Source organism: Pantoea sp. Mb-10, assembly GCF_021272205.1.
GTDB lineage: Bacteria > Pseudomonadota > Gammaproteobacteria > Enterobacterales > Enterobacteriaceae > Pantoea.
The window spans coordinates 1-57,671 of the sequence record NZ_JAJSDX010000013.1; the positions used below are offsets into that span (position 1 = coordinate 1).

General features: G+C 60.8%; 49 protein-coding genes and 1 riboswitch (1 of these 50 running past the window's edge). Of the genes, 19 read left to right on the forward strand and 30 right to left on the reverse strand.

Going from position 1 to position 57,671, the window contains the following annotated elements; translation table 11 throughout:
• Nucleotides 1-337: 337 nt before the first annotated feature.
• From LU196_RS19465 to LU196_RS19505, 9 genes are all read right to left on the reverse strand, one after another.
• Entirely contained in the window at nucleotides 338-835 is a 498-nt protein-coding gene (locus tag LU196_RS19465) for a TIGR00645 family protein (protein WP_232761119.1), read from the reverse strand.
• Between the two features lie 54 nt (nucleotides 836-889).
• Entirely contained in the window at nucleotides 890-3,574 is a 2,685-nt protein-coding gene (gene kdpD, locus LU196_RS19470; protein WP_232761120.1) for a two-component system sensor histidine kinase KdpD, read from the reverse strand.
• 49 nt (nucleotides 3,575-3,623) lie between these two features.
• Complete coding sequence (gene kdpC, locus LU196_RS19475; protein WP_232761122.1) at nucleotides 3,624-4,196, reverse strand: potassium-transporting ATPase subunit KdpC; 573 nt, start codon at nucleotides 4,194-4,196, stop codon at nucleotides 3,624-3,626.
• A gap of 11 nt (nucleotides 4,197-4,207) precedes the next feature.
• Nucleotides 4,208-6,256, reverse strand: a complete 2,049-nt coding sequence (gene kdpB, locus LU196_RS19480) for a potassium-transporting ATPase subunit KdpB (RefSeq protein ID WP_232761123.1) — start codon at nucleotides 6,254-6,256, stop codon at nucleotides 4,208-4,210.
• 7 nt (nucleotides 6,257-6,263) lie between these two features.
• Nucleotides 6,264-7,943: a potassium-transporting ATPase subunit KdpA gene (gene kdpA / locus LU196_RS19485; protein WP_232761125.1), complete on the reverse strand. Its 1,680-nt coding sequence runs from the start codon at nucleotides 7,941-7,943 to the stop codon at nucleotides 6,264-6,266.
• Nucleotides 7,943-8,032 carry a K(+)-transporting ATPase subunit F gene (kdpF, locus tag LU196_RS19490; protein ID WP_100701897.1) on the reverse strand — a complete coding sequence of 30 codons (90 nt, stop codon included), beginning with the start codon at nucleotides 8,030-8,032 and terminating at the stop codon, nucleotides 7,943-7,945. The genes kdpA and kdpF overlap by 1 nt, the downstream gene beginning before the upstream one ends.
• A gap of 109 nt (nucleotides 8,033-8,141) precedes the next feature.
• Nucleotides 8,142-9,305, reverse strand: coding sequence for an HD-GYP domain-containing protein (locus LU196_RS19495; RefSeq protein ID WP_232761127.1), 1,164 nt, complete (start codon nucleotides 9,303-9,305; stop codon nucleotides 8,142-8,144).
• Nucleotides 9,306-9,590: 285 nt separating this feature from the next.
• Entirely contained in the window at nucleotides 9,591-11,024 is a 1,434-nt protein-coding gene (locus LU196_RS19500; protein ID WP_232761128.1) for a DNA cytosine methyltransferase, read from the reverse strand.
• 1,433 nt (nucleotides 11,025-12,457) lie between these two features.
• Entirely contained in the window at nucleotides 12,458-12,973 is a 516-nt protein-coding gene (locus LU196_RS19505) for a GNAT family N-acetyltransferase (protein ID WP_232761130.1), read from the reverse strand.
• Between the two features lie 63 nt (nucleotides 12,974-13,036).
• Here LU196_RS19505 and LU196_RS19510 point away from each other — a divergent pair, with 63 nt between their 5' ends.
• Nucleotides 13,037-14,869: an ABC transporter ATP-binding protein gene (locus tag LU196_RS19510; protein WP_232761131.1), complete on the forward strand. Its 1,833-nt coding sequence runs from the start codon at nucleotides 13,037-13,039 to the stop codon at nucleotides 14,867-14,869.
• Here LU196_RS19510 and LU196_RS19515 read toward each other — a convergent pair.
• A complete protein-coding gene (locus tag LU196_RS19515) occupies nucleotides 14,866-15,990 on the reverse strand; it encodes a GNAT family N-acetyltransferase (protein ID WP_232761132.1) in 1,125 nt (374 codons plus the stop codon). The genes LU196_RS19510 and LU196_RS19515 overlap by 4 nt on opposite strands.
• Before the next feature lie 203 nt (nucleotides 15,991-16,193).
• Here LU196_RS19515 and LU196_RS19520 point away from each other — a divergent pair, with 203 nt between their 5' ends.
• Nucleotides 16,194-16,799, forward strand: a complete 606-nt coding sequence (locus LU196_RS19520; RefSeq protein WP_232761133.1) for an alpha/beta hydrolase — start codon at nucleotides 16,194-16,196, stop codon at nucleotides 16,797-16,799.
• Here the strand turns inward: LU196_RS19520 and LU196_RS19525 are convergent.
• Nucleotides 16,796-17,593 (reverse strand): sugar phosphate isomerase/epimerase, encoded by a 798-nt coding sequence (locus LU196_RS19525; RefSeq protein WP_232761134.1) that lies wholly within the window; start codon nucleotides 17,591-17,593, stop codon nucleotides 16,796-16,798. The genes LU196_RS19520 and LU196_RS19525 overlap by 4 nt on opposite strands.
• A 105-nt stretch (nucleotides 17,594-17,698) precedes the next feature.
• Nucleotides 17,699-18,076 carry a fluoride efflux transporter CrcB gene (gene crcB / locus LU196_RS19530; RefSeq protein ID WP_232761135.1) on the reverse strand — a complete coding sequence of 126 codons (378 nt, stop codon included), beginning with the start codon at nucleotides 18,074-18,076 and terminating at the stop codon, nucleotides 17,699-17,701.
• Between the two features lie 87 nt (nucleotides 18,077-18,163).
• Nucleotides 18,164-18,239, reverse strand: a riboswitch (Fluoride riboswitch).
• Nucleotides 18,240-18,356: 117 nt separating this feature from the next.
• Between crcB and LU196_RS19535 the strand changes: the two genes are divergently transcribed.
• Nucleotides 18,357-19,274, forward strand: a complete 918-nt coding sequence (locus tag LU196_RS19535) for a nucleoside hydrolase (RefSeq protein WP_232761137.1) — start codon at nucleotides 18,357-18,359, stop codon at nucleotides 19,272-19,274.
• A 6-nt stretch (nucleotides 19,275-19,280) separates the two neighbouring features.
• Here LU196_RS19535 and LU196_RS19540 read toward each other — a convergent pair whose 3' ends face one another.
• Nucleotides 19,281-20,309, reverse strand: coding sequence for a zinc-binding alcohol dehydrogenase family protein (locus LU196_RS19540; RefSeq protein WP_232761138.1), 1,029 nt, complete (start codon nucleotides 20,307-20,309; stop codon nucleotides 19,281-19,283).
• Nucleotides 20,310-20,445: 136 nt separating this feature from the next.
• Between LU196_RS19540 and LU196_RS19545 the strand changes: the two genes are divergently transcribed.
• Together LU196_RS19545 and LU196_RS19550 are read left to right on the forward strand one after the other, a co-directional pair.
• Nucleotides 20,446-21,348 (forward strand): GntR family transcriptional regulator, encoded by a 903-nt coding sequence (locus tag LU196_RS19545; protein ID WP_232761140.1) that lies wholly within the window; start codon nucleotides 20,446-20,448, stop codon nucleotides 21,346-21,348.
• 161 nt (nucleotides 21,349-21,509) lie between these two features.
• Nucleotides 21,510-22,859, forward strand: coding sequence for an MFS transporter (locus LU196_RS19550; RefSeq protein ID WP_232761142.1), 1,350 nt, complete (start codon nucleotides 21,510-21,512; stop codon nucleotides 22,857-22,859).
• A 1,505-nt stretch (nucleotides 22,860-24,364) separates the two neighbouring features.
• Here LU196_RS19550 and LU196_RS19555 read toward each other — a convergent pair.
• Nucleotides 24,365-25,264, reverse strand: coding sequence for a LysR family transcriptional regulator (locus tag LU196_RS19555; protein WP_232761143.1), 900 nt, complete (start codon nucleotides 25,262-25,264; stop codon nucleotides 24,365-24,367).
• Nucleotides 25,265-25,267: 3 nt separating this feature from the next.
• Nucleotides 25,268-26,323 (reverse strand): dipeptidase, encoded by a 1,056-nt coding sequence (locus tag LU196_RS19560; protein WP_232761144.1) that lies wholly within the window; start codon nucleotides 26,321-26,323, stop codon nucleotides 25,268-25,270.
• A gap of 198 nt (nucleotides 26,324-26,521) precedes the next feature.
• Here LU196_RS19560 and LU196_RS19565 point away from each other — a divergent pair, with 198 nt between their 5' ends.
• The 6 genes from LU196_RS19565 to LU196_RS19590 are packed head-to-tail and all read left to right on the forward strand — an operon-like array spanning nucleotide 26,522 to nucleotide 33,154.
• A complete protein-coding gene (locus tag LU196_RS19565) occupies nucleotides 26,522-28,117 on the forward strand; it encodes an ABC transporter substrate-binding protein (protein ID WP_232761145.1) in 1,596 nt (531 codons plus the stop codon).
• Nucleotides 28,117-29,127 carry an ABC transporter permease gene (locus LU196_RS19570; protein ID WP_232761146.1) on the forward strand — a complete coding sequence of 337 codons (1,011 nt, stop codon included), beginning with the start codon at nucleotides 28,117-28,119 and terminating at the stop codon, nucleotides 29,125-29,127. The genes LU196_RS19565 and LU196_RS19570 overlap by 1 nt, the downstream gene beginning before the upstream one ends.
• The gene (locus LU196_RS19575) at nucleotides 29,124-30,023 is read left to right on the forward strand and encodes an ABC transporter permease (RefSeq protein WP_232761148.1); all 900 of its coding nucleotides are present in this window, start codon (nucleotides 29,124-29,126) and stop codon (nucleotides 30,021-30,023) included. The genes LU196_RS19570 and LU196_RS19575 overlap by 4 nt, the downstream gene beginning before the upstream one ends.
• Complete coding sequence (locus tag LU196_RS19580; RefSeq protein WP_232761149.1) at nucleotides 30,024-30,851, forward strand: ABC transporter ATP-binding protein; 828 nt, start codon at nucleotides 30,024-30,026, stop codon at nucleotides 30,849-30,851.
• Nucleotides 30,852-30,905: 54 nt separating this feature from the next.
• Complete coding sequence (locus LU196_RS19585) at nucleotides 30,906-31,646, forward strand: ABC transporter ATP-binding protein (RefSeq protein ID WP_232761150.1); 741 nt, start codon at nucleotides 30,906-30,908, stop codon at nucleotides 31,644-31,646.
• Nucleotides 31,643-33,154 (forward strand): serine hydrolase, encoded by a 1,512-nt coding sequence (locus LU196_RS19590; protein ID WP_232761151.1) that lies wholly within the window; start codon nucleotides 31,643-31,645, stop codon nucleotides 33,152-33,154. The genes LU196_RS19585 and LU196_RS19590 overlap by 4 nt, the downstream gene beginning before the upstream one ends.
• Here LU196_RS19590 and LU196_RS19595 read toward each other — a convergent pair.
• The 10 genes from LU196_RS19595 to mntP form a co-directional block, all read right to left on the reverse strand.
• Nucleotides 33,151-33,987 (reverse strand): fumarylacetoacetate hydrolase family protein, encoded by an 837-nt coding sequence (locus LU196_RS19595; protein WP_232761152.1) that lies wholly within the window; start codon nucleotides 33,985-33,987, stop codon nucleotides 33,151-33,153. The genes LU196_RS19590 and LU196_RS19595 overlap by 4 nt on opposite strands.
• A gap of 119 nt (nucleotides 33,988-34,106) precedes the next feature.
• Nucleotides 34,107-34,928: a M55 family metallopeptidase gene (locus tag LU196_RS19600; RefSeq protein WP_232761153.1), complete on the reverse strand. Its 822-nt coding sequence runs from the start codon at nucleotides 34,926-34,928 to the stop codon at nucleotides 34,107-34,109.
• Complete coding sequence (locus LU196_RS19605) at nucleotides 34,925-35,968, reverse strand: P1 family peptidase (RefSeq protein WP_232761154.1); 1,044 nt, start codon at nucleotides 35,966-35,968, stop codon at nucleotides 34,925-34,927. Before LU196_RS19605 ends, LU196_RS19600 begins: the two co-directional genes overlap by 4 nt.
• Nucleotides 35,969-35,970: 2 nt before the next feature.
• Nucleotides 35,971-36,855 carry an ABC transporter permease subunit gene (locus tag LU196_RS19610; RefSeq protein WP_232761155.1) on the reverse strand — a complete coding sequence of 295 codons (885 nt, stop codon included), beginning with the start codon at nucleotides 36,853-36,855 and terminating at the stop codon, nucleotides 35,971-35,973.
• Nucleotides 36,855-37,784 carry an ABC transporter permease gene (locus LU196_RS19615; RefSeq protein ID WP_232761156.1) on the reverse strand — a complete coding sequence of 310 codons (930 nt, stop codon included), beginning with the start codon at nucleotides 37,782-37,784 and terminating at the stop codon, nucleotides 36,855-36,857. The genes LU196_RS19610 and LU196_RS19615 overlap by 1 nt, the downstream gene beginning before the upstream one ends.
• A 63-nt stretch (nucleotides 37,785-37,847) precedes the next feature.
• Complete coding sequence (locus tag LU196_RS19620; protein ID WP_232761157.1) at nucleotides 37,848-39,389, reverse strand: glutathione ABC transporter substrate-binding protein; 1,542 nt, start codon at nucleotides 39,387-39,389, stop codon at nucleotides 37,848-37,850.
• 19 nt (nucleotides 39,390-39,408) lie between these two features.
• Entirely contained in the window at nucleotides 39,409-41,259 is a 1,851-nt protein-coding gene (locus tag LU196_RS19625) for an ABC transporter ATP-binding protein (protein WP_232761158.1), read from the reverse strand.
• 9 nt (nucleotides 41,260-41,268) lie between these two features.
• Complete coding sequence (dgcA, locus tag LU196_RS19630) at nucleotides 41,269-42,240, reverse strand: N-acetyl-D-Glu racemase DgcA (RefSeq protein WP_232761159.1); 972 nt, start codon at nucleotides 42,238-42,240, stop codon at nucleotides 41,269-41,271.
• Nucleotide 42,241: 1 nt separating this feature from the next.
• A complete protein-coding gene (dgcN, locus tag LU196_RS19635) occupies nucleotides 42,242-43,249 on the reverse strand; it encodes an N-acetyltransferase DgcN (RefSeq protein WP_232761160.1) in 1,008 nt (335 codons plus the stop codon).
• A gap of 474 nt (nucleotides 43,250-43,723) precedes the next feature.
• Entirely contained in the window at nucleotides 43,724-44,296 is a 573-nt protein-coding gene (mntP, locus tag LU196_RS19640) for a manganese efflux pump MntP (RefSeq protein ID WP_232761161.1), read from the reverse strand.
• Between the two features lie 283 nt (nucleotides 44,297-44,579).
• Between mntP and LU196_RS19645 the strand changes: the two genes are divergently transcribed.
• Together LU196_RS19645 and mqo are read left to right on the forward strand one after the other, a co-directional pair.
• Nucleotides 44,580-44,822, forward strand: coding sequence for a DUF1158 family protein (locus tag LU196_RS19645; RefSeq protein WP_232761162.1), 243 nt, complete (start codon nucleotides 44,580-44,582; stop codon nucleotides 44,820-44,822).
• Nucleotides 44,823-45,353: 531 nt separating this feature from the next.
• Nucleotides 45,354-46,964, forward strand: a complete 1,611-nt coding sequence (mqo, locus tag LU196_RS19650; RefSeq protein ID WP_232761163.1) for a malate dehydrogenase (quinone) — start codon at nucleotides 45,354-45,356, stop codon at nucleotides 46,962-46,964.
• 52 nt (nucleotides 46,965-47,016) lie between these two features.
• Here the strand turns inward: mqo and LU196_RS19655 are convergent, their stop codons facing one another.
• Nucleotides 47,017-47,604: a LysE family translocator gene (locus LU196_RS19655; protein ID WP_232761164.1), complete on the reverse strand. Its 588-nt coding sequence runs from the start codon at nucleotides 47,602-47,604 to the stop codon at nucleotides 47,017-47,019.
• Nucleotides 47,605-47,739: 135 nt separating this feature from the next.
• Here LU196_RS19655 and LU196_RS19660 point away from each other — a divergent pair, with 135 nt between their 5' ends.
• On the forward strand, nucleotides 47,740-49,230 hold the full coding sequence (locus tag LU196_RS19660) for a PLP-dependent aminotransferase family protein (protein WP_232761165.1): 1,491 nt from the start codon (nucleotides 47,740-47,742) through the stop codon (nucleotides 49,228-49,230).
• Here the strand turns inward: LU196_RS19660 and LU196_RS19665 are convergent.
• On the reverse strand, nucleotides 49,197-49,823 hold the full coding sequence (locus LU196_RS19665) for a glutathione S-transferase family protein (RefSeq protein ID WP_232761166.1): 627 nt from the start codon (nucleotides 49,821-49,823) through the stop codon (nucleotides 49,197-49,199). The two genes, LU196_RS19660 and LU196_RS19665, sit on opposite strands and share 34 nt — an antisense overlap.
• Nucleotides 49,824-49,936: 113 nt before the next feature.
• Between LU196_RS19665 and LU196_RS19670 the strand changes: the two genes are divergently transcribed.
• Nucleotides 49,937-50,785, forward strand: coding sequence for a PhzF family phenazine biosynthesis protein (locus LU196_RS19670; RefSeq protein WP_232761167.1), 849 nt, complete (start codon nucleotides 49,937-49,939; stop codon nucleotides 50,783-50,785).
• 40 nt (nucleotides 50,786-50,825) lie between these two features.
• On the opposite strand, the gene LU196_RS19675 is transcribed toward LU196_RS19670, so the two are convergent.
• Entirely contained in the window at nucleotides 50,826-51,581 is a 756-nt protein-coding gene (locus tag LU196_RS19675) for an SDR family NAD(P)-dependent oxidoreductase (protein ID WP_232761168.1), read from the reverse strand.
• Nucleotides 51,582-51,695: 114 nt separating this feature from the next.
• On the opposite strand from LU196_RS19675, the gene LU196_RS19680 reads away from it, so the two are divergent.
• Both LU196_RS19680 and yhjD read left to right on the forward strand, forming a co-directional pair.
• A complete protein-coding gene (locus LU196_RS19680) occupies nucleotides 51,696-52,595 on the forward strand; it encodes a LysR family transcriptional regulator (RefSeq protein WP_232761169.1) in 900 nt (299 codons plus the stop codon).
• A gap of 45 nt (nucleotides 52,596-52,640) precedes the next feature.
• Nucleotides 52,641-53,642: an inner membrane protein YhjD gene (yhjD, locus tag LU196_RS19685; protein ID WP_232761170.1), complete on the forward strand. Its 1,002-nt coding sequence runs from the start codon at nucleotides 52,641-52,643 to the stop codon at nucleotides 53,640-53,642.
• Between the two features lie 18 nt (nucleotides 53,643-53,660).
• Here the strand turns inward: yhjD and LU196_RS19690 are convergent, their stop codons facing one another.
• A complete protein-coding gene (locus LU196_RS19690; RefSeq protein ID WP_232761171.1) occupies nucleotides 53,661-53,933 on the reverse strand; it encodes a hypothetical protein in 273 nt (90 codons plus the stop codon).
• Between LU196_RS19690 and LU196_RS19695 the strand changes: the two genes are divergently transcribed.
• Entirely contained in the window at nucleotides 53,928-55,262 is a 1,335-nt protein-coding gene (locus LU196_RS19695; RefSeq protein ID WP_232761172.1) for an MFS transporter, read from the forward strand. The two genes, LU196_RS19690 and LU196_RS19695, sit on opposite strands and share 6 nt — an antisense overlap.
• 132 nt (nucleotides 55,263-55,394) lie before the next feature.
• Here LU196_RS19695 and ilvC read toward each other — a convergent pair whose 3' ends face one another.
• Nucleotides 55,395-56,870: a ketol-acid reductoisomerase gene (gene ilvC, locus LU196_RS19700; protein ID WP_232761173.1), complete on the reverse strand. Its 1,476-nt coding sequence runs from the start codon at nucleotides 56,868-56,870 to the stop codon at nucleotides 55,395-55,397.
• A 158-nt stretch (nucleotides 56,871-57,028) separates the two neighbouring features.
• Here ilvC and ilvY point away from each other — a divergent pair, with 158 nt between their 5' ends.
• Nucleotides 57,029-57,671 carry the 5' portion of an HTH-type transcriptional activator IlvY gene (ilvY, locus tag LU196_RS19705; RefSeq protein ID WP_232761174.1) on the forward strand. 239 nt of this gene lie beyond the right edge of the window, so only the first 643 of its 882 coding nucleotides appear in the window; the start codon lies at nucleotides 57,029-57,031; its stop codon lies off the right edge, out of view.

Genomic DNA, 57,671 nt, shown 5'->3' on the forward strand with positions numbered 1-57,671 from the left:
ACGCCGGTCCGTCAGGAAGGCTGAGGGAGTGAAGGCACCGCGCAGCGGCGAGTGGGGCTGGCGCAGGGCCGGGGAGTGCAGAGGGCGCGGCCTGGCGCCCTCTGCTCGGTCGCCGCTACGCGGCAAAAGCACCTGCCAGTGTCATGGCGAACGAAACACGCTCCGTGCCAGCGAGAAAGCACCACAGCCACTGCCCGTGGCGAATCTACCCTCTGCTCGGTCGCCGCAGCGCGGCAAAAGCATCTGCCAGTGCCATGGCGAACGAAAGTTGCACCGTGCAGCGAGGAAGCTTCGCCGCTGCCTGCGGCATAAGCCCGCCACTGCAAGTGGCAAAAAACTACTTTTTCTCTCCCTTCGACATATTATCCAACCACCCCATCACAAAGGCCGACAGCACAAACGTCAGGTGGATAATCACGTACCACATCAGCTTGTCGCTGGCGACGTTGCGCGCGTCCATAAAAATGCGCAGCAAATGGATGGAGGAGATGGCGACAATCGACGCGGCGACTTTATTTTTCAGCGAGCCGGAGTCCATTTTCCCCAGCCAGCTTAACTTTTCCTGGCTCTCATCGATATCCAGCTTGGAGACGAAGTTCTCATAGCCCGAGAGCATCACCATCACCAGCAGGCCGCCAACCAGCGTCATGTCCACCAGCGACAGCAGCAGCAAAATCAAATCGTTCTCGGCAATGCTGAAAATGTTGGGCAGCAGATGAAAGATTTCCTGAAAGAACTTGATGGTAAGCGCCAGCAGCCCCAGCGAAAGTCCAATGTAAACAGGAGCCAGCAGCCAGCGCGATGCATACATCAGGTTTTCGATAAAACGTTCCATAATTTCTCATCAATCAACAAACAAGAGGCCGAGTATACCCGAAGCTGTGTGAAGTTATTTCAACCCCTCTTCTGAAATTTCTGGCGCGGTAGGCAGCGGCAGCGACAGGCGAAACGCCGCGCCACCTTCCGGACGATTCTCCGCCCAGATACGTCCCTGATGCGACTCAATAATGGTTTTGCTAATGGCCAACCCCAAGCCGACGCCCGGCACCGCCGATTCCTTATCGCCGCGCACAAACTTGTCGAAAATACGCGTGATGTTCTCGTCGGGGATCCCCGGGCCGTTATCCCATACTGCAATCTCCAACCGCGCTTTATCACACCAGGCGCGAATGCCGTGCTGCGCGGCGTTGCCCGCGTATTTCAGGCTGTTTTCGATCAGATTGGTAAACACGCGCTCCAGCATAGTGCTGTCACCTTTGATAAGAACCATCTCCGACGGCAGATCCATCGCTAAATGATGGCCCTTCAGCAACGGCGCCATATTACTGAGCGCCGCGCCAATCACTTCATCCAGCGCAACCCACTCCTCGCGCAGGTTCAAGCCGCCAGACTGGATGCGCGCCATGTCCAGCATATTGCTGACCAGACGAATGGTGCTCAACGTCTGCTCGCGGATCTGACTGGCCTGCGCCACATATTTCGAATTGTCGTTGGCCAGGTCGAGCATCAGCATCTCTGCCTGGCCAAATAGCACGGTCAGCGGCGTACGCAGATCGTGCGACAGCGCCGAAAGCAGCGCGTTACGCAGCTGTTCGCGCTCGGCGGCGAGGCGTGAGGCGGCTTCACTTTGCGACAGCGTCATGCGCTCCAGCGCGTTGGCGATCAGTACCGTAAAGGTGTCGACCAGCCGCTGCTGCTCGGGGATCATCAGCTGGCGCAGATTTTCAGGCTCTACCACCAGCAGGCCGCGACAAAGGTTACCGCTTTTAAGCGGCAGGATTTGATAGGGCACGGCGGGCAGCGTATCGGTGCCCGCGCCCGCCGGTTGGCCTTTGCTAAAGCTCCATTTGGCGATGCCGGTGTCCGGCGGCGTGCCGCTCACCGCCTCGCCCACCGTCTGTAATTCGCCCTGCTCGTTCGGCAGCAGCAGCTGACTACGCGCCTGCAGCGTCACATCAATTACCCGCTGGCTGGTGGCGGCAATATCCTGCGGCGTCAGGGCGCTACCCAGCGATTTTGCCATCTCATAAAGATGCCGCGCGCGCTGCTCGCGGTAGCGCGCCACCTTGGCCTGATAGCGCACGCCCGCCGTGAGATTTCCGACAATCACGCCGACCGCCAGCATCACCGCAAAGGTCACTAAATACTGTAAATCCGACACCGCCACCGTGCCGGTGGGCGCAACGAAGAACAGGTCAAACGCCAGAATGTTGATCACCGTGGCAAATACCGACGGCCAGCGCCCGTAACGCAGCGCCACCAGCACCACGGCCAGCAGGTAAATCATCACGCCGTTCGCCGGGTCAAACTCCACCAGCAGCCAGCGTCCGGCAGTGGTCACCAGCACGCACAGCAGCAGCGCCATCAGGCAACCGCGCAAATGGCGACGCCATTTGTCGCTGCTGGCCGGTTTGTTGCCCAGCGGATGCGGCGCATCACGCACCGGCTCATCTAACGCCACCACCAGCAAATCCAGATCCGGTCCCAGCTTGCCCAGCCGCTGGGCAAAGCTGTCGCGCCGCCAGCGGCGCTGCGGCTGGCGACCGGTGACGATCTTGCCAAGGTTGTGTTCTCGCGCGTAGCGCAACACCGCGCGCGCTTCGTCCGGATCGGAGAGCGTGGCGGTTTCCGCGCCCAGCTCCTGCGCCAGTTGCAGCGTGCGCAGAATGCCGCGCCGCCGCGTTTCCGGCAGGCGATTCAGGCGTGGGGTTTCGACGTAGACCGCGTGCCATTCGCTGCCGAGCCGCGCCGCAAGGCGTGCCGCGGTGCGCACCAGCTTTTCACTGCCGGTATCATCACCGATGCACAGCAGAATGGCATCGCGCGTGTGCCACACCTTGTCGCGGCCCTGCCGATCGCGCCAGGCGCGCATCTGATCGTCCACCCGATCGGCGGTGCGCCGCAGCGCCAGCTCGCGTAGCGCGAACAGGTTGCCCTTGCGGAAAAAGTTTTCAATGGCGCGCTCGGCGCGGTCACCGACGTAAACTTTGCCCTCTTTGAGCCGCTGGCGCAGATCGTCCGGCGGCAGATCCACCAGCACCACCTCATCGGCGCTGTCAAAGAAGGGATCGGGCACGGTTTCGCGCACCTGAATGCCCGTGATACCCGCCACCACATCGTTCAGGCTCTCAAGGTGCTGCACGTTCACCGTGGTGATGACGTCAATGCCCGCCTCTAGCAGCTCCTCAATGTCCTGCCAGCGTTTGGGATGCCGTGAGCCCTGCACGTTGGTGTGCGCCAGCTCATCCATCAGGATCACCGCCGGGTGGCGCGCCAGCGCCGCATCAAGGTCAAATTCGGCGTGGCGGGAGCGGCCGGTGGGGCGTCGCGGTAAAATCGCCAGCCCGGTGAGCAGCGCCGCCGTCTCTTCGCGCCCGTGCGTTTCCACTACGCCAACCAGCACGTCGAGCCCCTGCCCGCGCAGGCGCTGCGCCTCTTGCAGCATGGCGAAGGTTTTTCCTACGCCCGCGCAGGCCCCGAAATAGATTTTCAGCTTGCCGCGATGGCTGTCGCTGTGGTTAAGCAGTAGCGCATCGGGATCGGGGCGCAGTACATCATCATCGGTATCGTTCAATGCAGCGGTCCATTAAGTTAAGTCAGCGCCTGCGTCGGCCTGCGCGGGTTTATTGCTGAAGCGCGTCCAGCGCCCGGTTCAGTTGCAGCACGTTCACCGTCTCTTCGCCGATAAACGGCAGCAGCGGATGGGCGGTGTGGCGATCGATCATCGCCTGCACGTCTTCCAGCGCCATCTTGCGCGCCGCCGCCACGCGCGGTGCCTGCCACAGCGCCGCGGCGGGCGAGATATCGGGATCGAGGCCGCTGGCGGACGCGGTTACCAGCTCAACCGGCACGGTGGCAGAAGCCTGCGGATTGGCGCTGCGCAGCGCCGCCACGCGTTCGGTCACGGCTTTATCCAGCGCGGGATTACTCGCCGCCAGATTACTGCCGCTGGACGCCATGGCGTTATAGGGCGCATCGCCCGTGGCGGAAGGCCGTCCCCAGAAGTAACCGGGCTGGCTGAAAGCCTGCCCAATCTCCTCTGAACCGCGCACCACGCCATGCTGTTCAATCAGCGAGCCGTTGGCCTGCGCCGGGAACAGCCACTGCGCTAACGTGGTGGTGACCAAAGGATATGCCGCGCCGGTGAGCAGCGTCAGCACCAATAACAATACAATAGCCGGACGTAACTGACTCATTTCTCTTCTCCTTAAACCAGACCGGACAGCGTCAGTAACACATCAATGGCTTTGATGCCGATAAACGGCACCACGATGCCGCCCACGCCGTAAATCCACAGGTTGCGACGCAGCAGCGCCGCCGCGCTCATTGGTCGGTAACTCACCCCTTTTAGCGCCAGCGGAATCAAGAACACGATCACCAGCGCGTTGAAAATCACCGCCGACAAGATGGCGGAGTTGGGCGAGTGCAGCGCCATAACGTTAAGCGCGTTGAGCTGCGGATAGGTGGCCGCAAACGCCGCCGGAATAATGGCGAAATACTTTGCCACGTCGTTGGCGATACTGAAGGTGGTGAGCGATCCGCGCGTCATCAGCATCTGTTTACCGATATGCACCACTTCCAGCAATTTGGTGGGGTTGGAGTCGAGATCGACCATGTTCCCCGCCTCTTTTGCCGCTTGCGTACCGGAGTTCATGGCCACTGCCACGTCGGCCTGCGCCAGCGCGGGCGCATCGTTGGTGCCGTCACCGGTCATCGCCACCAGCCGCCCTTCTGCCTGATACTGGCGAATCAGCGCCAGCTTGGCTTCTGGCGTTGCTTCTGAGAGAAAATCATCCACGCCCGCTTCCGCCGCGATGGCCGCCGCCGTAAGCGGGTTGTCGCCGGTGATCATCACCGTTTTAATGCCCATTTTGCGCAGTTCGGCAAAGCGCTCTTTGATACCGCCTTTAACGATATCTTTCAGCGCCACCACGCCCAGCACCTGCGCACCCTCGGCCACCACCAGCGGCGTCCCCCCGGCGCGCGCCACCTCTTCAACGCTGGCGTTAACCTGGCTCGGGAAGCTGCCGTTGCTGGCTTCAATGTGGCGGCGCACCGCATCTACCGCCCCTTTGCGGATCAAGCGGTCCTGGACGTTAACGCCGCTCATGCGCGTTTGCGCCGAGAACGGAATAAAGGTCGCCCCCATGCTGCTGAGATCGCGCTCGCGCAGGTTAAATTTCTGCTTCGCCAGCACCACAATGCTGCGCCCCTCCGGCGTTTCATCCGCCAGCGAGGCCAGTTGTGCGGCGTCGGCCAACTGCTGTTCGGTGACGCCCGGCGCGGGCAGAAACTGCGTCGCCTGGCGATTACCGAGCGTGATGGTGCCGGTTTTATCCAGCATCAGCACGTCCACATCGCCTGCCGCTTCCACGGCGCGGCCGCTGGTGGCAATGACGTTAGCGCCCAGCATGCGGCTCATGCCCGCTACGCCAATCGCCGATAGCAGGCCGCCGATGGTCGTCGGAATCAGACACACCAGCAGCGCCACCAGCACCGTCACGCTCACCGGCGTGCCGCCCCAGGCGGAAAACGGCCACAGGGTGGCGGTCGCCAGCAGGAACACCAGCGTCAAAGAGACCAGCAAAATCGTCAGCGCGATCTCGTTCGGCGTTTTGCGGCGTTTGGCACCTTCGACCATGGCGATCATACGATCGAGGAAGGTTTCCCCCGGATTGACGCTGCACTGAATGACCAGCCAGTCAGAGAGGATGCGCGTGCCGCCGGTGACCGAGGCAAAATCCCCGCCCGACTCGCGGATCACGGGCGCAGACTCACCAGTAATGGCGCTCTCGTCCACCGATGCGCCCCCCTCCAGCACTTCTCCATCGCAGGGGATAATATCGCCGGCTTCCACCAGCACCACGTCGCCTTTGCGCAGCGTGTCGGCGGAGACGCTCTGCCAGCTGGCGCCGTAGCGCGGCTCGCCGAGCTTTTTCGCCTCGCTGGTTTTCTTCACGCCTTTTAAACTGTTGGCCTGCGCCTTACTGCGCCCTTCCGCCAACGCTTCCGCCAGGTTAGCAAACAGCACGGTAAACCACAGCCACACCGCGATGGCGCCGGTGAAGGCGGCGCTGCCGCTCAGCTGGCCCATCGCCATGCCAACGGCCAGCAGCGTCGTCAGGACGCTGCCCAGCCACACCATAAACATCACCGGATTGCGCACCTGCACGCGCGGATCGAGTTTTTTCAGCGCATCAAGCAGGGCGATATTAAGCAGATGCCCATCGAACAGCGCCAGTTGTTGACGACTCATGATTCCGTTATCCCTGAGTGAGTTGCAGATGTTCCGCTACCGGGCCCAATGCCAGTGCGGGAATGAAAGTCAGCGCCCCAACCAGCAACACGGTACCGATCAGCAGCGCAATAAACAGCGGACCGTGCGTCGGCAGCGTGCCGTTACCCACCGGCTGAATGCGTTTTACCGCCAGCGAACCGGCAATCGCCATCACCGGAATGATGATGCCGAAGCGGCCCAGCAGCATGCAGACGGCCAGCAGCAGATTCCAGAACGGCGTGTTGGCGCTGAGTCCTGCAAAGGCGCTGCCGTTGTTGTTGGCCGCCGATGAAACGGCGTAAAGCACTTCGCTGAAGCCGTGAATGCCCGGATTGGCCATGCCCGCGCGCCCAGCCTCGGTCATCATCGCCAGCGCCGTGCCCAAGAGCACCAGCGTCGGCGTGACCAGAATCGCCAGCGCGGTCATTTTCATCTCCCACACGTCGATCTTCTTGCCCATGTACTCCGGCGTGCGGCCAATCATGAGCCCGGCGATAAACACGCCCAGCAGCACAAACAGCAGCATGCCGTACAGGCCTGCGCCCACGCCGCCAAATACCACTTCACCTAACTGCATCAGCCACATCGGCACCATGCCGCCCAGTGCGGTAAAGGAATCGTGCATGGCGTTGACCGCGCCACAGGAAGCCGCCGTAGTGATCACCGCAAACAGGCTGGAGTTGAGAATGCCGAAGCGCGTCTCTTTGCCTTCCATGTTGATGGCGCTGTCCGCGCCCAGCGTCAGGAAGTGCGGATTTCCCCGAACTTCGGCCCACATCACGGCGATGACCGCCAGCACAAACATGATGCTCATGGCCCATAGCAGCATGTGGCCCTGACGCCGATCGCCGAGGTGTTGCCCAAAGGCGAAGCAGAGTGCGGCCGGAATCAGGAAGATACTCAGCATCTGCACAACGTTGGTGAGGGCGGTCGGGTTCTCAAACGGGTGCGCCGAGTTGACGTTAAAGAAGCCACCGCCGTTGGTACCCAGCATTTTTATCGCTTCCTGCGACGCCACTGGACCGAGCGGCAGCATCTGGTGCGCCCCTTCCAGGGTGGTGATTGCCTGATACGGCTCAAACGTTTGAATACTGCCCTGGCTGACGAAGAACAGCGCCATCAGCAGACTGATAGGCAACAGCAGGTACAGGGTGATGCGCGTCAGGTCGCGCCATGCGTTGCCCAGCGTAGCCAGCGAGCGGTTAGCGAAGCCGCGAATCAACGCAAACGCCACGGCGATACCGGTGGCCGCAGAGAGGAAGTTCTGCACCGTAAGGCCCGCCATCTGACTGAAATAGCTCAGCGTGCTTTCACCGGCGTAGGCTTGCCAGTTGGTATTGGTGACAAAACTGATGGCGGTATTCAGCGCGAGATCCCACGACAAACCGGGCAAGTGCTGTGGATTAAGCGGCAGCGCGCCCTGCGCCATCAGCATCACCAGCAGCAGCACAAAGCCCAGCGCGTTAAACAGCAGGATCGCCAGCAGATAGTGCGGCCAGCGCATGGCGCGGTCCTCCACGCCCGCCAGCCGCCACAGTAGCCGTTCACTGCGCGCCAGCAGCGGCTTGTCCGCCACCATCCGCGCCATAAAGCGCCCCAGCGGCTGTGCCAGCACCAGCAGCACCAGCATATACAGCGCAATCAGTAAAAACGCATTCGCCGCCATCAGAATGCCTCCGCGTTTAGCAGGGCATAAATCAGGTAGCCCAACAGAATAAAGACCAGCACGATGCCGGCGATAACGCCCACGCTCACAGCAACCTCCAGAAGGGATCAATCGTGCTGCAAGCATGCGCGGGAAGGCATAAAGAAGCGGTAAAAAGAGGCGAGGCAGGCGTAAAGAAAGTATAAAAATGGCGGTAAATTAAGCGCTTTCCAGCGCCCACACGCGGTTGAGATCGACGTTTTGCCACAGGCCTTGGTTCTCTGCACCGGTGATGCTATCGGTGCAGAACGAATCGCCCAGATCCAACAGCTGCGGCTTCACCTCGCGCTGCGCGTGCAGCGACCAGAACACATGCACTTTAGGCTTGAGCAGCGATTTCTCACCGGCCTGCACCACCAGCGCCACGCGGCCCGACGCCAGCCGCACCAGCGACCCCACCGGATAGATGCCGATGGTTTGCACGAAAGCCTGCAGCATCGTGCTGTCAAAATGCCCACGCCAGCTCAACATATGGTGCATGGCTTCCGCCGAGGTCCACGCTTTGTGATAAGGGCGTATTGAGGTCACGGCATCATAGACGTCGCACACCGCCGCCATGCGCGCATACAGCGAGATGGACTCGCCTTTGAGGCCGTGCGGATAGCCGGTGCCGTCAACCTTTTCATGATGATGCAGCGCGATATCTACCAGGTCGTTTTCTGCGTCCGCTTCCATCAGGATCTGTGCGCCTTCAATGGGGTGCTGGCGCATGATGGCAAATTCTTCCTCGGTGAGTCGGTCAGGCTTATTAAGGATCGCCAGCGGCACGGCGGCTTTACCGACATCGTGCAGCAGGCCACCCATGCCCACACGGCGCAGCTGCGCCTCGCACAGGCCCAGCGTTTTACCCAGCAGAATCATCAGACCGCACACCGCCATGGAGTGCAGATAGGTGTAATCATCGTGGTTTTTCAGCCGCGCGACGCTAAGCAGCGCGGTCGGCGCACGGGTAATAGAACCCGCGATCTCGTCCACCAGCTCAAGCGTGGACGCCAGATCGAGGCTCGCACCCATGCGCGCTTCGTGAAACATCGCCCGCACCTTGGGCTTGCCCTGGTTGAAAATGGCCTGCGCCTGATCCAACTCCTGGAAAAACGGCGTTTTGGGGATCGCCTTGCGCGGTTCGGCCACCGCCGGCGCTTGCACCGTGCGGTCAAGATCGATCCAGATCTGCTGAATCCCCTCATTACGGATCATCGCGATCTGGCTTTTATCGGTGATGAGCATTTGGTTACGAATGCGCTTGTCCCGGATCCACCACACTTCGAGTTTGTGGATAAACATCCCCTGTCGCAGTTCGTCAACGGTTATCAGCTTAATCACGATATCGCTCCTTAATATGCGTGGACAGTAGGAGGAGATATCGGCAGCGTTAAAATAAATCTTCAGGATGGATTTGCGCGAAATGTGACGATGTAATCGATTCAGATGCGCAGATTAACGGTAATTATTTGAATATTGGCGAAGTTTATCATAACGAAAAGGGTGGGTAACCGGCGTGCTTTAATTGCACAGAGAGAGGTTAAAACGCGCGTCCGTGACGCGCTGTGAGGTCATTCGCAGAAGAGGCAAAAAGCGTGCCCGGCATCATCACGCCGGGCGTCTCTTTTAGCCCTTTTTCATCACGCTGCGGCGCGCCGCCACCGCCTGATGAATCACGGGTTCCAGCATTTTCGCCACGGCGGCAAACACCGGGACCACCACCGAGTTGCCAAACTGGCGATAGGACTGCGTGTCGGAAACCGGGATGCGGAACGGTTTTCCGCCGGGCGTTTCAAAGCCCATCAGGCGGGCGCACTCACGGGGCGTCAGCCTGCGTGGCCGCCGCAGTTGGTTGTCAGCATCGGCAAAGTCGGCTTCGCCGAGCGCGCGGTCCCAGCCGCGGTCGATCAGGATCTCCGATCCATCTTTGTGATAGCGTGCAGAAAGCGTGCGCGCGATGCTGTTGGGATCGGTAGGATCGATCAGGCTGAAGCCAAAGCCGTTGCCTTTTGCGGCATGCTTTTTCGCATACTGGTACAGATAGTGCCAGAGCTTCGGCGTCAAAATGTATTTGCTGTCCACCTCCGGCTCCAGCAACTCGCCTAATGCAGGCCGCCGTGTGGGGAAGAACTGGCTGATGTGACGCAGCGTGAAGTCCTGATGCAGCTTCAGGTCTCGACGAAAGCCCACCAGCACAATACGCTCCCGGTGCTGCGGCAGAAAATGTTTGCCATCAATCACTTTCGGATCGCCCTTGCCGCTGTGCTGCGCATCCGCCACGTCATAGCCCAGCTCGTCGAGCGTCTGCATGATGACGCTAAAGGTTTTGCCTTTGTCGTGACTTTTGAGGTTTTTAACGTTTTCCAGCACAAAAATAGCTGGCTGTTTGGCTTTGATGATACGCGCCACGTCGAAGAACAGCGTGCCCTGCGCTTCACACTCAAACCCGTGCGCGCGGCCCAGCGCGTTTTTCTTGCTCACGCCCGCGAGACTGAACGGCTGGCACGGGAAGCCTGCCAACAGCACGTCGTGATCGGGCACGTGTGCGTTGATGTGCGCGTAAGCGTCCTGCTCGGTGATCGCTGGCGCGTGGCTGAGGGTGACATCGCGGATATCCTGATTAAACGTGTGGGCCTGCTCATCGTTAAACCAGTTGGCTTTGTAGGTGCGCACCGCCTCTTTATTCCATTCGCTGGTAAAAACGCACTGTCCGCCAATGGCGTCAAAGCCTTTACGGATGCCACCAATGCCCGCAAACAGATCGATAAAGCGAAACGCATAATGGGGATGGTGCGCAGGCGGTTCTGGCAGCATTTTTTGCAGCAGCGCGGCCTCGGCGGCCGTCAGCGACTTCGCCGCCGCTTTGCCATTGACCCAGCGGTTAAGCGTCTCGCGGCTCCACTCGTGGTTGCCAACTTTCCTCAGCAACTCCGCCACGGTTTTCTGGCCGTAAATCGCCAACACCCGCGCCATCAGTTTTTTATCGTTTTCCTGCTGCTGCTGCGCTTCCCACACGGCTTTCTCGTGCAGATCCTGCGCCAGCACCTCAAATTCAGACATAACGCCTCCAAAGGGTCTTATGGGTGAAACTGTATCACTCATTTGACCCAGAGATGCGTTTTTCTGCCATGGGCCGTGGCGGGGCTTGTGCCGCAGGCAGCGGGTAGATTCGCCACGGGCAGTGGCTGGTGTGCCGTTTCACTGGCACGGAGCGATTTTTGTTCGCCAATGGCACTGGCGGGTGCCTTTGCCACTTGCAGTGGCGGGGCTTGTGCCGCAGGCAGCGGCTAGGGTGCCTTCTCGCTGGCACGGAGCGTCTTTCGTTCGCCATGGCACTGGCAGGTGCCTTTGCCACTTGCAGTGGCGGGCTTATGCCGCAGGCAGCGGCTCGAGGCTTTTCCGCTGGCGCGGTGCTGGCGTTAGCACGGAGCATTTTTCGTTCGCCATGGCACTGGCAGGTGCCTTTGCCGCGCTGCGGCGACCGAGCAGAGGGCGCCAGGCCGCGCCCTCTGCACTCCCCGGCCCTGCGCCAGCCCCACTCGCCGCTGCGCGGTGCCTTCACTCCCTCAGCCTTCCTGACGGACCGGCGTCGATTCGCTCCTGCTCAACGCCGCCTCTCGCGGCATCCATGCCGCTCGCCCTGGAAGGCTTCAGTCGTTCAGCGAGTGGGGATGGCGCTTCACACCCCCCGCTGCACGCCATGATTTTTTTCGCAGCCACCGCGCGGCGGGAAGATTTTTAAGGTGCATCCGCACCGCGCTGCGTTAAGCAAACCTCTTTCATGTTTTTTATCTCCAGGTGCCAGTGCGTGGCTGAAAGACTTTTAAGTAACATCCCGCCCTCGCGGTGTTCATCAGATACCTTCTGTCTTCTGTTTTTTTCAGCCAGCCATTGCCTTCGCAGACGCGTTTACGGCCACCCAGACAACACCAGACAGAAAAAAGAAAAAGGCTCTTAAAGGCGAGGTGTTGAGCGCCATCCGGAGCGCCGAATGGAGCGTGACGGCCAGGACGAAGCGGCAGGGATGCCGCTGAGAGGGCGGAATGAGCCAGGGATGGCGAATCCGCGCGGTCCGTGAGGCTGGCGCGGCGGAGTGAGGGAACAGCGGAGGCTGGCGCAGGGCGCGGATTGCAAAGGGCCGCGCCCATCGGCCCTTTGCCCGTACGCCGCAGCGGGGCGGCTGCAACTGCCTTGCGGTTAGCGGGCGGAACCCGCGCAGAGTCAGACCAGCACAGCGGTCAATGCGTGAGCCCGCGCAACGAAAAACCGGCATAGCGGGCCGGAACCCGCTCAGAATCGGCCCTTTGCCCGTACGCCGCAGCGGGGCGGATGAAACTGCCGTGCGGTTAGCGGGCGGAACCCGCGCAGAGTCAGACCAGCAAAGCGGTCAATGCGTGAGCCCGCGCAACTAAAAACCGGCATAGCGGGCCGGAACCCGCTCATAGCCATGCCGGCTTGAGCGGGCCGGACCCCGCTCAGGGTCCACCACCGGCTTAGCGGGCCACCCCACCCTCATCCCCCACTAATTTCGCCATCATCACGATATCGTGATATATCCCTTCCCGCAGACACGCTTGCCGCTTGACGCCCTCTTGCTGGAATCCCAGCCGCTCATACAGACGGCGCGCGCGGTGGTTATCGTGAAACACCTCCAGCTCAACGCGCACGATACCCAGCCAGTTGTAGGCATAATCCAGCGCGGTGCGGATCAGGGTTTCGCCGATGCCGCGCCCGCCAAACGCCGGATCGACGCTGATACCAAAGCTGATCACGTGGCGCGTGCGCGGACGCTGCTCCACAAACAGCGTTAGCTCACCCACCATCTGCCCGTCCAGTTCCGCCACAAAGCCGATATACCCCATCGCATCCATTTTTTCGAACTTTTGTTTCCAGGTGGCGACGCTGGGAAACGGCAGTTGGGTGGTCCAGCGATACACCTCCGGGTGGCTGTATAAACGCTGGTAAGCGGCGGCGTCGCCGGGTTCACGTCCGCGGATCGTCAATTCCATATCGGTCATCCCTTTTTGCATGCACTAAGCTGTTAACTCTCACCGAACGGAAAGAGTGGCCTTATGTTGTATCGTCGTTTTGAACGTTTTATCAATATTTTCAAGGATGCACCAACGGATTCCCCACCCGACAGCGTGTGGCCGTTTTATTTTTACTACCTGCGGCAGGTGTGGCCCAGCTTTGCCGCCCTGCTGGTCGTGGGGCTGGCGCAGGCGCTGATTGAAGTGGCGCTGTTTAGCTACCTCAGCCGCATTATCGATCTGGTGAATCACGCCACCCCGGCCACGCTGTTCAGTGAACACTGGCCCACCCTGCTGTGGATGGGGTTTGTGGCGCTGATCTTGCGGCCGGTGGTCATCGCGTTACATGACATGCTGGTCCATCAGAGCATTAACCCCGGTATGACCAGCATGATTCGCTGGCAGCATCACAACTACATCCTGCGTCAGAGCCTGAACTTCTTTCAAAATGACTTCGCCGGACGCATTGCCCAGCGCATTATGCAAACCGGTAACTCGCTGCGTGACTCCGCCGTGCAGCTGGTGGACGCCATCTGGCACGTGGTGATTTATGCCGTGACCTCACTGGTGCTGTTCGCCGAGGCAGACTGGCGCTTGATCATTCCGCTGGCGATCTGGATTGTGGCCTACAGCCTGTCGCTGCGCTTCTTTGTGCCGCGCGTGAAGCAGCGCTCGGTGGTCTCTTCGGAAGCACGCTCCAAACTCATGGGCACCATCGTGGACGGCTACACCAACATCGCCACGCTAAAACTGTTTGCCCATAACGATCTGGAAAGCCGCTATGCGCGCGAGGCGATCCAAGAGCAAACCGACAAAACCCAGCACGCCAGCCGCATGGTCACCACCATGGATATCACCCTCTCCACGCTGAACGGCTTGCTGATCGTCAGCACCTCTGGCCTGGCGCTGTGGTTATGGAGCGAGTCGCTGATCAGCGTCGGTGCCATCGCGCTCGCCACCGGGCTGGTGATCCGTCTGGTGAATATGTCGGGCTGGATCATGTGGGTGGTCAACGGCATTTTTGAAAACATCGGCATGGTGCAGGACGGCTTGGGCACCATTTCACAGCCGCTGAGCGTACAGGACGCGCCTAACGCACACACGCTGCGCGTCACGCGCGGGCAGATTCGCTTCGAGGATGTGCGCTTTGATTACGGTGGCAGCCGTCAGGTGATTAATCGCCTCAACCTCACCATTGAGCCGGGCGAAAAGATTGGCCTGATTGGCCCTTCTGGCGCGGGTAAATCCACCCTGGTTAACCTGCTGCTGCGTCTGTATGACATCAACGGCGGGCGTATCAGCATTGATGATAGCGACATCGCGCAGGTGACGCAGGCCAGCCTGCGCGGGCAAATCGGCATGATCACGCAGGACACCTCTCTGCTGCACCGTTCCATCCGGGAAAACCTGCTCTACGGACGCCCGGACGCCACCGAGGCGGAGCTACAGGCGGCCATTAAGCAGGCGCGCGCCGATGAGTTTATTCCGCATCTGTCCGATCCCCAAGGTCGAACCGGGCTGGATGCGCACGTAGGCGAGCGCGGCGTGAAGCTCTCCGGCGGCCAGCGGCAGCGTATTGCCATTGCGCGCGTGCTGCTAAAGAACGCGCCGATTTTAATCATGGATGAGGCCACCTCGGCGCTGGATTCCGAGGTGGAAGCGGCCATTCAGGAGAGTCTGGAAACGCTGATGCAGGGCAAAACCGTGATCGCGATTGCCCACCGTCTTTCAACCATTGCCAAAATGGATCGGTTGGTGGTGCTGGAGCATGGCGCCATCGTCGAGATGGGCAACCACCGCGAACTGCTGGCGCAAAACGGCTTGTATGCGCGTCTGTGGCAGCACCAGACCGGCGGGTTTGTCGGCGCGGACTAAGGGCCGCGTCGGTATGGCAGGGCGTCGCGCGCGTCGTGTTCCCAGGCGCGCACGCCGGCACGTTCCTGCACCAGAAAATCCGCCACCGCGTCCCGCAGCCCTTCATGGCACAGGTAGTGCCATGAGTGGGTGAGCTGGGGCACAAACCCGCGTACCAGCTTGTGTTCGCCCTGCGCGCCTGCGTCAAAGCGCTGCAGCCCTTCGGCGATGGCGAAATCCATTCCCTGATAAAAACAGGTTTCGAAATGCAGCCGATCAAACTCGGCCAGGCATCCCCAATAGCGGCCATACAGCGTGATGCCGTCGGTGAGGCAAAACGCCATCGCCGCCGGCTGTCCCTGGATCGTGGCGATCACCACGCGAATCGCCTCCGGCATGCGTGCCGCCAGCAGGCTAAAAAATGGGCGCGTCAAGTAAGGATACTGGCCGCGCACCGCGTACGTGTTGGCATAGCAGGTGTAAATGAAATCCCACTGATCTTCGCGTAGCGCATCGCCGCGATACCAGGTGAAATCGAATCCGCTGGCGGCCACCTGTTCACGCTCTTTACGCAGCTGTTTGCGCTTGCGCGACATTAAGGTGTCGAGGAAATCCTGAAAATCCCGGTAGCCCGGATTGTGCCAGTGATACTGCAGACCCAAGCGCAGCAGCCAATCGGGCTGCTGCGTGAGCGCGGCATCGGCCTGCGGCGTGGTGAAGTTGATATGCGCCCCGCTCAGGCCGTGCTGGTGTAATTCGTCAGGTAACGCGTGCAGGATCGCGTTCACCGCGTGCGTCTCACCGAGCAGACGCGCCCCGGTGACGGGACTGAACGGGATCGCGCCCAGCCATTTAGGATAATAAGGGATGCCGGCCCGCTGGCAGGCATCCGCCCACGCGTGATCGAACACGTATTCTCCCTGCGAGTGGCGTTTACGGTAGCCCGGCAGCGCCGCGCGCAGCGTGCCCTGTTCACGCCACAGCAAATGATCCGGCTGCCAGCCCGTTTCCGGTCGCACGCTGCCGCTCTCCTCCAGCGTCAGCAGAAAAGCGTGACGCAGGAACGGTTGATTGTCAGGTAATAGGGCATCCCATTCTGCGGCGGCGATGTCCGCCATGGATGAGGCGTGTAAAAGCGGCATGAAAGGCTCCCGGCCAGCGCAACGCGAACGGTTAGTTCAGCAGGTTTTCTCCACCGGGGGAAGCCGCGACGCACGGATTGTGCAGGGCGTTTGCCGCAGCAGGGTTTCTGCTGCGTTCCATCCGGTATACTCTCGGCTACGCACCCGAACGGCAGCGTGTCGTTCGCGGTAATCGTCTTACAGGATCGATCAGGAGCATCCCGATGGCAAAAGCATTAGTGATTTTTTTACATGGTGTTGGCAGCAACGGCGCGGATCTGGCGGTGCTCGGCCAGCACTGGTCGCCGCTGCTGCCAGACGTGGCGTTTGCCGCGCCGGATGCGCCCTTCCCGTTTGAACATGCTATGGGGTACCAATGGTTTAGCCTGACCGGCATCACGCCCGAAAACCGGCCAGCGCGCGTGCGCGATGCGCGTGCGGCCTTTGATGAAACGCTGCGCGCGGTGATGACGCAGCACGGCATGACGGACGCGTGGCACAAGGTGATTCTGGTGGGCTTTTCGCAGGGATCCATTATGGCGCTGGACGCGCTGGCGGCTGGCCGCTATCCGCTGGCGGGCGTGGTGGCGTTCTCAGGACGGCTCTCTTTTGACGGCGCGCTGTCGCCGCAGCCGCACGTGCCTGCCCTGCTGATCCACGGCAAAGCCGATGAGGTCATCCCCTTTAGCGAGAGTGAAAGCGCGGCGCAGCGCCTGAAAGCGGCGGGCGTGACGCTGGAGGCGCACTTTGAGACGCCCACTGGCCACACCATTTCTTCACAAGGCGCGATGCAGGCGGCAGCGTTTATTGCCCAGTGTCTGCAGGATTAAGGCCAGAAGCGGTTAAGTGCCTCCCAAGCCTGACGCGCAGCCACCTCGGCCGGCTGCGCTTTCAGCGCATCGTTAAACACTTCAATGCCCACCGGTCCGCAGTAGCCCGCGCTTTTCAGTTTGTCGACAAAGCGCCCCACGTCGATGATGCCGTCGCCGGGCAGCAGGCGCTGATGACGCGCATAGTCACTCAGCGCCGCGTTCTGCTGCGGCGGGTGTTCAGCCATGTCGCACAGCTGCACTTCATAAATGCGATCGACGGGAATGCCGTCTAACTGTGCAGCATCGCCGCCGCGCGCGCAGATGTGGAACAGATCGATCACCAGGCCAATATTTGGCTGGTCGAGGCGCTGTAATCGCTCCCATGCCAGCGGCAGCGTGTTGTCAACGCTGCACCAGGCCATCGGTTCATACATGATGCGCATGTTGTAGCGCGCCGCTTCTGAGGCGAGCCAGCGCAGATCTTCGTCAATACGCGACGGCACGCAATCCTCACGCGTAGTGGCGGGTGCCTGAATGGTGTCGCAGCCAATGCGCTGCGCCAGCGCGATAAACGCACGCAGCTCCGCGCGTTTTTGCAGGCGCGCGTGGTCGGGCGCGCCGGTAAAGTCGCGCAGCACCTGCACATTGGTAAAGCCCAGCTGGAGCTGTTCGGCCAGCGCGCGGGTGTCAGCCTGCACGTCGTCCTGCCAGATCTCCACCTGGTCGAATCCTGCCGCGCGCGCCGCGCGCAGCTTCGCTTCTGGTTCACCGTTCAACAACACCAGGTTAAGGAATTTGAGGTTACTCGGCATCACGGGCTCCTTAATCGTCCGGATAAAGCGGTGACAGAAAGATGACAACGCCTCATCAGTATCTACCTCTAAAGCGTTATTTCAAGCCTGGGATGCGTTTCGCTTTCAGCCTAAGAGGTTTACTACGGCAAATCCCGCGAAGGTCATCAGCAGCGAACCGACCACGTGGATCATCACGCTCGACATCGCCCACAGGTATTTACCGCTTTGCAGCAGTCCGACAATCTCCGCCGAAAAGGTGGAAAAGGTGGTCAAGCCGCCGCATAAACCGGTGACAATCAGCAGCTTCCAAAAGGGATCGACCTGCGGATGGCGCACAAAAAAAGCCAAGGCCGCGCCAATGATAAAGCCGCCGACGAGATTCACCATCAGCGTGCCCGGCGGCAGGTTGGGGAAGAAGGCGTTGAAGCGCAGAGAAACAAGCCAGCGCAGCGTGCAGCCCACCGCACCGCCAAGCACGACAGCCAGTAATGATTTCACCATAATTGGAAACTCCTGAGGGTTTGGCGCAGGGCTGCGGCAGGACAGAAACGCGCCTGACACACCGCCGTCTCCCGCGCAGGGATACGAGTGTTGTCAGGCGTCATCAGCCGTCTGTTGCCAGAACGGCGGTTGGGAAAGGTGGCACGCCATCACCTTAGCGGCACGATAATACGCCGCCGTAGTCAAGGTGACAATATGCGCCCTGCAGCCGTACCCGTTCCGTTTTCACCACGCTGAACGGCCGGTTTAGCGTGATCCACCTGCTTACAAGGAACCCACAATGCACAGCGTGATTTTTGATACCGATATCGGCGTGGACGATGCGTTTGCGCTGGCCTATGCCGCGCGCACGCAGCAGCTGCTCGGCATTACCACGGTGTTTGGCAACGTGCCGGTGGGCCAGGCGGTGAAGAACGCCCGGCTATTTTGCGAGAAAATGGGTATCCGGGCGCCGGTCTATCGCGGCTGCTCGCGCCCGCTGGCGCAGGCACCGTCCGCACCCGCTTTGCTGCACGGCAAAGATGGACTGGGCGACGCCTTCGACAATCCTTACAGCGAGGACGCGCCCAGCGCGGTGCAGTTCATTATCGATAGCGTGCGTGCGCAGCCGCACACGATCACGCTGGTTGCCATCGGCCCGCTGACCAATATCGCCAGCGCCATTAATCAGGCGCCCGACATTATTCCGCTGGTGAAAGAGGTGGTGATCATGGGCGGCGCCTTCGGCACCGACGGTCACGCGGGCAACGTCACGCCCTTTGCGGAGTTTAATATTTGGAAAGATCCGCACGCCGCCGATCAGGTGCTGGCCTCTGCGCTGCCGGTGGTGGTGGTGCCGCTGGATGTCACGCACAAGGTGCTGATTACCGGTGATGAGGTGCGCCAGCTTAACCAGCCGGTGCTCAGCGCCATTTGCCGCCCTTATCTGGCCTATAGCCTACAAAAAGAGGGCTTCGACGGCATGGCGCTGCACGATACGCTGACCCTGTCGTGGCTTGCGCTGCCCGCCGCGTTTGGCGTCACGGCCTCGCCGGTGCGCGTTGTCACGGAAGGCATTAGCTGCGGCCAGACGCTGCGCCGCCTCGGCACGCTCGCGTCGCGCCACGATCCCTTTGCGGACCTGCCTGCGCAGCGGCTGTGTCTGACGGTGGACGCCGACGCCGTGCGTGACCACTTTTTCGCCACGCTGCGCCGTTAATCACCGTCAACGGCTAAAGTGGATGACACCTTTGATCAGCGCGCGGTTGTTGATCACATCGGGTTCAAAGCGCGCTGCCAGCGTGGAAAAATCGTAGCGCTGGTTGAGCATCATGTCCGCATGAAGCGTGCCGTTTGCCATCAGTTCGCACACTTTAGCGAAATCTTCCCGCGTGGCGTTCCGGCTGCCGAGCAGCGTGGTTTCTCGCTTGTGGAACTCGATATCCGGGATCACCAGGTCGCCTTTGTGTAGCCCGACAAACACCAGCGTGCCGCCATGGCGCAGCCATTTCACCGCACCGTTCATGGACGCGGGGTTACCGGTGGCGTCGATCACCTTCGCCGCCAGTTTGCCGCCAAATCCGACGCGCAGTTGCTGCTCAAAATCCGCCGACAGCGGATCGTACGCGGTCAGCCCCAGCTGCTGCGCTACGTGGGTGCGGCGCGGCGCGCTGGTGTCCGCCACCGTAACCTGCGCGCCCGCCGCTGCCGCAATCGCCGCCACGCCGAGGCCAATCGGTCCGGCTCCGATCACTAATACCGCGTCGTTGGCCGCGATCGCCGCGCGGCGCACCGCATGGGCGCTAATGGCAAACGGCTCAATCAGCGCCGCCGCTTCCGGCGCCACGTCATCCACCGCCAGCAGATTGGTGGCAGGCACGCTCAGGTACTCGCAGAATCCCCCATCCTGGTGCACGCCAATCACTGAAATGTGCTCACAGCAGTTGGTTTTGCTGCTCTGGCAGGCATCGCACTGCCCGCAGGCCACATAGGGGATCAGCGCCACACGCTGCCCCGGCGTAAAGCCGCACGTCGGGCTACCGCACGCCACCACCTCACCGCACAGCTCATGGCCGAGCACGCGCGGATAGCTGAAGAAAGGCTGGTTTCCCGCCCAGGCGTGAATGTCGGTGCCGCAGATCCCCGCGGTAATCACCTTAATCAGGACCTCCTGCGCGGCGGGCGTTGGCAGGGGGCGCGCTTGCCAGATCAGACTGCGGGGTTCATTCACCACCAGCGTTTTCATGGTTGTCATCGGTTTCTCCTGTGCTGTTGCCGCAGTTATGGCGAAAAAAGCGCGTTATCGCGTCATGCACCGACAGAAGTGTGAACCATCACGATTTATTTGGTCTTTATCTGGTTTTTAATCGCGCCAAAAACCGGAGAGTGCCGTGAGCCGAAGCCAACACCTGCGTCAAAACGTGATTAACCAAATGCTGGAAGCGATGACTCAGCGTCATGTTCGCTCGCCGCTGCCGCCCCAAGCGGCGCTGGCCGAAATGTTCAATATCAGCCGCACCACCGTGCGCCATGTGCTGCGCCATTTGCAGGCGCGGGGCGTGCTGGAGCAGGTGGGTGAAGCTTGGGTGATTGTGCGCGATCCGTGCGACGAGGACGGCTTTGACGCGCTGGCACCGCCGATCGAGCAGCAGACCAGACACTTTGAACACACCTTTTTCCAGCTGATCAATCAGCGGCAGCTGGTGCCGGGCGACCATTTCACCGAGCTGCAACTGGCGCAGCGCGGTAACGTCAGCCCGGTGGTGGTGCGTGAATTTTTACTGCGCTTTATGCGCTATAACCTGTTGGAGCCGGTCAAGCGCGGCCAGTGGCGCATGAAGAAGTTTGACCAGGCCTATGCGGAACAGCTGTTTGAGCTGCGCGAAATGCTAGAAACCCACGCGCTCAACCGCTTTCTGAATCTGCCTGCGCACGATGATCGCTGGGTGGAAGCGCGCACGCTGCTCGATCGCCACCGCACGCTGCGCGATACCCTTGCGCACGACTATCGCCAGTTCGCCGCGCTCGACAAAGCGATGCATACCCTGATTCTTTCCGCCGCCAATAACGTGTTTTTCACCCAGTCGCTGGAGATCATTTCGGTGATTTTTCACTCGCACTATCAGTGGGATGAAAGCGATTTGCAGCAGCGCAACATTGTGGCGCTGGAAGAGCATATGGCGATTTTAACGGCGCTGCTCAGCCGCCGCGATGCCGACGCCCAGTGCGCGCTGCACGCGCATCTGGAGACGGCCAAAAGCTCCATGGTGCGCTCGCTGCGGCAATTTCATTAAAACCCGATAAAAAACCGCAAAGCATAAGCCTCCGCACGGTTCTGAAACATCTACGCCACATTGCGCGCGGTTTGCTTCTAGTCTCCGATACATCCGCTGCGCCCGCCCCGTTTCCGGGCGCGCTAACACCCACAAGAAACTGCAGAACCCGGGAGGTTGTGATGGAAAAGAGTTCGGTTCAGGGACGCGACGATAGCGTGCGCCCGGACGCTGACGCCCTGGATTTTATCCCGGCGCGCGGGGATGTGGTGCGCTCACCGCGCATCAAGAAGATCCAGGTCACCGCCATGCTGCTGCTGCTGTTTGCCGCCATGATTAACTATCTCGACCGCAGCTCGCTGTCGGTGGCGAACATGACCATTCGCGGTGAGCTCGGCCTCTCCGCCACCGAAATTGGCGTGCTGCTCTCGGCCTTCTCCCTGGCCTACGGCCTGGCGCAGCTGCCCTGCGGCGCGCTGCTGGATCGCAAAGGGCCGCGCATCATGTTGGCGATCGGTATGTTTGTCTGGTCGCTGTTTCAGGCGGCCGCTGGTCTGGTGCACAATTTCACCCAGTTTGTGCTGGTGCGCATTGGCCTCGGCATTGGCGAAGCGCCCATGAATCCTTGCGGCGTGAAGGTGATCAACGACTGGTTCAATATCAAAGATCGCGGGATGCCGATGGGCATGTTCAACGCCGCCTCGATGATCGGCTTGTCCATCGCGCCGCCGATTCTGGCAGCGATGATGCTGGTGATGGGCTGGCGCGGGATGTTCGTCACCATCGGCGTGCTCGGTATGGCGCTGGCGGTGGGCTGGTATCTGCTGTACCGCGACCGCGACAACCGCACCCTGAGCGGTGAAGAGATTCACTACCTGCAGGCGGGCAGCGTGGCGTCGCGTAAAGAGCCGCTGAGTTTTGCCGAATGGCGCGGGCTGTTTAAGCAGCGCACCATGTGGGGCATGATGATTGGCTTTAGCGGCATCAACTATACCGCATGGCTCTATATCGCCTGGCTGCCCGGTTATTTGCAATCCACCTATCATCTTGATCTGAAAAGCACCGGCGTGCTGGCGGCCATTCCGTTCCTGTTTGGCGCCGCAGGCATGCTGCTGAACGGTTACGTGGTGGATGCGCTGGTGCGCCGCGGCCACGATGCCGTCAAGGTGCGGAAGGTGTCAATTGTCAGCGGTATGCTGCTCTCAGCGGCCTTTACTACCTTCGTGACGCGTGCCACTGACACCACCAGCGCGGTAACGCTGATTGGTCTGGCGCTGTTCTGCATCCACTTTGCCGGCACCTCCTGCTGGGGATTGATTCACGCCAACGTCACCGCACGCATGACCGCTTCCGTGGGCAGTATTCAAAACTTCGCCAGCTTTGTGTTTGCTTCCTTCGCGCCGATTATCACTGGCTGGGTGCTGGATACCACCCAGTCATTTAGCCTGGCGCTGATGATCTGCGCCGCCGTCACGGTGGTGGGCGCGCTGGCGTATTGGGTGTTAGTGAGGAAGCCGATCACGGATCGGTGAATCTGAGCGGATTCAGGGCGCTGGCCAAGGCGTTGGCCGGGCGCTGAGCGGGGTCCGGCCGCTCAGCCGGCATGGCTATGAGCGGGTTCCGCCCGCTAACCGCAAGGCAGTTTCATCCGCCCCGCTGCGGCGTACGGGCAAAGGGCCGGTTCTGAGCGGGTTCCGGCCCGCAAAGCCGGTTTTTACTGAACCCTGAGCGGGTTCCGCCCGCTAACCCTGCGGGAGTTACAGCCGCCCCGCTGCGGCGTACGGGCAAAGGGCCGATTCTGCGCGGGTTCCGGCCCGCAAAGCCGGTTTCTACTGAACCCTGAGCGGGTTCCGCCCGCTAACCGCACGGCAGTTGCAGCCGCCTCGCTGCGGCGTACGGGCAAAGGGCCGGTTCTGAGCGGGTTCCGGCCCGCAAAGCCGGTTTTACTGAACCCTGAGCGGGTTCCGCCCGCTAACCGCACGGCAGTTGCAGCCGCCCCGCTGCGGCGTACGGGCAAAGGGCCGATGGGCGCGGCCCTTTGCAATCCGCGCCCTGCGCCAGCCTCCGCTGTTCCCTCACTCCGCCGCGCCAGCCTCACGGATCGCGCGGATTCGCCATCCCTGGCTCATTCCGCTCTCTCAGCGGCATCCCTGCCGCTTCGTCCTGGCCGTCACGCTCCGTTCGGCGCTCCGGATGGCGCTCAACACCGTCGCCTGTAAGGGCCTTTTTATCTTTTCCGTTTGGCGTTGTCTGTATGGCCGTAAACGGGTCTGCGGAGACAGTAGCTGGCTGGAAAAGACACAAGACATACGTTCGATGCGTTTTGTGGTTAACACCGCGCGGGTGGGATGGTACTTAAAAGTCTTACCGCCACGCAGTGACCTTAAAAGACGTAAAAACACCAAAGAAAGGTTTTGCTTAAAGCAGCTCCGCCTGGATGCACCTTAAAAATCTTCCCGCCGCGCGGCCGCTGCGAAAAAAATCATGGCTTACAGCGGGGGTTGTGAAGCGCCATCCCCACTCGCTGAACGAGTGAGGCCTTCCAGGGCGAGCGGCATGGATGCCGCGAGAGGCGGCGTTGAGCAGGAGCGAATCGACGCCGGTCCGTCAGGAAGGCTGAGGGAGTGAAGGCACCGCGCAGCGGCGAGCGGGGCTGGCGCAGGGCCGGGGAGTGCAGAGGGCGCGGCCTGGCGCCCTCTGCTCGGTCGCCGCTACGCGGCAAAAGCACCTGCCAGTGTCATGGCGAACGAAACACGCTCGGTGCAAACTGAAAGCACCACAGCCACTGCCCGTGGCGAATCTACCCTCTGCTCGGTCGCCGCAGCGCGGCAAAGGCACCTGCCAGTGCCATGGCGAACAAAAATCGCTCCGTGCCAGCGAAACGGCACCCTAGCCGCTGCCTGCGGCACAAGCCCCGCCACTGCAAGTGGCAAAGGCACCTGCCAGTGCCATTGGCGAACAAAAATCGCTCCGTGCCAGCGAAACGGCACGCCAGCCGCTGCCTGCGGCTTAAAAGGCCCACCCGCGCGGCCAGGCGCTACAATCGTTGCTCACACTCCCTCGCGATTGCCCACAGCTTATCGCGGATCACCTGCTTCAACTGCAGGGTGGCCTGCGACTGCGGCTGGTCGCGCAGGCTGATCAGCATCACTTCAAACGGCAGCGGCTGAGCCACCGGCAGCAGGGTAAGCTTGTCGGCGTAGCGGCAGGCAGTGAACAGATCCACCACGCCGACACCGCCGCCGGCCAGTACCATATCGGCAATCACCGAATAGGTTTTGATCGACAGCGACACCGGCGGGTTCAGGCCTTGCTCGCGCAGCGCGCGATGCAACACGCGGCCTAGCGGATCCTGATTTTGCATCATCAGCAAATTGTTGGCGCACAGCCACGACAGCGTGACCGGGCCACTGTGGCGTTCATGCGGTGGCAGCAGCGCCACCATGGACGAGTGGAACAGCGGTTCTGCCATCAGCGCCGCATCCACCTGCTGGCCAAACACCAGCGCGAAGTCCAGCTGCTTAGACAAAATCATGTCGCACAAGGTGCTGAAGTGCTCGGTCACCAGCTCCACGTTCACCGAGGCCGCCTGCTGCCGCCAGTGCACCAGCGCCGGGGCCAACACCATCTGCCCAAACGCATGCGCTGCGCCCACGCGCACCGTCTGCCCTTCGCCACGCCGCAGCTGCTCGGTGAGCTGGGTGATGGCGTGCAAGCGCTGATACAGATCGTCCACTTCCGGCAACAACCGCCGCCCTTCGGCGGTCAGCATCATGCCCTGCGCATGCCGCTCAAACAGCGCAAAACCCAGCTGCTGCTCGGCGTGATTCAGTACCCGGCTAACATTGGGCTGCGACACGTTTAACAGACGCGCCGCCGCGCTGATGCTGCCGGTCTGCACAATCGCCTGAAACACTTCAATATGGCGCAGCCGCATGGGTTATTCGCCCCAGGTCGCTTCGAGTACGCGCAGCCAGTTGCCGTGACAAATCTTTTGCAGCAGCGCGTGCGAATAACCGCGCGCGGCCAGCGCCTGCACCACAAGGGGAAACCCGGCCACGTCCTGCATATCGCCGGGCATGGTGGCGCCGTCCAGATCCGATCCAAAGCCCACGCCCTCCTCGCCCACTTTCTCCAGCAGGTATTCCACGTGGCGCACGATCGCGTCTACCGTGGTGGGTGCATGGCGATCGCCATCCTCGCGCAAAAACGGCACGGCGAAGTTAACGCCGACAAAACCACCCGACTCCGCAATCGCCGCCAGCTGACGATCGGTGAGGTTGCGTGACTGCGCGCTCAGGGTGTGCGCGTTGGAGTGGCTGGCCACCAGCGGCGCATCGGTGATCTCGGCGGTGTGCCAGAAACCTTTCTCATCCATATGCGACACATCCACCAGAATGCGGCGGCGATTGCAGTCGCGCACCAGCTGCTTGCCTGCCGCCGTTAAGCCGTTGCCCAAATCCGGCGAGGACGGATAGCGAAACGGCACGCCGTCGCCAAAAAGATTGGGGCGACTCCACAGCGGCCCCAGCGTGCGTAATCCGCTGGCGTAAAGCACATCAAGCACATCGCCGTGCGGGTCGAGCGCCTCTGCGCCTTCAATGTGCATCACCATCGCCAACACGCCCTGCGTCATGCATTGGCGGATGTCGCGCACGCTGCGGCAAATTTTTACCTGCCCGTTAGCAGCCTGCTCAATGCGCAGCAGCAGCGCCAGCATAGCGAAGGTGGCATCGCGCGCGGCGCTGATGGCCTCCGGCGGGAACGGATCACGCTCTGGCGCGCTTCTTGCTACAAGAGAATGGGTTGGGGCCCACGCGGCAAAAATACCGCCCGCAAAGGCGCCCTGACGTATGCGTGGTAAATCGATATGGCCGCGTTCGGTACCGTGCAAAAAGGCCTGTACCGCGTCAGACGGGTGCTGCTCGCACAGCTTGCTCAACACATCGTTATGGCCATCGAAGACCGGGATGTTCAGGTTAAACGTTTCAGACATGGTGTATCGCTTCCCTGTTGGAAGGTGTGCGCAGGCGCTGCGAGCTGAGAGGGCAAGGTGCACCAAAACGTGGCACGCGCGGGCGTCGGCAACACAAGGTTGAAGCGGTATTAATCCCCCCGAGCGGGCGTGAAGTCAAGACAAAATAATGATGACACCTTAAATTTTTAATATATATATCAATTATTTGGAGAGAAAATGGTTACCAGAAGACGCTTTCTTGCAGGATGCACCGCCGTACCGTTTTTATCTTACCTCAGCCTTAATAATGCCTTTGCCGCCACGCCACCCAGTATGCTGGTGATGGCGATGCAGCTCGACAACATCACCAGTCTCGACCCCCATGAAAGCTTTGAGGCTACCGGCGGCCAGATCTGCGGCAATCTCTATCAAAAACTGGTGATGGCCGATCCACAGCACGCCGACAAAGTGATCGGTCAGCTCGCCAAAAGCTGGGAGGTGAGCAGCGACAACCGCACTTACACCTTCCATCTGGACCCCGACGCTACCTTTGCCGATGGATCGCCGTTGACCGCCGAAGATGCCGCCTACTCCATTGAGCGCATCGTGAAACTGGACAAAAGTCCGGCGTTCATCATCAACCAGTTCGGCTTTACCAAAGACAACGTGACGCAGCAGGTCACCGCGAAAGATGCCCATACGCTGGAGATGGCGCTGGGCGCGCCCGCGTCAGAAAGCTTCTTGCTGTACTGCCTCTCCGCCACGGTGGGCAGCATCGTGTCGAAAAAGGCCTGTGAAGCCAACCAGCAGAACGGCGACTTCGGTAACGCGTGGCTCAAGCAGCACAGCGCGGGATCAGGCGCCTTTACGCTGCGCAGCTGGAAAGCCAGTGAAACGGTGATACTGGAACTCAGCCCGCACTATGCCAGCCAGAGCGCCATCAAGCGCGTCATCCTCAAGCACATCGCCGACCCTGCGGCACAGGCGCTGATGCTGAAAAAAGGCGATGTCGATGTCGCCTACGATCTCACCACGGAGCAGCTGCTTCAGGTGAAGCAGGAGAGCAGCCTGCAGCTGGTCAATCAGTCGCTGTCGGCCATCATGCTGATGTCCTGCAACACGCAAAATGAATACCTGAAAAAGCCACAGGTATGGCAGGCGCTGAAGTGGGCGCTGGATTACGACAGCATCCAGAAAAATATCTTGTCGATGAGCTTCATTACTCACCAAAGCTTCCTGCCGAACGGCTTCCCGGCGGCGCTGGAGGATACGCCTTTTCATAAAGATGTGGCCAAAGCCAAAGCGCTGCTGGCGGAAGCGGGTTACCCGGACGGCTTTTCCATTACGCTCGATCACTACTCCATGCAGCCTTACCCGGACATTGCGCAGGCCATTCAAACGCAGCTGGGGGCGATTGGTATCAAAGTGTCATTGATTGCCGCAGAAAATCGACAGGTGCTCACCAAAATGCGCGCCCGTCAGCACCAGCTCGCGCTGACCGTCTGGGGCGCCGATTACTTCGATCCCAATTCCAATACCGAAGCCTTCTGCGTCAATACCGATAACAGCGACAACGCGCGCAGCCGCACGCTGGCGTGGCGCTGTAGCTGGTCCGACGCCACGTTCAACACGCTCACTGAGCAGGCGCTGCACGAAGCCGATCCGGCCAAACGCATTGCGCTTTATCAGCAGATCCAGCAGCTGAGCCGTGAAAAAAGCCCGTTTATCTTCATGATGCAAAAAACCAAAAATGTCGCCTGCGGCCATGCGCTCAAAGACGTGCAGCTCACCGTGCTGGAGCAGTGGCCCTATGAGCAGGTGAAAAAAGCCTGATGCCGGTACTGAAAAACATTGCTCGAACCGTGGGCAGCTTGCTGCTCACGCTGTTTGGCCTCTCGGTGCTGACCTTCTTTATCGGGCGCGTGATGCCCACCGATCCGGTGCTGGCGGCGGTGGGCGACAATGCACCGCAGTCGGTGGTGGAGCGGGTGCGCGCGGAGATGGGGCTGGATCAGCCCCTGTACGTGCAGTTTGGTCACTACCTCACCCAACTGCTGCACGGCGATCTCGGCCGGTCGGTGCTGACCTCGAATCCGGTGGCGACGGACATTGCCCGCTTCTTTCCGGCCACCATGGAGCTGGCCACGGCGGCCATTATCATCGCCGCGCTGGTTGGCATCCCGCTGGGCGTCTGGGCGGCGGTACGTCAGGGTTCGTGGGTGGATCAGACCATCCGCGTGGTGTGCCTGGCGGGCCACTCGCTGCCGGTGTTCGTGCTGGCGCTGCTGAGCCTGCTGGTGTTCTACGCCGTGCTGGGCATCGCACCCGGCCCAGGCCGTCAGGACATCATCTGGCAGGATATGGTGCCGCAGGTTACCGGGCTACTGACGGTGGACAGCCTGCTGGCAGGCGAATATGACGCCTTTCGCGATGCGCTGGCGCACATGGCGCAGCCGGTACTGATTCTGGCCTATTTCAGCATGGCCTACATCACGCGCATGACGCGCACGTTCATGCTTAATGCCCTGAGCGGCGAGTTTGTCATCACCGCGCGCGCCAAGGGGCTCTCCTCACGGCGGGTGATTTGGCGTCATGCGTTTCCCACCGTGGCGGTGCAGCTGGTGACCGTACTGGCGCTGACCTACGCCGGCCTGCTGGAAGGGGCGGTGGTGACGGAAAATGTGTTCGCCTGGCCCGGTCTCGGCCAATACCTCACGACCTCGCTGATGAACGCCGACATGAACCCCGTGGTGGGGGCAACCCTGCTTGTGGGCACCGTCTATGTGCTGCTTAACCAGCTGGCCGATCTTCTCTATCGACTTTGGGACCCGCGCGTAAAATGATCTTTTTCTCTCGTGAGTGGCTGCTGGACAGCACGCCCGCCAACCGCCGCCAGGCAGTATGGGGTCGGCGCTATCGCCTGTGGCTGAGCCTGCGCCGCCATCCGCTGGCAATGGCAGGCTTGGCGGTGATTATTCTGATGCTCTTGCTGGCGGCGTTCGCGCCCTGGCTGACGCCGTATCACCCCGGCGCACAGCAGCTGGAACAGCGTCTCGCCGCACCCTCGGCGGCGCACTGGCTGGGCACCGATGAGCTGGGGCGAGACGTCTGGACGCGCATTATCTACGGCGGACGTACCACGTTAGGCATGGTGATCGCCGTGGTGGCGCTCACCGCCCCGCTCGGCCTGCTGATTGGCTGCGTAGCCGGTTACGCGGGCGGCTTCGTGGACAAAGCCCTGATGCGGCTGACCGATATTTTCCTCGCCTTTCCGCGTTTAATTCTGGCGCTGGCATTTGTGGCGGCACTCAAGCCGGGCATTGAGAGTGCGATCCTGGCGATTTCTCTGACTGCCTGGCCGCCTTACGCGCGCCTGGCGCGCGCGGAAACCTTGCAGTTTCGCCGCAGTGATTTTATTGCTGCCAGTCGCCTTACCGGCGCCGCGCCGCTGCGCATCATTGTGCGCCATATTATGCCGCTGTGCGTGCCGAGCCTGGTGGTACGCGTCACGCTCGATATGAGTTCCATTATTATCACCGCTGCCAGCCTCGGCTTTCTTGGCATGGGCGCCCAGCCGCCGTCACCGGAATGGGGCACCATGATCGCCACCGCGCGGCGCTTTCTGTTCAGCGAATGGTGGGTGCCGCTGATGCCCTGCATCGCCATCTTCCTGACCTCACTGGCCTTCAACTTTCTCGGCGACGGTCTGCGCGACGTGCTGGATCCCAAGGAGCGCTAAATGTTGGTGGAAATTGAAAACCTGTGCATCGCATTTGGTCACGGCACGGAGCGCGTGGACGCCGTGCGCGGCGTTAACTTACAGATTGGCCGCGAAAAGTTTGCCATTGTCGGCGAGAGCGGCTCGGGCAAATCGCTGACCGCCCGCAGCCTGATGCAGCTTTTGCCAGGCAATGCGCAGGTTAGCGCTGACGTGCTGCGCTTTGATGGTATCGATCTGCGCGGCGCCAGCGAAAAGGTACTGCGGCAAATTCGCGGCAAACGCGTCGGGTTTATCCTGCAAGATCCGAAATATTCGCTCAATCCGGTAATGACCATCGGTAAACAGATTGCCGAAGCCTGGCGCGAGCACAAAGGCGGCAGCCGCAAAGCCGCCATGCAGGCGGCGATTGGCCTGCTGGAGCAGGTGAAAATCCGCGATGCCGCCAGCGTCGCCACCCGCTATCCACATGAAGTGTCCGGCGGCATGGGCCAGCGCGTGATGATCGCCATGATGCTGGCTCCCGATCCCGAACTGCTGATCGCCGATGAACCCACCAGCGCGCTGGATGCCACGGTACAGGCGGAGATCCTCAAACTGATTGACGAACTGGTCTCTGCGCGCGGCATGGGGCTGATTTTGATTAGCCATGACTTGCCGCTGGTGTCGCACTTCTGCGATCGCGTGGCGGTGATGTACGCCGGACGCGTGGTTGAGCTGCTGGAGGCACATGCGCTGCAGCAGGCGCAACATCCCTATACGCGCGGATTACTGGCCTGCCTGCCCTCGCTGCGCCACCCGCGTGCGCGCTTGCCGGTGTTGCAGCGCGAGGCAGCATGGCGCGAATAACGCGGTTTCTTTTCTCCCTTTGGGGCCTTTTCCGTTTTTTTATACAGGCAGCGCATGATTGAGATCGAGAATTTAACCATCCGCTTTGGCGGCGTTACCGCGGTCAATAACGTGAGTTTTACGGTGGAAAACGGCGAAAGCGTGGGGCTGGTGGGTGAAAGCGGCTCGGGCAAATCAACGATTTTGCGCGCGCTGGCGGGCCTCAACGACCGCTGGCACGGTAACTTGCGCTTTGGCGGCATCACCCTCGGCCCGCGACGCAGCCGCGCCTTCTATCGGCAGGTGCAAATGGTGTTTCAGGACCCGTTTGGGTCGCTGCATCCGCGCCAGACCATTGACCGGATACTGCACGAGCCGCTGCTGGTGCACCGGCTGGATCGCGCCGAACAGCGCATCGCGCAGGCGCTGCATGAGGTGGGCCTGCCGGCAAACGTGCGCTTTCGCTTTCCGCATCAGCTCTCTGGCGGACAGCGCCAGCGCGTGGCGATTGCCCGCGCGCTGATTGCCGAACCGGAAGTGCTGCTGCTGGACGAACCCACCTCGGCGCTGGATGTCTCGGTGCAGGCGGAAATCCTGAATTTACTCAGCGATCTTCGCAGCGAGCGTCAACTCACGTACATTCTGGTGACGCACAACCTCGCGGTGGTGGCACACCTGTGCCAGCGCATTGGCGTGATGCAGCAGGGCGAGATGGTGGAGCAGCTGAGCGCCGAGGACTTGCGCGCGCGCCGCATCCAGCATCCGCACACCGCGCAACTCTTTGATCTCAGTATGACGCTGGAGGAACCGGCATGAGCGTAAATTGGCAGCAGGCCACCGAGGTGGCGCAACAGATTGCCCAGAGCTGGCAGCAGCCGGGCGCGCCGGGCGGCGCCATCGCGCTGTTTGACGCGCGACAGCTGCACGCCATCCACAGCGCCGGACTGGCAGATCTGGCGCAGCAGACACCGTTCAGCGCCAATAGCGTGGTGCGCTTCGCCTCAATCACCAAGCACCTGTTTGCCGCGCTGGTGACCGGTCCGGGACGCCGCTATATGCAGTTGAGCGACCACCTGGCACAGCACTTACCGCAGCTCACCGGCGCCAACGGCCAGCTTACCGTGGGCCAGGCGCTGGACATGAGCAGCGGCCTGCCGGACGTGCGCGAAACCCTGTCGCTACTGGGGTTGTCGGTGTACAGCGCCAGCAGCGCCGCTGACCTGTTGGCGTTTATTGCCGCCGAGGGCGAGCTGAATTATCCGCCCGGCAGCGAGATTTCTTACACCAACACCGGCTATCGGCTGGTGGAAGAAGCGTTAAAAGCCAAGGGCGTGCGCTTCAATGATTTGCTGCAGCAGTACGTGTGTGAACCGCTGGGGATCGATCTCATCGCCCCGGAAACTTGGTTTGACATTGTGCCGGGGTTGGTGCCCGGCTACTGGCACAACGGCACGCAGTGGCAGCTGGCCAGCGCGGGGCTGCACCTCTCGGCGTCCGGCAGCGTCACCGGTAGCCTCGATCATCTGGTGCGCTGGCTGCAGTCGCTGTTAAGCCAGCACGGACCCGGAGCGGGCGTGTTGCAGCGGCTCACCGCGCCGCGCGCGCTCAACAGCGGGCGCATTAGCGGCTACGGTTTGGGCATCACCAGCATGACGCTGGGCAGCCAGACGCTGTTTGGTCACGGCGGCTCCCACGCCGGTTACAAAAGTTATTTTCTGCTGCATCCAGAATTGCAGGTGGGCGTGGCGATGGTCACCAATCGGGAAGATGTGGCCACCGCCGAGTACGCCCAGCGCGTGATGGCGGCGCTGCTCAACCGCACGCTACCGGAGAAAGGCCACGATCTGACGCCCGGCCTGTACGTGGCGGAAAACGGCCCCGACTGGCTGGCGATTGAAGGCAACACCGCCACCTGGCTGGGCAACGCGGAAACGCTGCGCCGCGATGCCGTGCACGGTACGGCGATCTCGCTCTCCAGTATTTTCCCGCTGGCGCTGCGCCAGCAGGGGGAAGCCATTGTTGGGGAAATCGGTCATGCCGCGCGCCGTTTCGTGCCCGCCCAGCCCGACGGTGCCAGCCTGGAACGGGTACAGGGCCGCTGGTTCGCGCCGCCGTGGCGCAGCGAACTGGTGATTGAAGGCGATCGGGCGCTTTTAGGCATGGGTCCGGGAGCGCTGCCGATACAGTTGCAGTCGCTGGGCGGCGATCGCCTGCTGGGCACGATGAAGGACGGCCCGTGGGAGAAGCGATTTGCGCTCGCGCGTGAAGGCGATAGCCTGCGGCTGCTGATCAACCGCAGCCGCGTGGTGCGCTTTTCCCGTTAGCGCACGGTATGGCGCAGCCGACCGATGTGCTCAATCTCCACTTCAATTTCATCGCCGGGGAACATAAACAGCGGCGGCGTGCGTTTTTTGCCCACGCCGCCCGGCGACCCGGTGATGATCACATCGCCCGGCGACAGCGGGCTGAACGCCGAGATGTACTCGATGATCTTGGCAACCGGATGCACCATGCTGGCGGTGGTGTCGTTTTGCACTTCGCGCTGATTGAGCCAGGTTTTGATCGCCAGCTGCTGGGGATCGGGAATGGCGTCCGCAGTGGTCATCCACGGCCCGAAACCGCCGGTTTGCTGCCAGTTTTTGCCGGCGGTGAACCAGGTAAACTGCATGTCGCGCACCGTGGCATCCATAAAGCAGCTGTAACCCGCCACGTGCGTCAGCGCGTCGTCAGCTTTCACCTGATGCGCGGGCTTACCGATGATCACCGCCAGCTCACCTTCGTAATCAAACTCCTGGGTGGTGGCCGGCTTCAGCAGCGGCTGCTCGTGTCCCGCCAGCGAATCGGCAAAGCGCACAAACAGCGTGGGGGCTTCCAGCGTGGCGGCAAACTCTTTGCGTTTATCGGCGTAGTTCATGCCCACGCAGAACACCTTGCCCGGATTCTCCACCACCGGCAGAAAGCGCAGGGCGCTAAACGGATAATCGATCGCATCGTTGTTGAAGGCGGCAAGATCGCCCAAGCCGCCGCGCTGCAGCAGGGTTTTCAGATCGGGGCACGCCTTGCCAAACCGCAAGCCGATATCCACTACCCCGTCTTCTTTGACGATGCCGTAACTTTTTTTCGCCTGATCAATAAGATAAAAACTGCAAAGCTGCATGACTGCCTCGTTATTTCTCTGAAATTGTGCGCAGCGTATCAAAAGCCCGCCGGGAATGCGGTACGACCTGCCAGGAATTTTCTTAACTGGCGCAGCCTATCCCTTCCAACGCCCGCCGCTTACGCTTGCGTACTCGCCAGATAGGAAAACGCACTCAGCAAGCTGACCAGCGTGGCCATGCTTTCGGCGCGGTAGCCAACGGTGACGCCGTCGTGCCGGGTCACACCGGGGATCAGGCAGAACAGATCCGCTAACACCGGCCTGGTCGCCTGCAGCTGCATCGTGTAGGGCGCATGCAGATAGCGCGTCGGGGCCGGTTTCGCCTGGCGCACTGCCGCGCTGGCCGCCGCGCGCAGCGCGTTTTGCGCCGCCTGCGGGCTGAGAGATTCTGCACAGGTATGAGAGATGGCGCGCTTTACGCGCACATACTCCACCTCGGGATAGCGTTCGGCGAGGAAGCCTTGCAAACAGTCGTCCCCGCTCACCAGCCACAGCGGGGTACCCTGCTCAGCGGCGGCGGCGGCATAAATATCGGTTTCCCCCATCACGCGATCGTTGATGTGGATGCGCCAGAAGGCGCGGCCGTTGATGGTATGCGCCAGCACCCCCGGTTCGCCCGCCGCGCTGTGGTAGCCAATGCAGAACAGCCCGTCGAACCGCTGCTGCTCCAGCCCTTCAATCATCGACAGCGCGCGCGGTTTGCCCTGCACGAGGCGCGCGCGCGGATCGATCTGATCCGCACGCAGATTGGTCATCTGGGCGTGGCTATCTGCCACCACCACCTCGGTGGCACCGCCGGCAAACGCCCCGTCAATGGCGGCGTTAATCTCCTGCTCCATCAGCGCGCGCGCCAGCTGATGCTCGGCGTGGCCCGGCGCACACTGCTCGGGGCGCATCACGCCCGCAATGCCTTCAATATCGGCGGAAATAAAGATTTTCATGCAGTTAACCTGTCGAGAATATCGGTGAGTGAGGGGCGATGGTGGCCGCGAAAACCGCTGACCGCCTCCGCGCATAACAGAGCATCCAACACCGCGTGTTCGGTGGCGTCCGCCGCCGCGGCCAGCAGCGGTTCAAGCGCCGCCTCTTCGGGCGGCTGCGGCTGCGGTTGGGTAGAGAAGGCCACGGCGATGTCGCCGGAGCCGTGGCCCCAGTAGCTGCCCAGGCGCCCTAATCCCGCGCCGGCGCGCCGGGCTACGCGCTTGAGCTGGCGTGCGTCCAGCGCTGCGTCGGTGGCCATGATGATGATGATTGAGCCCGCGTCGCGCTGCGGTGCGAGCGCGGGCAGCAGCGGTGCGATAGCCTCGCCCAGCCGCACGCCATCCAGCGTCAGCGCCGTCAGTGCGCCAAAGTTGGCCAACACCAGCACGCCGAGCGTGGCGTTGAGCGCGGGGATCACGCGCGAGGCGCTGCCAATACCGCCTTTAAGACCAAAGCAGCTCATGCCGCGCCCGGCACCCACGCTGCCGCGCGCAAAATCGCTCGCCGCCTCAGCCAGGGCGGTCTGCGCCATGGCTTCGGTGACCGCCAGCGCCTGAATGTCGTTGAGCCAGCCGTCGTTGCACTCCAGCGCCAGCGGATTCACGGTGGGTAAACTGCGGCCCAGTTCAGGATTGCGCTGGATGGCATCGCGCACCAGCGCGGTATACAGCGTGCCCATCGCGAGCGTGTTGCTGAGCAGAATCGGCGTTTGTAGCACGCCCAGCTCTTCCACCTGCACCAGTCCCACCGGCTTGGCAAAGCCGTTAAACACCGCCGCGCCGCAGGGCAGCGGCGTCAGGAACAGATTGTCGCCCGGCGGCACAATGGCGGTGACGCCGGTCTGCCGCTCTCCCTCAGCCAGCGTCGCGTGGCCGACGCGCACGCCGGGCACATCGCTGATGCGATTGGTCGGCCCGCAGCCGCTGCGCGGCTGGCCCAATTGGCGCTCGCTGCGCCAGCGCTGTAGCAGCAGCTCGCGCTGCAGGTGTTGAAAATCCATGGTTAACTCTTGAGTTTGGGATCGAGCGTATCGCGCAGCGCGTCCCCGAGCAGGTTAAACGCCAGCACGGTGATAAAAATGGCCAGCCCCGGGAAGACGCTCACGTGCCACAGGCCCGCCATCATCATGCTGCGGCTCATGGCGAGAATATTGCCCCACTCCGGCACGTCCGGTTCCGGCCCCAGGCCAATGAAGCTCAGACCCGCCGCCGTGAGAATACTGGTGCCGATGCGCAGGGTAAAATAGACAATCACGTTAGAGAGCGTGCCCGGTAAGATGTGGCGCAGCAGAATCACCCGATCGCGTGCGCCCGCGCAGCGTACCGCCTCCACGTAGGCGGTTTGCTTCAGCGTTAAGGTTGAGGCGCGCACGATGCGGGCAAACACCGGCACGCTGAACACCGCCACGGCGATGATCACGTTGTTCAGGCCTGGGCCGAGGATCGCCACCACCGCAATCGCCAGCAGCATGCCGGGAAACGCGAACAGCACGTCCGAACCGCGCATGATCAGCATATCCACCCAGCGACCGTAATAGCCTGCCAGCAGCCCCAACAACACGCCCACCACCATGCCGAGCGTGACTGACACAACGCCCACATAGAGCGAGATGCGCGCGCCGTAAATCAGGCGGCTCAGCAGATCGCGTCCCAGCTCGTCAGTGCCCAGCCAGTGGGCTGCCGACGGCGGCGAAGAGAGCGCCATCCAGTCGGGCGTCATGGGATCCATCGGTGCAAGCCACGGCGCAAACACCGCCACCAGCACCAGCAGCAGCACAAAGCCGCCGGACGCCAGCGCCAGCGGATTACGCACAAAGGCGTGCAAGAAATCGCGCCACGGCGAACGGATCACCTCTTGCGGTACAAGCGTTAACGACTCGCTACTCATTACGGCTCCTGTTGCAGACGAATAGCCGGATTCACCACGGCATACAGCAGATCCACCAGCAGATTAATCACGATGAATTCAAACACGAACAGCATCACCAGCGCCTGGATCACCGGCTGATCCTGCGCCTTGATCGACTCGATCAACAGCCAGCCCAGCCCCGGCCAGTTAAACACGCTCTCCACCACGATCGATCCGCCCAGCAGAAAGCCGAACTGCAACCCCAGCATAGTGATCACCGGGATCAGCGCATTGCGCATCACGTGTTTCCACGTCACCAGCCGGTTGCGCAGCCCTTTCGCTTTGGCGGTGCGCACGTAATCCTCCTGCGCTACCTCCAGAAAAGCCGATCGGGTAAAGCGCGCCATCACCGCCGCCACCGACGATCCCAGCGTGATCGCCGGCAGAATGATATCGCTGGCGCGGGTGAAGCCGCTGACCGCGAACAGGCCAAACGGCATCGCCACGAACTGAATCAGCAGCAGGCCGAGCCAAAAGGTGGGCATGGAGATGCCGCCCACCGCGAGGCTCATGAGCGTCCAGTCTTGCCACTTGCCGCGCTTGAGCGCCGCCAGCACGCCGAGCAGCAGGCCCAGCACCACCGACCAGGCGAAGCCCGCCAGCGCCAGCCACAGCGTGGGCATAAAGCCCTGTTTGATCACCTCGAGCACCGGCTGCTGCGTGCGGTAGGTGACGCCTAAATCGCCGCGCAGCAAGCCACCTATCCAGTTAACGTACTGCTGCGGCAGCGGATCGTTGAGGCCCAGATGCGCGCGTGCCGCTTCCACCGCTTCAATCGGCGCGTCCGGCCCGGCGTAGATACGCGCCGGGTCGCCGGGCAGCAATTTAATAAAGCCAAACACCAGCAGTGAGACCACCAGCAGGACCGGGATCATCTCCAGCAGTCGGCGAAGGATATATGCGAACATGCGTTACCTATCGTGTACAGCCGCGAGGGAGGCGGAAGACCGCAACGGCCTTCCACCCGCGCATCAGTTGAACGTGGCTTGGTTAAACAGCAGATTGCCATCGGGCAGCATGGAGACGCCGTTCAGCGTGCTGCGCTTGCCCACCAGGTTGTCTGGCGTTCCGAGAAACGCCACGGGCGCCGCTTGCCACAGCAGCGTCTGCGCTTGGGCATAGGCCTCGCCGCGCCGCGCCGGATCGGCCGTCGCCAGCCCCGCTGCAATCGCCTTATCCACTTCAGGATTGCTGAAATACGAGACGTTATAGGAGGTCGGCACCCAGGATTCCGTGGCAAAAAGCGGACGCAGCGCCCAGTCGGCGTCACCGGTGGAGGTGGACCAGCCGCCGTAGTAGAGGTCGAACTCCGCCTGCTTGGGATCTTTCACGCCCCACAGTTTGGCGTTGCGCGTACCCGAGTCCATCGGCGTAACCGTGGCGCGGATCCCTACCGTGGCGAGCTGCGCTTTTAACACCTGGGCGGCGCGCACGCTGGCCGTGGCGTTAGTGACCCACAGTTTGAGATCCAGTCCGTTGGGGTAGCCCGCTTCTTTCAACAGCGCTTTGGCTTTGTCCGGCGCATAGCGGTAGTCCGGCGTGGCCTGTTTTTGCCAGAACTGCACGCCTTCCGGCATCGCCGAGGTGGCCGGTTTCCCCATGCCGGCGAACGCCACTTTCAGCCACAGATTACGGTCCAGCGCATAGTTAATTGCCTGACGCACGCGCACATCGGCCAGCGGTTTGTGTTGGGTATTGATCGCCATGTAATAGAGATAAATGCTGGGATCGCGCTGGATCGCCAGCTTGCTGTCACGCAGGACGGTGGCGACAAGATCAGACGGCAGCGGCCAGATCGCATCGACCTGCCCCGATCGCAGCGCCGCCACGCGCGTGGCGTCTTCCGGGCTCGGTGAGAAAATAACGTTATCCACTTTGGGCCAGCCCGCCTGCCAGTAATGCGCATTTTTCACCAGTTTCACCGCTTTACCAGGCTGCCACTCCGCGAAGGTAAACGGGCCGGTGCCGACCGGATGCAGGCGCAGCTGCGCTTCATCCGGGTATTGTTTGAGTATCGCCGGGCTCCACATCACCGCCGACGGGTGCGCCAGGGTATTAATAAACGCGCCGAACGACTGGTTGAGCTGAATCCTGACCCGATCCGGCGCCAGCACCGTGACCGTCTCAATCATTTTATAGAGACTGTTGCGCTTCAACCCTTTCTTCTGGTCAGCCAGCCTGTCCAGATTCGCCTTGACTGCGTCGGCATCAAACGGCGTGCCGTCCTGGAAGGTGACGCCTTGACGCAGCGTCAGGGTAAATTCAGTGGCGTTGTCGTTGCTGGTGTAGCCGGTGGCCAGCCACGGCTGCAGCTTCATGTGCGCATCAAACTGGAACAAGCGTTCAAAGATGCCGCTCTGCACCGAATAGCTGACGTTGTCGGACGTGTCGTGCGGGTCGAGGCCGGTGATATCGGCATACACGGAAATGCGTAAGTCCTGTGCCTGGGCGGCGGCGGCCAGCGCCACAGTGAGGCTCAGGGTTAACGCGGCGCGGCGGTAGATCGGTTGCATACATTCTCCTGGTCGGGGATTAGCGCGAAGCAAGGTCATCGGCGACCCAGTGCTGCGGTGCCACTTGGCGATAGCGGGGTTTCGTCACCGTTTCCCCCGCCTTACGCAGCGGCGAAGGGATTTCGCTGTCGTCGAAGGCGCGGGGCTGACGGTGCTGCGGATCGGCCACCGGCACCGAGGCCAGCAGACGTTGGGTATAGGGATGCTGTGGCTGATTAAAGACCGACTGGCGTGGCCCGACTTCGACAATCTGACCGAGGTACATCACCGCCACCCGGTTGGCGATGCGTTCCACCACCGCCATATCGTGCGAGATAAAAATCCACGCCACGCCGGTTTGCTGTTGCAGATCCATCATCAGGTTGATCACCTGCGCCTGGATCGACACATCCAGCGCCGAGACCGCCTCGTCGGCGATAATCACTTTGGGTTTCAGCGCCATGGCGCGCGCAATGGCAATACGCTGACGCTGACCACCGGAAAATTCATGCGGATAACGTCGCGCGTGCGACGGGTGCAGTCCCACGCTCTGTAACAGCGCCTCGACTTGCGGGGTCGCTTCGTCGAGCGATTTCACCAAGCCGTGCAGCAGCAGCGGCTCAGCAATGGTAAAGCCCACGGTTAAACGGGGATTCAGCGATGCGTACGGGTCCTGAAACACCATCTGCATCTCCCGGCGCAGCGGGTGAAACTGCGCGTCTGACAGCTGTGCGATCTCCTGCCCTTGAAAATGCACGCTATCGGCCTGGCTGCGGATCAGCCGCATCAGCGCGCGACCGGTGGTGGATTTGCCGCAGCCGCTCTCGCCGACAATCGCCAGCGTCTCGCCGGGCCACAGGGCGAAGTCGATCTGCTCCACCGCGTGCACCTGATGCGTAAGCCCGGAAAAGATGCCGCTGCGCACCGGGTAATACACTTTCAGACCGCGCACATCCAGCAGCGGCGCCTCGTGATAGCGCGCGGTGCGCTGCTCGCCATGCGCCGCCGCAGGCGCGCCCGGCAGCGGAAAGCGCTGCGGCCAGCGGTGCGCGCGCATATCGCCGAGCTTCGGCACGGCGGCCAGCAGCGCCTGCGTATAGGGATGCTGCGGCGCGCGGAAGATGTCACTCACCGTGCCCTGTTCGACCACCTCGCCGCGCAGCATCACCACCACGCGATCGGCGATTTCCGCCACCACGCCCATGTCGTGGGTAATGAACAGCACCGCCATCTGCTTGTCACGCTGCAGGTCGCGCAGGATGTGCAGAATGCGCGCCTGCACGGTGACGTCTAGCGCGGTGGTCGGCTCATCGGCAATCAGCAGTTGCGGATCGCAGGCCAGCGCCTGCGCAATCATCACCCGCTGGCGCATCCCGCCACTCAGCGAATGGGGGTAACTTTTCATGACGCGATCGACATCCGCAATGCGCACCTGGCGCAGCAGCGCACGGGCCCGCGCGTCGGCCTGCGCCTTATCGCACAGCTGATGATCGCGCAGCGCCTCGGTGAGCTGATCGCCAATGCGCAGCACGGGATTGAGCGACGTCATCGGCTCCTGAAAAATCATCGCCATGTCACGGCCGCGCAGACGCTGGCGCTGTGCCTCGCTCAGGCGCTCCAGCGCATGGCAGGTTCCCTGACGATCGCGGAACAGCATACTGCCGCTATCCACCCGGCCTGACGCGGCGAGCAGCCCCATCACCGCCAACGACGTGACCGATTTACCGGAGCCGCTTTCCCCTACCACGGCGACGATTTCGCCGGGATAGAGGGCAAAACTGATGCCTTTTAACGCCTGATGTTCACCGCTGCGGCCGCGAAACGAGACGCTGAGATCCTGAATCGCCAGCACCGGCTCGGCAGCGTGGGGAGCCACTAACGTATCCGTCATCGTTGCCTCTTAGGATGAAGGCCAGATTTGGCCTTGGGAGTAAGTTAAAAAGGGCGCGCTGTCGGCGGCGAGCCATAGCGGGCCGTCGAGATCGACATATTCCGCGGCGGTGGCGACCGGCAGCGCGGCTTCCATCGCCAGTGAGGATCCGAGCATGCAGCCGACCATCACACGCACGCCCTGCTGCCGCGCCGTTTCCACCATCGCCAGCGCTTCGGTAACACCGCCGCACTTATCCAGCTTGATATTGATCATCTCGTAGCGATCGGCCAGCCGAGCGATATCCGCGCGCGTGTGGCAGCTCTCGTCGGCGCACAGGGGAATGGCGTGCGGGAAATCAGCCAGCGCCTGGTCCTGCCCGGCGGGCAGCGGCTGCTCGACCATAGCGATGCCATAACGGGTGAGCGCCGCCAGCAGGTCGGGCAGATTCAGGTCGAACCAGGCTTCGTTGGCGTCAACGATCAGCGTGGCTTCGGGCGCGGCGGCGCGAATAGCGGCGACCTTCGCCAGGATAGCGTCACGGTTGAGTTTGATTTTGAGCAGCTGCGCGCCGCGCGAGACGGCATCGGCGGCGGCGGTGGCCATGTTGCTCTCGGTGTCGAGGCTCAGGGTTTCCGCGACAATGAGTGAAGCCGGCGCGCGCTGGTCGCAGGCTTGCCACAGCGTCTGCCTGGTTTGGGCGGCCTCCAGCCGCCACAGCGCACAATCCAGCGCGTTACGCGCCGCGCCAGCGGCCAGCGCCTGCTGCAGATCGTGCCGACTCAGTCCGCTTTCTACGTCGCGTCGCAGGCTTTCCAACTGCGCGACGACGCTCTCGGCGCTTTCACCGTAGCGCGGCGTCGGCGTGCATTCGCTGCGGCCAATAAAGCCGCGCTGCTCCAGCGTGACCCGCACCACCGTCACGGCGGTGCGGGTGCCGCGCGCAATAGCGAACGGACGCGCCAGCGGCAGCGCGATGACCTCTATCTGCATGCGCCGCATCTTAGCCACGCGCCTGCAGCAGTGCGGCGATGGCATCGATGCCAAACCGCACGGGATCGGTGGCCGGCACGCCAAACTCTGCCTCAAGGCTGGCGCAGTAATCACGCGCTTCCGCGTCGCTGTAATTGGAGGTGTTGATGGCAAAGCCCGCCAGCTGAACGTGGTCGCTGGTGACCGCGGCGGCGTGAAGATTGGCGTCAACGCAGGCGCGCAGGCTGACCATTGGCTGGTGCGGCAGGTGGCGCATGTGAGGACGACCCATTTCGTGGCACATCACCAGCCAATGCGGCTGAGCACCGTGAATCAGCCCCATGCTGACGCCCGCGTAGGAGGGATGGAACAGCGAGCCTTGACCTTCGACGATGTCCCAGTGGTCGGCGTCGTTCGCCGGTGAGAGCGCTTCGGCCGCGCCGGCGATAAAATCCGCGATCACCGCATCGATCGCGATGCCTTCGCCCGCCACCAAAATGCCGGTTTGGCCAGTCGCGCGAAAATCGGCTTTCATATCCCGTGCGCGCATGGCCGCTTCCAGCGCCAGTGAGGTGTACATTTTCCCCACGGAGCAGTCTGTGCCGACAGTAAGTACACGCTTACCTGAGCGTTTTTTGCCGCTGCCCACGGTGAGCGTTGGCCGCATGTGGCGCAAATCAAACAGGGCCACGCCGTGCTGGGCCGCCAGCGCCACCAACTCGGGTTCGTCAATCAGTCGATGGTGCAGTCCGCTGGCCACGTTCATGCCTGCCTGCAGGGCGCTTTTAATGGTATCGAGCCAGTGCGGCGGCAAATAGCCGCCGGCATTCGCGGTGCCAAGCACCAGCGTTTTCGCGCCGCGCTGTTTGGCGCTGGCGATATCCAGCACGTCCAGCCCGAGGCTGACGGTGCAGCCTGGCAGAGCGAGTTCGCCAACGCACTGTTCAGGTCGCCAGACCTGTACGCCGCGCGCCGTTTTTGCCGCCAGCGGATCGGTGACATCGCCAAGGAACAGTAAATAGGGTTGAGGGATCAGCATGATGTTTCTCATTTCAGACGGGTTAAAGGGTCTGAAGCGACTATTTCACGGGGGGAAAACGCTGACGAATGCTTGTTTAGCGGCGGGGTATAACCACAGGCTATAGCCAGATCAAAAGGTGATGACGACGGGCTTTAAAGGCGGTGCGCGCGCGCGCAGACGGCAAAATAGGTGGCGCAGCGATAAGAAATACGTTGGGATTAACGGGGTAAGGAAGAGGGAAACCGCGAGGCGGGACGCAAGGGTGTGCAGGCACACCTGACGCGCGGTTTTGCGACGATCAGTGCAGCGCACCCGGCGGTACGTGCTTGAAGGTTTCGACGTAGGCGCGGAATACGTAGCGGATAAAACGTTTCATGGAGTACCTGACTCAAATATTGTTGAAAAATTGCGCGAAAAGTATAGCGAACGGCGCTTTTTCACGCAATTATTTTTGAACCAGATCACAAAATGGCGGATTGCTGCCGCTGAAGCTTAGCGGAAGAGTGCCAGGTGCTGAATCAGAATGGTCGAGCCGATACAGATCAATACCACGCCGCCCAGCACTTCCGCCCATTTGCCCAGCAGCGGCCCCATGAAGCGGCCGACCATCACGCCGGTGGTCGCCATGACGGTCGTGGCGGCACCAATGGTTAATGCCGTCAGGACAATATTCACCTGCAGAAACGCAAGGCCGACGCCCACGGCCAGCGCGTCGAGGCTGGTGGCCACGGCGGTCAGTGCCAGCACCATAAAACCGTGACGCTGCGGCGCTTCGCACGGCTCCTCGGTGGTTTGACGGAAGCCTTCCATCATCATACGCGCGCCCAGCACGCTCAGCAGACCAAAGGCCACCCAGTGATCCCACGCCATGATATAGCGACTGGCGGCGAGGCCGATTGCCCAGCCAATCAGCGGCGTGATCATCTCAATGGCACCGAAAATCACCCCGGTGCGTAACGCCTCTTTAAAATTCGGACGATGCAAGGTGGCGCCTTTGCCCAGTGCCGCAGCAAAAGCGTCCATTGACATGCCAAAGGCCAAAATCAGCGTTGCGATAAAAGTCATGGGTTTTCAGCCAACGCGGTAAATTTGCGCTTAAATCAGCAAATCTCCGCCTCTGTTGTTCAGTTATGAAAAAGTGGACGCAGTCTAGCATGCAAAATAGTCGAAAAAAAGACAGTAAAATCAGGGATTTAATTATAGCAAAGGCTATAACTCTTTGCTCATGCTGTTTTTGCCGCTAAGTGAATGGAATAGAAGAACATTCTCATGGCTGCGTGCGGCAGGGATTGCACTCGAACGCGCTTTTATGCGCTAATGCCCGCGCCGATGACTGTGGAAGGTAGTGATGAAAAACCCGCTCGAAACCTTGATTATGCCCGCTGGCATTCTGCTGCTGGCGTTTTTGTCCGCGCTGCTGCTGCCCGCCCCCGCGTTTGGCCTGGCGTTATCCAGAAAGCTGATGGACGCCCTGCGCTTACAGGATCTTAATCAGCTCTACACGCTGGTATTTTGCCTGTGGTTTTTACTGCTGGGCACGGTGGAGTTTTTCGTGATTCGTCTGGTATGGCGCCGCTGGTTTAAGGTGTAACCGCGCTGCCGCGTCTTGAGCGCCATCAATGCGATGGCGATACGCGGCAGTGAGATTTTTGCGCACAAAAATGTAACATTAGTTTTACACAAGTGAACGAAACATCACGCAACAGAAAAGCCGCAAAAATCAGCTTTTTCTTAAAAATATATACTTATCAAATACTTAATTTGTGACCAAGCTCACTCTCTGAATCACGCTTCGGCTTTTTCTCTTACAAGCATGCAACAACTGCGTTACCCTAAGCTGCTGAAATAGGGATAAAAAATCCTTATGGCTGCGGCAGCAAACTGATTAATTCTTATGCTGAATCATTTCCGCCTTTAAAAAATAAACAAACGTTTAATTCCGATACGAGAATGTTATATTCAAGTGCATATGCATAACGTGCAGTTAACCGTTATCGTCCCCATGGCTTATCCCTGAGTCTTAACCTTTGAGAGATAGCGCGACGCGCTCATAAAGAAGCGTGGCTATTTCGCCTGCGAACCTGTTGAGCATCAGGGCAACAGAAAGAGGAGATGTCGCCTCATGAGCACTACTGCGGTAAATCTGGCGCTGGCCGCCGCCTCAATGGAGAGCACCCCGCTTCAGGAACGGAAAGAAGTGGATGTGCTGCTGATTGGCGCGGGCGTCATGAGCGCTACGCTCGGCACCTGGCTTCAGGATCTTGAGCCTGACTGGTCGATTGAAATGGTCGAGCGCCTGGGCGAAGTGGCGGTGGAGTCATCCAACGGCTGGAACAATGCCGGCACCGGCCACGCCGCGCTGGCCGAGCTGAACTATACGCCGCAAAAGGCGGATGGCAGCATTGATATCGCCAAAGCCGTGGCGATCAACGAATCCTTCCAGATGTCTCGCCAGTTCTGGGCGTATCACGTTCAGAAAGGCAATCTGCGCCAGCCCAAAACCTTTATCCACAGTACCCCGCACATGAGTTTTGTTTGGGGCGACGATAACGTTGAATTTTTACGTAAACGCTATCAGGCGCTGCAAAAAAGCACCCTGTTCCGCGGCATGCACTACTCCGAAGATCGCGAACGCATTGCCGAGTGGATTCCGCTGGTGATGAAAGGACGCAACCAGAAGCAAAAGGTGGCCGCAACCTGGACCGACATGGGCACCGACGTGAACTTCGGTGAAATCACGCGGCAGTTGATTGACGCGCTTGAGAAAAAACCCAACTTCCGTCTGCGTCTGCGTCAGGAAGTGCGCGACATTAAACGCCTGGCCGACGGACGCTGGCAGGTAAGCCTGAGCCATGTGGCTACGGGCGACCAGCGCGTGCTGGTGACGCGCCAGCTGTTTATTGGCGCGGGTGGCGCGGCGCTGCCGCTGCTGCAAAAAACCGGTATCCCGGAAGTAAAAGGCTACGCCGGTTTCCCGGTGGGCGGATCGTTCCTGGTGACGGAAAACCCGGACGTGGTAAAGCAGCACATGGCAAAAGTCTATGGCAAAGCCAGCGTCGGCGCGCCGCCGATGTCGGTGCCGCATGTCGATACCCGCGTGCTCGACGGCAAGCAAGTGCTGCTGTTTGGCCCGTTCGCCACGTTCTCCACCAAGTTCCTGAAGCAGGGCTCGCTGCTGGATATGTTCGGCGCGATGAACGGCAGTAACCTGCTGCCCATGGTGCAGGTCGGCTTGAAAAGCTTTGATTTAGTGAAGTACCTGATGGATCAGGTGCTGCAAACCGATGAAGATCGGATGGATGCGCTGCGCGCCTATGTGCCGCAGGCCAATCCAGAAGATTGGCGTTTGGTGACCGCCGGTCAGCGCGTGCAAATCATCAAGAATGATGAGAAAGAGGGCGGCGTGCTGCGTCTCGGCACCGAAGTGGTCACGTCGGCTGACGGCTCGGTTTCTGCACTGCTGGGCGCCTCACCGGGCGCGTCAACGGCCCCGCCGATCATGCTGGAGCTGATGGCAAAAGCGTTCCCGGAGCAGATGCGTTCGCCAGAATGGCAGACCAAAATTCGCAGCGTGATCCCGTCCTGGGGCCGCAAGCTGAACGGCGATGTTGCGCTGACCGAGAAAGTGCTGGCGGAAACCAGCCGCGTATTGCAGCTCGATTACGCGCCAGCGGAAACGCCGATGGCGGCCAACGACGAGGCCCGCGTCACCGCACAGGTGGTGGGCAAGTAATCCTCCGAGCCCCAATTCGCATCCAGGCCGCGCAAGCGGCCTTTTTATTGGCTCAGCGAAACTGCAACGCCTCATACAGCATCCAGCCGGTGGTCGCCACCAGCGATAGCGCCATCAATGTGTTAAATGCCTGACGCTTCCACGCCACCAGCAGATGCGTGCGCAGCCGATCGCCCAGCGCCGCCCACAGCAAAATGCACGGCAGATTAAGCAACGCATACCCCACCAGCACCGCTACCACGCCGCTGCTGTTCACGTACATCAGCGCCACGTTGGTCACCATAAGCCAGGCTTTGGGATTCACCGCCTGAAAGCCGATGCCGCCCAGCAGCGTCATCGGACGAGGACGCTCACGACGCTGCGGTGCGTCAGCACGAAAGATTTTCCACGACAGCCATAAAAGATAGCTGCATCCCACCACCGTCAGCGGTAGACGCGTTGAGGCCATCCAGCGCAGCAGCACATCCAGCGCCACACTCGCCAGCAGCAGTTGCAGCGCACAGCCAAGCAGAATGCCGAATACCATCGGCAACGTGCGCCTGAAACCAAAATTGACGCCCGACGTCGCCAGCAGCAAATTGTTTGGGCCAGGCGTAATGGACATCACCGTGACATAGCTAAAAAAAGTGGGATCGAGCATGGCGTGTTTCCAGCAAGGGAAGAAGAACCTCATGCTAATCCCGATGCGGCAATGGCAACAGAGACACAAAAGCACTATTGTTATGGGTACAAATTCAGTAATTCTAAATTGTACCCATTGCGCGTGGAGGCTTTTGTGTCCTTACCGTTCTCGTCTGAACAGACGCTGTACCAGCAGCTGGCCGATAGCTTTGCCGAGTCCATTCATCAAGGGACGCTGAAGCCGGGCAAACGCCTACCGGCTATCCGCCGCGTAGCGCAGTCGCATCAGGTGAGCGTGAATACGGTGCTCAACGCCTGGCAGCTGCTGGAGGATCGCGGCCTAATTGAGGCACGACCGCAGTCGGGCTATTACGTGCGCGGCGTGCTGCCCGCTGTCACCCGCAGCGTGAAGCCGCTGCCCGCCGACATCCACGATCCCAGCGCGCAGAAGCTGGCGCTGATTGAGCAGGTGTTTGCCGCCCAAAATAATCCGGATTACACCAACATCTCGCTGGCCTGTCCGCAAGACAGCGAGCTGTTTCCCTCGGCGCGCTTAGCGCGTATTACCGCCTCACTTTTACGACGCGAACCGGGAATGGTTGGCCGCTATGCGCTTCCGCCGGGTAGTGAGCGCTTACGGGAGGAGATTGCACGCCGGGCGCTGCTCGCGGGCCTGACGCTCACACCGCAGGCGATCACCCTCACCCACGGCTGCATGGAGGCGCTGCAGCTGGCGCTGCGGGCAGTGACGCAGCCCGGCGACTGCGTGGGGCTCGAGTCGCCGACCTACTTCTTTCTGTTTCCGCTGTTGGCCTCGCTGGGCCTGAAAGCGCTGGAAATCCCCACCGATCCGCAGCAGGGTCTGTCGCTGGACGCGCTGGAGATGCTGATCCAGGAGAAGCGCATTCAGGCGCTGGTCGCGATGCCGGGTGCGCAGAATCCATTGGGCTACGTGATGCCGTTGGCGCGAAAAAAACGCCTGGCAGAGTTAGTGAATACTTACCAAATTCCGCTTATCGAAGATGGCCTGTACGATGAATTGCAGTTTGACTGGCCGCTGTCGCCGCCGGTGAAAGCCTTTGATCGCGACGGCTGGGTGATTTACTGCACCAGCTTTACCAAAACCGTGGCGCCCGATTTTCGCGTGGGCTGGACCGCAGCCGGGCGCTTCCACGCGGCGATTGCCCGCTTGAAAGCGGTCTCGTCAATGACGGAGTCGCGTCTGCTGAGTGAAACGCTGGCGGAATTTCTTGCCAGCGGCGGCTATGACCACCACCTGCGTTCGCTGCGTCGTCGCTATGCGGCCAATCTGGATGCGGCGCGCGGTCTCCTGGCGCGCCACTTCCCGCAGGGCACACGCGCTACCCTGCCGCGCGGCGGCTTTGTGTTTTGGGTGGAATTACCGGGTGATATCGACACGGTGGCGCTGTTTGATCGCCTGCTACAGGAGCAGATTTGCGTGACGCCGGGTGCGCTCTATACGCTTAGCGATCGCTATCGCCACGCGCTGCGCCTCTCCTGCTGCTATCCGTTTGACGAACGCTATACGTGGGCGTTGAAACGCACCGGCGCGCTGGCCTGTGAAATGACAGGCCTGGCACCGGGACAGGATCAGGGCTTACCGTTACGGCCCCAAGTGGTGTAACCCTCACGCTCGGTGAGGCGCTCATAGTAAGTGCTCACAGCCGGGAAGTGCGGATGGTCGAGCGGCGTTTCAAACCAGCGGTTCACGGCGAGGCCCACGGGAATATCCGCCAGGGAAAAATTGCGTCCGGCGACGTAGCGCCCGGTTTTTTGCAGGTGCTGATCCAGCAAGTTCATGGTGTGCGTCCAGCCTTTCACCGCAGCGGCCAGCAGGCGCGGGTCTTGATGCGCAGGCGAATTGCGCACCAGCGACATAAACGCGTAGCGCCAGGAAGTGTTGAGCTCGGTGGCCTGCCAGTCCATCCACTGATCCACGGGTGCGCGGGCGCGGGGATTTTGCGGATAGAGCCACTCGCCGCCGTTGCTGTTGGCCAGATAACGCAGAATGGCGTTGGACTCCCACATCACAAAGTCATCTTCAATAATGACGGGGATCAGTGCATTGGGATTGAGCGCTAAAAAAGCGGGCGAGTGCAGCGATTGCGGGTCTTCGCCCCACTTGTCGTCCAGCTCGTAGGCCAGATCCAGCTCTGCGCAGAGCCACAGCACTTTGCGCACGTTAATTGATGAGGTACGGCCTAACACTTTTAACATAACAGGCTCCGGTGCCAGAATTGTTAATCTATTCATAGCCCTGTTGCTGCGCTTTCGCAATCAACAGGATGTAAAACCGCATGTCCGATAATCGCAATCAGCAAGGAGAGACAATGAAAGTGGCATTTAAGCAGGTGGATGTGTTCAGCGCGCTGCCGTTTAACGGCAACCCACTGGCGGTGATCATGGACGCGCAGGGATTGAGCGATGAAGAGCTGGCGGCGATTGCTCGCTGGACCCATTTATCCGAGACCACCTTTGTGCTGCCGCCGCAGGATGCCGCCGCCGACTATCGCGTGCGTATCTTCACCGTGACGGGCGAACTGCCTTTTGCCGGGCATCCCACGCTGGGCACCGCCCATGCGCTGCTGGAAGCAGGCTGGCCGCTGAAAACACCGGGTAAAATTGTGCAAGAGTGCGGCGTGGGCCTGGTGGACGTGAAGATCGGTGACGATGGCGCGCTGGCCTTTGCCGCGCCGCCCGCCACGTTGACGCCGTTCAGCGATGCACTGATGGGCAATGCATTGAACAGCGACGCTTTCGATCTCACCCAGACACCTACCGTGGTGGATATGGGTATTCGCTGGTTGCTGATCCCCATGAGCAGCGCACAGGCGGTGTTGGATGTGCAGGCCCACGTCGCCGATTTACAGCGGTTGCACCAGCATGCGGGCGTGGATGGCACCGCACTGTTTGGCCCGCTACCCGCCGGAGAAACGGAACAGTTTGAAGTGCGCGCGCTGCTGGTGGAGAACGGCAGCCTGACCGAAGATCCGGTGACAGGTAGCGCCAATGCCTGCCTGGCACGCTACTTCGCCGCGCAGGGCCAGACGCACGACTATCGTGCGCGCCAGGGCACGGTCCTTCAACGCGCCGGTCGCATTACGGTCCAGTTCCGCGACGAGGGCATTTGGATTGGCGGGCAGGCGGTCACGGTGATTGACGGCACAATACAGTGTTAAAGCGCGTGAGCGAGGCGGCCGGTCACGCGCTATCTGCGGATTAGAGCGCTTGTCCGCCCGAGGCTTCAATGCGCTGAGCGGTGATCCAGCTGGTTTCGTCGCTGAGGATGGCGGCGATGGCATCCCCGATGTCCTCCGGCAGGCCCACGCGGCCCAGCGCCGTGACAGAGGCAATTTGCGCGTTGAGATCGCGCGTATCGCGCACGCGGCCACCGCCAAAGTCGGTTTCAATCGCGCCGGGTGCCAGGATATTCACGCGGATGCGACGCTCGCCCCACTCTTTTGCCTGGTAGCGCGTCAGCACTTCCATCGCGCCTTTCATGGCGGCATAGGTGCCTGAACCGGGCAGCGTCATGCGCGTTAATCCGCTGGAGATGTTCAGCACCCGTCCACCCTCCACCAGCAGCGGCAGCAGCTTTTGCGTCAGGAAGAACGGTCCTTTGACGTGCACCTGCATTAGCGCGTCAAACTCCGCTTCAGTGGTTTCAGCCAGCGGGCGATAGTGGCCGTGTCCGGCATTGTTCACTAAATAATCAAACCCGCTGCGCTGCCAGGTTTCCAGCGCAGCTTTTACCTGCGCGACAAAGCCGTCGAACTGCTGGCTGTCGCCCACATCCAGCGGCAGCGCGACGGCGCGCGCACCGAGGGCCTCAATCTCTTTGACCACCGCCTGCGCCTCTTCCGCATGCTGACGATAGGTAAAAAGGATATCAGTCCCTTTGGCAGCCAGTTTCAGCGCGCCGCTCTTGCCCAAACCGCGATTTCCGCCGGTAATTAACGCAATTTTTTGATTCATGGGATCTCCTGCTGGAAAATTGAACGCACGTTAAGGATATTCATGAATAATTGATCTATAAACGCAGAGAAATACGCAGCACTGTTTCAATAACAACAACAATCGGTGAGCAATATGGATAAAATTCACGCAATGCAGGTGTTTGTGCGGGTGGCAGAGATGGGCAGTTTTACCCGCGCAGCCGAGAGTTTAGGCCTACCGAAAGGCAGCGTATCGCGCCAGCTGCAGGCGCTGGAAAATCAGATGGGTACGCGGCTCCTGCATCGCACCACGCGTCGCGTCCACCTCACCCAGGATGGGCTGGTGTATTACGACCGCTGCCTGGATCTGCTGTCGATGCTGGATGATATGGACAGCTTATTTCAGCACGATCCCGCTACCTTGAGCGGCAAGCTGCGTGTGGATATGTCTGTGGCGATGGCCACCAGCTTTGTGCTGCCTCGCCTGCCTGAATTTTTGCAGCATTATCCCGGCGTTGAGATTGAGCTGAGCAGCAGCGATCGTCAGGTGGACGTCATCCGCGAAGGCTTTGACTGCGTGGTGCGCGTGGGTGAGTTAAAGGATTCGGGGTTGATTGCCCGCCGCATCGGCACCTACGCGCTGATTAACTGCGCCAGCCCAAGCTATCTGGCCCGCTTTGGGATGCCGGTGCGCCTGGAAGAGTTATCGCAGCATGCCATGGTGCATTACGCCCAGCAGCTCGGTCAGCCTTCGCCCGGTTTTGAATATTACGACGGCAAACAGACGCACCACGTGCAGACCGGCGGCGTGGTCACGGTCAACAGTACCGAAACCTACCGGGCGGCCTGCGTCGCCGGGCTGGGTATTATTCAGGTCCCCGCCATTGGCGTGCAGCCGCTGCTGGAATCTGGCCAGCTGGTGGAAGTGATGCACCATTTTCCCGCCCGACCAATGCCCATTACGCTGCTTTACCCGCATCGTCGTAACGTGGCGCGTCGCGTGCGCGTCTTTATGGAGTGGCTGAGTCAGGTCTTGCAGGAGTACGTGACGTAACGGTCTATAATTTGATTTTTGCAGTGAACAGGATGCCTATCGTCTATGACGGACAAACACTCCCCGGATGCAGCGGCTGATGCCAAGCCGCTCATCGACATTAAAACCGGCAATAAAACCGTGGACGGATCGATCCGCAAGGTGTCGCGGTTTGCCGCGTGGTTCCAGGCGATCCCTGCGGTGGCACATTTCATTCGCGCGCTGGATCGCTTTAACGATCGCCTCGGCAGTCAATTTGGTGCGGCGATCACCTATTTTTCCTTTTTATCCTTGATCCCCATTTTGATGGTCTCGTTTGCCGCCGTGGGATTTGTACTGGCCTCGGATCAGGATCTGTTAAGTGAGTTGATCACGCGGATCGTCAACAGTATCAGCGATCCTACGCTGGCCAACACGTTAAAAAGCACGGTCAACACCGCCATTCAGCAGCGCGCGACCGTGGGGCTGACCGGGCTCTTGCTGGCGCTGTATTCCGGTATCAACTGGATGGGTAATCTGCGCGAAGCCGTGCGCGCGCAGTCGCGCGATGTGTGGGAGCGTAAACCGGACGACAAAGAAAAGCTGTGGAAAAAGTATCTGCGCGATCTGATTTCGCTGCTTGGCCTGATGCTGGCGCTGGTGATTACCCTGTCGCTGACCTCCATCGCGGGGGCGGCGCAGGCGGCGATCGTTGATGCGCTGGGTTTGGCGGATGTGACGTGGCTGCGGCCAGTGATGACGGTGATTGCGTTGTCGATTTCCATCATCGCTAACTATCTGCTGTTCCTGTGGATTTTCTGGATTCTGCCGCGCCACAAGCCGCGCAAAAAAGCGCTACTGCGCGGCACGCTGCTGGCGGCCATCGGCTTTGAAGTGATTAAGTTCGTGATGACGCTGACGCTGCCGAAGCTGGCCTCTTCGCCTTCGGGCGCCGCGTTTGGCTCGGTGCTGGGACTGATGGCGTTCTTTTATCTCTTCGCGCGCTTAACGCTATTCTGCGCCGCGTGGATCGCCACGGCGAAGTACAAGGACGATCCTGAGATGTCTTCACCGCGTGGCACATCCTGACGCCCGCTGTTACATTTGTCATAACAGTTGAAAATGTTTCCTTCTGGCGATTATTTCCACAATATTCAGCAGGAAACGCTGTAGGGTCACTTTAATTTGGCCCTTTTGCAGCGAATCTCGCCAGAAAACCGCCGCTTCCCGCTGCCATTCGCCACGGAAGCGCGCATCACAGACATTATCCTCTTTTTTCCCGGCAAAGCCTGTTCTGACGCGGCTTTTCGCCATTGAATGGCGCAAAACAGGTGCGTAAGATTCTTTGTTTACATTTACAATTAAGAAATAATTATGCAAGCCTCCATCACTGATCCATCTGCTTCAAATCCGGCCGACGCGCCGGTAAATTCGCGCAGCAAAGTTGTCGTGGCGTCGCTGGTCGGCACCGCCATTGAGTTCTTTGATTTCTATATCTACGCCACCGCGGCGGTGATCGTTTTCCCCCATATTTTCTTCCCGCAGGGCGATGCCACCGTGGCGACGCTGCAGTCGCTGGCGACCTTTGCCATTGCCTTTGTGGCGCGTCCGATTGGCTCGGCGGTGTTCGGCCACTTTGGTGACCGCGTGGGCCGTAAGGCGACGCTGGTTGCCTCGCTGCTGACCATGGGGGTATCGACCGTACTGATCGGCCTGCTGCCCGGTTATGAGACGATTGGGGTCGCGGCGCCGCTGCTGCTGGCGCTGGCGCGCTTTGGTCAGGGTCTGGGATTGGGCGGCGAATGGGGCGGCGCGGCGCTGCTGGCCACCGAGAATGCCCCGGCGAAAAAGCGGGCGCTCTACGGATCTTTCCCGCAGCTGGGCGCGCCGATTGGCTTCTTCTTTGCCAACGGGACGTTCCTGCTGCTGTCGTGGCTGCTGAGCGACGAACAGTTTATGCAGTGGGGCTGGCGCGTGCCGTTTATTCTCTCTGCCGTGCTGGTGCTGGTGGGGCTTTACGTGCGCGTGTCGCTGCATGAAAGCCCGGTGTTTGCCAAAGTGCAGAAAGAGAACAAACAGGTGCGCATGCCGATTGGCACGCTGCTGAGCAAGCACCTCACGGCGACCCTCCTCGGCACCTTTATTATGCTGGCGACCTACACGCTGTTCTATATTATGACCGTCTATTCCATGAGTTACGGCACCGCGCCCGCACCGGTTGGGCTGGGCTACTCGCGTAACAGCTTCCTCTGGATGCTGATGGTGGCGGTGATCGGTTTCGGCGTGATGGTGCCGATTGCGGGTCTCCTGGCGGATCGCTATGGTCGCCGCCGCACCATGATCACCATTACGCTGATGATTATCGCCTTTGCGCTGCTGTTCCCAATGCTGCTGGGCTCTGGCTCGCAGATTCTGGTGATGGGCTTCCTGCTGCTGGGCCTGAGCATTATGGGCCTGACGTTTGGCCCGATGGGCGCACTGTTGCCGGAGCTGTTCCCAACCGAAGTGCGTTATACCGGTGCGTCGTTCTCCTATAACCTGTCGTCGATTTTAGGCGCCTCGGTCGCCCCTTATATCGCCACCTGGTTGAATGCGCATTACGGCCTGCAGGCGGTGGGCTTCTATTTGGCCGCGATGGCGCTGTTAACGCTCATTGCGCTGATCGCCTGTAAAGAGACGCGCCACCAGACGCTGTACGAAGCGGTGTGATCGCTTAACCTCAGACAAACCCGGCGTTGGCCGGGTTTTTTATGCCTTGCGCCTGACGCCGACCCACGACACGCATAAAAAAACCCCGGCAGGCCGGGGTTGATACAGTGCTGAAAAACGTGGCGCGTGGGCTTAGCCGGCAACCGCGATGCGTTTCATGTCGGTCATGTAGCCACGCAGCTTGCGGCCCACCGTCTCGATCGGGTGCTGACGAATGGCTTCGTTGACGTCGCGCAGCTGCGCATTGTCTACCTGCGTGCCCTCGATCGCTTTACCCAGATCGCCTGGCTGCAGCGTGGTCATAAACTCTTTCAGCAGCGGTACGGCCGCAAACGAGAACAGGTAGTTGCCGTATTCTGCGGTATCGGAGATAACCACGTTCATTTCATACAGACGCTTACGCGCGATGGTGTTAGCGATCAGCGGCAGCTCGTGCAGGGATTCATAGTACGCTGACTCTTCGATGATGCCGGCATCGACCATGGTTTCGAACGCCAGCTCAACGCCCGCTTTCACCATCGCCACCATCAGTACGCCTTTGTCGTAATACTCTTGCTCTTCAATTTTACCGTCGAACTGCGGAGCGGTTTCGAAGGCCGTTTTGCCGGTCTCTTCGCGCCACGTCAGCAGGTTTTTGTCGTCGTTCGCCCAGTCCGCCATCATGCCGGAAGAGAATTCGCCGGAGATAATGTCATCCATGTGCTTCTGGAACAGCGGCGCCATGATGGTTTTCAGCTGTTCAGACAGCGCATAGGCGCGGATCTTAGCCGGGTTAGACAGGCGATCCATCATCAGCGTGATGCCGCCAAATTTCAGCGATTCGGTAATGGTTTCCCAGCCGAACTGGATTAATTTTTCGGTATAAGCAACGTCGTGCCCTTCTGCCACCAGCTTGTCGAAGCACAACAGCGATCCGGCCTGCAGCATGCCGCACAGAATGGTCTGCTCGCCCATCAGGTCAGATTTCACTTCCGCAACAAACGACGACTCCAGTACGCCCGCGCGATCGCCGCCCGTCGCAGCAGCCCAGGCTTTTGCGATGGCCATGCCTTCGCCTTTAGGATCGTTTTCCGGGTGAACCGCAATCAGCGTTGGCACGCCGAAACCACGCTTGTACTCTTCGCGAACTTCAGTGCCTGGGCACTTCGGTGCCACCATGACCACCGTGATGTCTTTGCGAATGGTTTCGCCCACTTCCACGATGTTGAAACCGTGCGAGTAGCCCAGCGCCGCGCCGTCTTTCATCAGCGGCTGCACTGCCTGCACCACGGCGGAGTGCTGCTTGTCTGGCGTCAGGTTAACCACCAGGTCAGCCTGCGGGATCAGTTCTTCGTAGGTACCCACTTTGAAGCCGTTATCGGTGGCTTTGCGGAATGACGCACGCTTTTCGGCAATGGCTTCAGCACGCAGGGCATAGGCCACGTCCAGGCCGGAATCACGCATGTTGAGACCCTGGTTCAGCCCCTGCGCGCCGCAGCCGACGATCACCACTTTTTTGCCTTTCAGGAAGCTGGCGCCGTCGGCGAACTCATCGCGCGCCATAAAGCGACATTTGCCCAGCTGCGCTAACTGGTTGCGCAGGTTCAGTGTATTGAAGTAATTAGCCATGGGTACTCCGCGTAGAGGATGTGTTTTATTGTCCGGTAACGGCGCGATGTTCAGTGCCGCGAATGACCCCATCATATGACAGGAAATCTGTTGCTTAAATTGATATATTAACAACGTTACATTGCAATAATTGCAATACTATTTCAACGGAGCGCGGCGTGGATTTACGCGATTTAAAACTGTTTTTGCATCTGGCCGAGAGCTGCCACTTTGGCCGCACCGCCAGGGCCATGCACGTCAGCCCTTCCACGCTGTCGCGGCAAATTCAGCGGCTGGAGGACGATGTCGGTCACGCGCTGTTTCTGCGCGACAACCGCACCGTGACGCTGACGGAAGCGGGCGAACGTCTGCGTCAGTTCGCCCAGCACACGCTGTTGCAGTATCAGCAGCTGCGCCATGCGATGGATCTCAACGGGCCGTCGCTGAGCGGTGAGCTGCGGCTGTTCTGTTCGGTGACGGCGGCTTACAGCCACCTGCCGCCGATTCTCGATCGCTTTCGCGCCGAACATCCTCAGGTGGAAATCAAGCTCACCACCGGCGATGCGGCCGATGCCATTGAGATGGTGCAGTCAGGGGAAGCCGATCTGGCGATTGCCGGTCGACCCGAGTCGCTGCCCGCCAGTATTGATTTCACGCCGCTCGGCTTGATTCCGCTGGTGCTGATTGCGCCCGCGCTGCCCTGCCCGGTGCGCAGCCAGTCAACGCAGGCGCAGCCCGACTGGTCGCAGATCCCGTTCATCCTGCCCGATCAGGGACCGGCGCGACGCGCAATCGATCTGTGGTTCCGGCGGCAACGCATCG

Coding starts and splice junctions, on each gene's coding strand:
- LU196_RS19560 (WP_232761144.1), bottom strand. CDS start 26,323: ATGTCTGAAACGTTTAACCTGAACATCCCGGTCTTCGATGGCCATAAC.
- LU196_RS19515 (WP_232761132.1), bottom strand. CDS start 15,990: ATGCCGCTTTTACACGCCTCATCCATGGCGGACATCGCCGCCGCAGAA.
- mqo (WP_232761163.1), top strand. CDS start 45,354: ATGAGCACTACTGCGGTAAATCTGGCGCTGGCCGCCGCCTCAATGGAG.
- ilvC (WP_232761173.1), bottom strand. CDS start 56,870: ATGGCTAATTACTTCAATACACTGAACCTGCGCAACCAGTTAGCGCAG.
- LU196_RS19540 (WP_232761138.1), bottom strand. CDS start 20,309: ATGACAACCATGAAAACGCTGGTGGTGAATGAACCCCGCAGTCTGATC.
- LU196_RS19555 (WP_232761143.1), bottom strand. CDS start 25,264: ATGCGGCTGCGCCATATTGAAGTGTTTCAGGCGATTGTGCAGACCGGC.
- kdpB (WP_232761123.1), bottom strand. CDS start 6,256: ATGAGTCGTCAACAACTGGCGCTGTTCGATGGGCATCTGCTTAATATC.
- LU196_RS19550 (WP_232761142.1), top strand. CDS start 21,510: ATGGAAAAGAGTTCGGTTCAGGGACGCGACGATAGCGTGCGCCCGGAC.
- LU196_RS19620 (WP_232761157.1), bottom strand. CDS start 39,389: ATGCAACCGATCTACCGCCGCGCCGCGTTAACCCTGAGCCTCACTGTG.
- kdpC (WP_232761122.1), bottom strand. CDS start 4,196: ATGAGTCAGTTACGTCCGGCTATTGTATTGTTATTGGTGCTGACGCTG.
- LU196_RS19465 (WP_232761119.1), bottom strand. CDS start 835: ATGGAACGTTTTATCGAAAACCTGATGTATGCATCGCGCTGGCTGCTG.
- LU196_RS19675 (WP_232761168.1), bottom strand. CDS start 51,581: ATGAATCAAAAAATTGCGTTAATTACCGGCGGAAATCGCGGTTTGGGC.
- LU196_RS19610 (WP_232761155.1), bottom strand. CDS start 36,855: ATGAGTAGCGAGTCGTTAACGCTTGTACCGCAAGAGGTGATCCGTTCG.
- LU196_RS19605 (WP_232761154.1), bottom strand. CDS start 35,968: ATGGATTTTCAACACCTGCAGCGCGAGCTGCTGCTACAGCGCTGGCGC.
- LU196_RS19520 (WP_232761133.1), top strand. CDS start 16,194: ATGGCAAAAGCATTAGTGATTTTTTTACATGGTGTTGGCAGCAACGGC.
- dgcA (WP_232761159.1), bottom strand. CDS start 42,240: ATGCGGCGCATGCAGATAGAGGTCATCGCGCTGCCGCTGGCGCGTCCG.
- LU196_RS19505 (WP_232761130.1), bottom strand. CDS start 12,973: ATGGAATTGACGATCCGCGGACGTGAACCCGGCGACGCCGCCGCTTAC.
- LU196_RS19655 (WP_232761164.1), bottom strand. CDS start 47,604: ATGCTCGATCCCACTTTTTTTAGCTATGTCACGGTGATGTCCATTACG.
- yhjD (WP_232761170.1), top strand. CDS start 52,641: ATGACGGACAAACACTCCCCGGATGCAGCGGCTGATGCCAAGCCGCTC.
- mntP (WP_232761161.1), bottom strand. CDS start 44,296: ATGACTTTTATCGCAACGCTGATTTTGGCCTTTGGCATGTCAATGGAC.
- LU196_RS19500 (WP_232761128.1), bottom strand. CDS start 11,024: ATGTCTGAATTTGAGGTGCTGGCGCAGGATCTGCACGAGAAAGCCGTG.
- LU196_RS19645 (WP_232761162.1), top strand. CDS start 44,580: ATGAAAAACCCGCTCGAAACCTTGATTATGCCCGCTGGCATTCTGCTG.
- kdpA (WP_232761125.1), bottom strand. CDS start 7,943: ATGGCGGCGAATGCGTTTTTACTGATTGCGCTGTATATGCTGGTGCTG.
- LU196_RS19580 (WP_232761149.1), top strand. CDS start 30,024: ATGTTGGTGGAAATTGAAAACCTGTGCATCGCATTTGGTCACGGCACG.
- LU196_RS19665 (WP_232761166.1), bottom strand. CDS start 49,823: ATGTTAAAAGTGTTAGGCCGTACCTCATCAATTAACGTGCGCAAAGTG.
- LU196_RS19595 (WP_232761152.1), bottom strand. CDS start 33,987: ATGCAGCTTTGCAGTTTTTATCTTATTGATCAGGCGAAAAAAAGTTAC.
- LU196_RS19670 (WP_232761167.1), top strand. CDS start 49,937: ATGAAAGTGGCATTTAAGCAGGTGGATGTGTTCAGCGCGCTGCCGTTT.
- dgcN (WP_232761160.1), bottom strand. CDS start 43,249: ATGCTGATCCCTCAACCCTATTTACTGTTCCTTGGCGATGTCACCGAT.
- LU196_RS19585 (WP_232761150.1), top strand. CDS start 30,906: ATGATTGAGATCGAGAATTTAACCATCCGCTTTGGCGGCGTTACCGCG.
- LU196_RS19680 (WP_232761169.1), top strand. CDS start 51,696: ATGGATAAAATTCACGCAATGCAGGTGTTTGTGCGGGTGGCAGAGATG.
- LU196_RS19600 (WP_232761153.1), bottom strand. CDS start 34,928: ATGAAAATCTTTATTTCCGCCGATATTGAAGGCATTGCGGGCGTGATG.
- LU196_RS19615 (WP_232761156.1), bottom strand. CDS start 37,784: ATGTTCGCATATATCCTTCGCCGACTGCTGGAGATGATCCCGGTCCTG.
- LU196_RS19625 (WP_232761158.1), bottom strand. CDS start 41,259: ATGACGGATACGTTAGTGGCTCCCCACGCTGCCGAGCCGGTGCTGGCG.
- LU196_RS19510 (WP_232761131.1), top strand. CDS start 13,037: ATGTTGTATCGTCGTTTTGAACGTTTTATCAATATTTTCAAGGATGCA.
- LU196_RS19575 (WP_232761148.1), top strand. CDS start 29,124: ATGATCTTTTTCTCTCGTGAGTGGCTGCTGGACAGCACGCCCGCCAAC.
- LU196_RS19570 (WP_232761146.1), top strand. CDS start 28,117: ATGCCGGTACTGAAAAACATTGCTCGAACCGTGGGCAGCTTGCTGCTC.
- LU196_RS19695 (WP_232761172.1), top strand. CDS start 53,928: ATGCAAGCCTCCATCACTGATCCATCTGCTTCAAATCCGGCCGACGCG.
- LU196_RS19565 (WP_232761145.1), top strand. CDS start 26,522: ATGGTTACCAGAAGACGCTTTCTTGCAGGATGCACCGCCGTACCGTTT.
- crcB (WP_232761135.1), bottom strand. CDS start 18,076: ATGGTGAAATCATTACTGGCTGTCGTGCTTGGCGGTGCGGTGGGCTGC.
- LU196_RS19590 (WP_232761151.1), top strand. CDS start 31,643: ATGAGCGTAAATTGGCAGCAGGCCACCGAGGTGGCGCAACAGATTGCC.
- LU196_RS19525 (WP_232761134.1), bottom strand. CDS start 17,593: ATGCCGAGTAACCTCAAATTCCTTAACCTGGTGTTGTTGAACGGTGAA.
- LU196_RS19535 (WP_232761137.1), top strand. CDS start 18,357: ATGCACAGCGTGATTTTTGATACCGATATCGGCGTGGACGATGCGTTT.